35 protein-coding genes and 2 pseudogenes are annotated in these 46,632 nt (G+C 43.5%); 14 read left to right on the top strand and 23 right to left on the bottom strand.

Annotated features, from left to right (window positions below; genetic code table 11):
• The 5 genes from BHV72_RS10100 to BHV72_RS10080 form a co-directional block, all read left to right on the top strand.
• A partial coding sequence (locus BHV72_RS10100) for a M60 family metallopeptidase (RefSeq protein WP_286855704.1) occupies positions 1-1,644 on the top strand: 1,644 nt, incomplete at its 5' end.
• 304 nt (positions 1,645-1,948) lie between these two features.
• Positions 1,949-4,174, top strand: coding sequence for a glycoside hydrolase family 3 C-terminal domain-containing protein (locus BHV72_RS10095; RefSeq protein WP_286855703.1), 2,226 nt, complete (start codon positions 1,949-1,951; stop codon positions 4,172-4,174).
• Positions 4,175-4,306: 132 nt separating this feature from the next.
• The gene (locus BHV72_RS10090; RefSeq protein WP_286855701.1) at positions 4,307-6,736 is read left to right on the top strand and encodes a glycoside hydrolase family 2 TIM barrel-domain containing protein; all 2,430 of its coding nucleotides are present in this window, start codon (positions 4,307-4,309) and stop codon (positions 6,734-6,736) included.
• A 2-nt stretch (positions 6,737-6,738) separates the two neighbouring features.
• Positions 6,739-8,544 (top strand): right-handed parallel beta-helix repeat-containing protein, encoded by a 1,806-nt coding sequence (locus tag BHV72_RS10085; protein WP_502691102.1) that lies wholly within the window; start codon positions 6,739-6,741, stop codon positions 8,542-8,544.
• Positions 8,545-8,558: 14 nt separating this feature from the next.
• On the top strand, positions 8,559-13,190 hold the full coding sequence (locus tag BHV72_RS10080; protein ID WP_286855699.1) for a glycosyl hydrolase family 95 catalytic domain-containing protein: 4,632 nt from the start codon (positions 8,559-8,561) through the stop codon (positions 13,188-13,190).
• 248 nt (positions 13,191-13,438) lie between these two features.
• On the opposite strand, the gene BHV72_RS10075 is transcribed toward BHV72_RS10080, so the two are convergent.
• From BHV72_RS10075 to BHV72_RS10060, 4 genes are all read right to left on the bottom strand, one after another.
• Complete coding sequence (locus tag BHV72_RS10075; RefSeq protein WP_122336530.1) at positions 13,439-14,098, bottom strand: HAD family hydrolase; 660 nt, start codon at positions 14,096-14,098, stop codon at positions 13,439-13,441.
• 127 nt (positions 14,099-14,225) lie between these two features.
• Positions 14,226-15,902, bottom strand: a complete 1,677-nt coding sequence (locus BHV72_RS10070; RefSeq protein WP_286855696.1) for a glycoside hydrolase family 43 protein — start codon at positions 15,900-15,902, stop codon at positions 14,226-14,228.
• 5 nt (positions 15,903-15,907) lie between these two features.
• Complete coding sequence (locus BHV72_RS10065; protein ID WP_055172131.1) at positions 15,908-17,149, bottom strand: DUF4861 domain-containing protein; 1,242 nt, start codon at positions 17,147-17,149, stop codon at positions 15,908-15,910.
• A 158-nt stretch (positions 17,150-17,307) separates the two neighbouring features.
• Complete coding sequence (locus BHV72_RS10060; protein ID WP_122336527.1) at positions 17,308-18,927, bottom strand: glycoside hydrolase family 28 protein; 1,620 nt, start codon at positions 18,925-18,927, stop codon at positions 17,308-17,310.
• A gap of 350 nt (positions 18,928-19,277) precedes the next feature.
• On the opposite strand from BHV72_RS10060, the gene BHV72_RS10055 reads away from it, so the two are divergent.
• The 3 genes from BHV72_RS10055 to BHV72_RS10045 are packed head-to-tail and all read left to right on the top strand — an operon-like array spanning position 19,278 to position 21,897.
• Positions 19,278-20,135, top strand: coding sequence for an enoyl-ACP reductase FabI (locus BHV72_RS10055; RefSeq protein WP_005677274.1), 858 nt, complete (start codon positions 19,278-19,280; stop codon positions 20,133-20,135).
• A 6-nt stretch (positions 20,136-20,141) separates the two neighbouring features.
• Positions 20,142-21,149 carry a gliding motility protein GldB-related protein gene (locus tag BHV72_RS10050; protein ID WP_286855693.1) on the top strand — a complete coding sequence of 336 codons (1,008 nt, stop codon included), beginning with the start codon at positions 20,142-20,144 and terminating at the stop codon, positions 21,147-21,149.
• A 43-nt stretch (positions 21,150-21,192) separates the two neighbouring features.
• On the top strand, positions 21,193-21,897 hold the full coding sequence (locus tag BHV72_RS10045; RefSeq protein WP_122336526.1) for an SAM-dependent methyltransferase: 705 nt from the start codon (positions 21,193-21,195) through the stop codon (positions 21,895-21,897).
• Here the strand turns inward: BHV72_RS10045 and BHV72_RS10040 are convergent.
• From BHV72_RS10040 to BHV72_RS10030, 3 genes are read right to left on the bottom strand one after another with little or no spacing between them, the layout of a single operon-like run.
• The gene (locus BHV72_RS10040; protein WP_022041770.1) at positions 21,863-22,984 is read right to left on the bottom strand and encodes a hypothetical protein; all 1,122 of its coding nucleotides are present in this window, start codon (positions 22,982-22,984) and stop codon (positions 21,863-21,865) included. The two genes, BHV72_RS10045 and BHV72_RS10040, sit on opposite strands and share 35 nt — an antisense overlap.
• A 59-nt stretch (positions 22,985-23,043) precedes the next feature.
• Positions 23,044-23,892: a lipoyl synthase gene (gene lipA, locus BHV72_RS10035; RefSeq protein WP_022041771.1), complete on the bottom strand. Its 849-nt coding sequence runs from the start codon at positions 23,890-23,892 to the stop codon at positions 23,044-23,046.
• Positions 23,892-26,102: a S9 family peptidase gene (locus BHV72_RS10030; RefSeq protein WP_005679943.1), complete on the bottom strand. Its 2,211-nt coding sequence runs from the start codon at positions 26,100-26,102 to the stop codon at positions 23,892-23,894. Before BHV72_RS10030 ends, lipA begins: the two co-directional genes overlap by 1 nt.
• A gap of 270 nt (positions 26,103-26,372) precedes the next feature.
• Here BHV72_RS10030 and BHV72_RS10025 point away from each other — a divergent pair, with 270 nt between their 5' ends.
• The 6 genes from BHV72_RS10025 to BHV72_RS10000 all read left to right on the top strand — a co-directional run bounded on the left by BHV72_RS10025 (position 26,373) and on the right by BHV72_RS10000 (position 31,801).
• Positions 26,373-27,320, top strand: coding sequence for an SPFH domain-containing protein (locus tag BHV72_RS10025; RefSeq protein ID WP_005677281.1), 948 nt, complete (start codon positions 26,373-26,375; stop codon positions 27,318-27,320).
• Between the two features lie 29 nt (positions 27,321-27,349).
• Positions 27,350-27,571, top strand: a complete 222-nt coding sequence (locus BHV72_RS10020) for a type II toxin-antitoxin system antitoxin (protein WP_005679946.1) — start codon at positions 27,350-27,352, stop codon at positions 27,569-27,571.
• Between the two features lie 241 nt (positions 27,572-27,812).
• Positions 27,813-28,115 (top strand): hypothetical protein, encoded by a 303-nt coding sequence (locus BHV72_RS10015; protein ID WP_055172122.1) that lies wholly within the window; start codon positions 27,813-27,815, stop codon positions 28,113-28,115.
• Positions 28,116-28,254: 139 nt separating this feature from the next.
• A complete protein-coding gene (locus BHV72_RS10010) occupies positions 28,255-28,623 on the top strand; it encodes a BlaI/MecI/CopY family transcriptional regulator (protein WP_005677286.1) in 369 nt (122 codons plus the stop codon).
• A 51-nt stretch (positions 28,624-28,674) separates the two neighbouring features.
• Positions 28,675-31,266, top strand: coding sequence for a M56 family metallopeptidase (locus tag BHV72_RS10005; RefSeq protein WP_055172119.1), 2,592 nt, complete (start codon positions 28,675-28,677; stop codon positions 31,264-31,266).
• A gap of 91 nt (positions 31,267-31,357) precedes the next feature.
• A complete protein-coding gene (locus BHV72_RS10000; protein ID WP_005677289.1) occupies positions 31,358-31,801 on the top strand; it encodes a hypothetical protein in 444 nt (147 codons plus the stop codon).
• A 26-nt stretch (positions 31,802-31,827) separates the two neighbouring features.
• Here the strand turns inward: BHV72_RS10000 and miaA are convergent, their stop codons facing one another.
• From miaA to BHV72_RS09920, 16 genes and pseudogenes are all read right to left on the bottom strand, one after another.
• Positions 31,828-32,715: a tRNA (adenosine(37)-N6)-dimethylallyltransferase MiaA gene (miaA, locus tag BHV72_RS09995; protein WP_055172117.1), complete on the bottom strand. Its 888-nt coding sequence runs from the start codon at positions 32,713-32,715 to the stop codon at positions 31,828-31,830.
• A 117-nt stretch (positions 32,716-32,832) separates the two neighbouring features.
• A complete protein-coding gene (locus tag BHV72_RS09990) occupies positions 32,833-33,390 on the bottom strand; it encodes an IS1096 element passenger TnpR family protein (protein ID WP_005677291.1) in 558 nt (185 codons plus the stop codon).
• 21 nt (positions 33,391-33,411) lie between these two features.
• Positions 33,412-34,179: an acyl-ACP--UDP-N-acetylglucosamine O-acyltransferase gene (gene lpxA, locus BHV72_RS09985; RefSeq protein ID WP_005677292.1), complete on the bottom strand. Its 768-nt coding sequence runs from the start codon at positions 34,177-34,179 to the stop codon at positions 33,412-33,414.
• A gap of 18 nt (positions 34,180-34,197) precedes the next feature.
• The gene (locus BHV72_RS09980; protein WP_286855688.1) at positions 34,198-35,529 is read right to left on the bottom strand and encodes a bifunctional UDP-3-O-[3-hydroxymyristoyl] N-acetylglucosamine deacetylase/3-hydroxyacyl-ACP dehydratase; all 1,332 of its coding nucleotides are present in this window, start codon (positions 35,527-35,529) and stop codon (positions 34,198-34,200) included.
• Positions 35,530-35,532: 3 nt separating this feature from the next.
• Complete coding sequence (gene lpxD / locus BHV72_RS09975; RefSeq protein ID WP_005677295.1) at positions 35,533-36,573, bottom strand: UDP-3-O-(3-hydroxymyristoyl)glucosamine N-acyltransferase; 1,041 nt, start codon at positions 36,571-36,573, stop codon at positions 35,533-35,535.
• 82 nt (positions 36,574-36,655) lie between these two features.
• Positions 36,656-37,885, bottom strand: a complete 1,230-nt coding sequence (locus tag BHV72_RS09970) for an HD domain-containing protein (protein ID WP_005679952.1) — start codon at positions 37,883-37,885, stop codon at positions 36,656-36,658.
• A 28-nt stretch (positions 37,886-37,913) separates the two neighbouring features.
• The gene (pyrF, locus tag BHV72_RS09965) at positions 37,914-38,738 is read right to left on the bottom strand and encodes an orotidine-5'-phosphate decarboxylase (RefSeq protein ID WP_286855685.1); all 825 of its coding nucleotides are present in this window, start codon (positions 38,736-38,738) and stop codon (positions 37,914-37,916) included.
• A gap of 15 nt (positions 38,739-38,753) precedes the next feature.
• Positions 38,754-39,866 carry a peptide chain release factor 1 gene (gene prfA, locus BHV72_RS09960; protein ID WP_005677299.1) on the bottom strand — a complete coding sequence of 371 codons (1,113 nt, stop codon included), beginning with the start codon at positions 39,864-39,866 and terminating at the stop codon, positions 38,754-38,756.
• 3 nt (positions 39,867-39,869) lie between these two features.
• A pseudogene (locus BHV72_RS09955) lies at positions 39,870-40,998 on the bottom strand (AIR synthase-related protein).
• Positions 40,999-41,088: 90 nt separating this feature from the next.
• Complete coding sequence (locus BHV72_RS09950; protein ID WP_005677303.1) at positions 41,089-41,670, bottom strand: LemA family protein; 582 nt, start codon at positions 41,668-41,670, stop codon at positions 41,089-41,091.
• A gap of 46 nt (positions 41,671-41,716) precedes the next feature.
• Positions 41,717-42,637, bottom strand: a complete 921-nt coding sequence (locus BHV72_RS09945) for a TPM domain-containing protein (protein WP_122264471.1) — start codon at positions 42,635-42,637, stop codon at positions 41,717-41,719.
• Positions 42,638-42,709: 72 nt separating this feature from the next.
• Positions 42,710-43,660 (bottom strand): alpha/beta hydrolase, encoded by a 951-nt coding sequence (locus tag BHV72_RS09940; RefSeq protein ID WP_005677305.1) that lies wholly within the window; start codon positions 43,658-43,660, stop codon positions 42,710-42,712.
• A gap of 97 nt (positions 43,661-43,757) precedes the next feature.
• A complete protein-coding gene (locus tag BHV72_RS09935; RefSeq protein ID WP_286855681.1) occupies positions 43,758-44,504 on the bottom strand; it encodes a shikimate dehydrogenase family protein in 747 nt (248 codons plus the stop codon).
• Between the two features lie 38 nt (positions 44,505-44,542).
• A complete protein-coding gene (ubiE, locus tag BHV72_RS09930) occupies positions 44,543-45,280 on the bottom strand; it encodes a bifunctional demethylmenaquinone methyltransferase/2-methoxy-6-polyprenyl-1,4-benzoquinol methylase UbiE (RefSeq protein WP_055172104.1) in 738 nt (245 codons plus the stop codon).
• 2 nt (positions 45,281-45,282) lie between these two features.
• A pseudogene (locus tag BHV72_RS09925) lies at positions 45,283-46,184 on the bottom strand (phosphoribosylaminoimidazolesuccinocarboxamide synthase).
• 46 nt (positions 46,185-46,230) lie between these two features.
• The coding region (locus BHV72_RS09920) for a PhoH family protein (RefSeq protein WP_286855678.1) at positions 46,231-46,632 on the bottom strand (402 nt) is incomplete at its 5' end.

Raw genomic sequence — 46,632 nt, 5'->3', positions numbered from 1 at the left:
TTTTTCAGAATGATAGCGCAAAGTTTGTATGACAAGACCTATGATTTGGAGTACCGTGTGCAAACTTATGAACCTTATCGTGAAATTAACGATTTGGCGGCAGAACTGAAAACTAGTGGGTATAATCCGTTTGAGAACCCCACAGGTATTTATTTTAAGGATGGCGAGGAGGCTATCGTAATTTTAGGCAATACCAATGGAGAACAAGTGAATTTGAAAGTGTACGATTTCGATGCAATAAGACAAGGACAACGTACACCGGATCCGACTTCATATCCTTTAAGTGAGGGTATTAACAAGTTGAGGATTGCACATGGAGGATTGAGTTATATTGAGTATTATACTCCGAATTGGAAAACTGCACCAGCTCTTAAATTGCATATCGCTTCCGGTAAAGTGAACGGATATTACGACAAACATCGGGATGTATCGGCCGACTGGCGTGAAATTTTGAATAAAGCTACTTATGGTTGCATAGATATCAAAGGCGATCGTGTTAATCTGGTGTTTGGGGTGAACAGTATAAAGACTTATTGTGACAATTTAGGAAAATTGATACAGAACTATGACGATATAGTGGAATTGGAACATGAACTCATGGGATTAGATAAATGGGGACATCGACCTAAAAACCATATGTTTGCTCGTGTAACCAAAGACGGATTGTTTGCTGATGGTTGGGGAGCCGGATGGTATGAAGGCTGTATGAACGAATTGGCCAGCACCACCAAATCTTTGCGTGAAGGAGTTTGGGCCATTGCGCATGAGTTCGGACATGTCAATCAAATCAGACCGGGGTTGAAATGGGTATCAACCACTGAAGTGACTAATAATGTATATTCTGTATGTGCACGATATAAATTCTATCGAGAGAATATGCCGTTGGAACGTGAAAGGTGTAACGATGGAAATGATAACAATGTCCTGGGAGGACGTTTTAATTCATATCTCAATTATGGCATCATCAAAGGGGAACAGTGGCTCTGTCAAAAGGGACAGGATAATATGGATCCTTCTAAGTATCCTTACGGAGGCGATCACTTTGTGAAATATTATCGTGAGATTGTGGGAGGAGAAAAACGCGATTGGTACGGTGATGTGGCTGAGATTGTACGCAATACGGATGAATCACAATTGACTAACGGGCAACTCCAGCTCAATTTCATGCGCAATACTATGGATGTTGTGAAAGAGGATTTGACCGACTTCTTTATCAAGGCAGGTATGCTGAAGCCTATTGATAAGGAATTGGACGACTATGCACGTGGACAAATGACTATTACCCAAGCAGATTGTGATGAGTTGGTGAAGTATGCTTCCAAGTATTCTAAACCGGCTACTCCCGTACTTTATTATTTATCAGCCAATAGTCAGAAGTCATTTAAGGACAAATTAGCAGTAGAAGGAACTTATAATGAAGGTGTCAAGGTAAGAAATAATGGTTGGATTGTCATCGATCACGATGTGTGGAAAAATGCCGTAGTCTTTGAAACCTATCAGGGAGATGAATTGAAATATGCTGCCATTGTGGGAACAGATTCTCCTGACCTGAGTGAAACAAAGGTTTGCTATCCCGAAGGTTCCACACGCATTGAGGCTGTTTCTTGGGATGGAACAAGAACTTTGGTCTATGGAAAAAAATGATATCGGATTCAATAAGATACAAAAAGATTATAACAGGACTACTCGATATCGTTTACCGAATCCGGATACATAGAAAGTAATCTCTACCGGAAACAGGGATAAGTAACTGATTGATTGGTTCTTCTTCAAATTTGAAGAAGAACCGATTGATTTCCAATTAAATTTGATATATCCTACTGACAGTCGTTGTACTTATATGTGGATTAAAGAAGGGAAAAGACTGAAACCGTTTATGGATAATATTAAGATTTCTAACTGGTAAAAAATAGCAATTGCAGAATTTATATTTAACTTGTTTTATTAAATGCTGGAAATGAACAATCGATACTTTACTAAAGTTTTATTATTTGGAATGATAATAATAACGACTTCCTTACAAGCTCAGGTGATTCCTCCTTATTTAAACACAGATTTGTCCATTGACGAACGTGTCAACGATTTGGTATCTCGTATGACCTTGGAAGAAAAGGTGTCTCAAATGACACATACTTCCAGAGGAATTAATCGTCTGGGAATTCCTGACTATAACTGGTGGAATGAATGTCTGCACGGTGTGGCACGCTCCACAGAAAAGGTGACTGTCTTCCCGCAACCTATCGGACTGGCAGCCTCATTCAACCCTGAAGAACTATTCAAATCCGCCGAAATGATTTCCGACGAAGGAAGAGCAGTATATAATGCCTCTGTAAAAAAAGGAAATACCCTTAATCGATACACGGGACTAACGTTTTGGACTCCTAATGTAAATATATTCCGTGATCCTCGTTGGGGACGCGGTCATGAAACATACGGTGAGGATCCATATCTTACATCCGAAATGGGAATATCAATGGTTAAAGGATTACAGGGCAATGATTCTACTTATTTAAAAGTATCCGCGTGTGCCAAACATTTTGCTGTCCACAGCGGCCCGGAACCGTTAAGGCATGAATTTAATGCAACTGCCAGCGACCATGATTTGCGTGACACCTATTTACCCGCTTTTTATAGATTGATAAAAGAAGCAGATGTTTCAGGCATAATGTGTGCCTATAACAGCTTCAACGGGCAGCCTTGTTGTGGGAGTAATCTGCTGCTGAGAAAAATTCTACTTCATGATTGGAAATTTGAGGGATATGTTACTTCAGATTGTTGGGCTATTACGGATTTTTTGTACGGGCATAAAACACATACGGATTCTATATCTGCTTCATCAGATGCGGTATTACATGGAACAGATCTGGAGTGCGGGGATACTTACCGTTCATTACCGGCGGCGGTTAATGCAGGGTTGATCACTGAAGAACAGATTGATATTTCTTTAAAGAAACTGTTGAAAATACGTTTCCGCTTAGGTATGTTTGACCCTTCATGCAAGGTGCCTTATTCAAATATACCTTATGAGGTGCTTGAATCCCGGGAACATCAGGAACAAGCACTTAAGATGGCTCGCCAATCAATGGTTCTGTTGAAAAATGAAAAGAAAGTACTTCCATTGTCGTCTAAAATAAAAAAGATTGCGCTCATTGGTCCTAATGCTGATAACCGGATAACACAACTTGGGAATTATAATGGTATTCCTAGTCGAAACATAACCCTTTTGGAGGCTTTACGTTCGGAAAAGGGTATTGAGGTTATATATGATTCGGTATCCGACTTTGTTAAATTGAATGAGGGAGTAGACTTGGAGCGATTAGCCGATAAATATAAAGATGTTGATTTAATAATTTATGTCGGTGGCATCTCTCCAATATTAGAAGGTGAAGAAGGAGATGCCGGAGGGCTTGAAGGATTTGTGGGAGGTGATAGGACTACAATCGCTTTACCGGCTATTCAAACAGAAGTAATGAAAAGATTGAATCTATTGGGTAAACCATTAATATTTATCTGTATGTCCGGTGGTGCTATGTCTTTCAATTGGGAAGCAGAAAATTTGCCGGTCATTATTCAAGCATGGTATGGTGGACAGTCTACCGGTACTGCTTTGGCAGATATATTGTTCGGCCGTTATAATCCTTCAGGAAAATTACCTGTCACTTTTTACCATTCTGATGCTGATCTTCCTCCTATAAAAGATTACTCCATGTCGAACAGAACATATCGTTATTTTGGCGGAGATGTGTTATATCCATTTGGATATGGCTTGAGTTATACATCTTTTAAATATAAGAAATTGGAATGTCCTTCAGAAGTACAAATCGGTGATACCTTAAATGTAAAGGTTGAAGTGAGCAATACAGGCAAATTTGCCGGTGAAGAGGTTGTACAGCTCTATTTATCGCATAAAGCAATTGCTCAGGAAGCTCCACTTTGTCAATTAGTCCGTTTTAAAAAGGTAAATCTTAACCCTGGAGAAAACAAAGTTGTAGAGTTCAAGCTTTCTGCAAGAGATTTAGCATATGTAGATGAGACTGGAGGTATTGGCACTGTGCCTGGAACGATAACTGTTTATGCTGGAAATGTTTGTCCAAGTGCTCCCAAAAGATTTACTTCTAAGATTTTATCTGAATCGATTGGGCTAAAGGGAATCCCTAAATATTTTTTATATTGATATCAACGTTTTATTAGACTTTATTTTAAATTGAAATTAGATATGTATGTGTATAATAATGTAAATTTATATATTCCTTGTTGCAATTTTATAATAAAAAGACTGCTTCATAACAGGCTTTATTTTTTATTATTGCTATTTGCGTTTAGCCTCGGGACTCCGGGGCTTGCGCAGAAGCGTTGTATCAGTCTGGATTGGAACTTTTGTCGTATTTCCGATGAAACGTCGAAAGCGGAAATCAAGAATCAGGGAAGTGACTGGAGTTCACAATACAATGTGCAGCACATGGATATGAACGGGAATAGCGAATTGGCTGTTCCGCAAAATACTTTGGGAGCGGAACTGCGGCAGTTGGAGAACAAACAATGGGAACAAATTACTCTTCCGCATACGCCATTTGTAGAACCATTGACTGTGCTGCATCAGTGGCAAGGTATCTGTTATTACAAAAAAAAGATTACCATTACGCCGGAGGAGGCGAAGAAGCATATTTGGATAGAGTTTGAAGGCGCGATGCACTTGGCCGACGTGTGGATTAACGGTAAGCATGTCATGCAACATGCCGGAGGATACACCCCATTTGTGGTAGACGCAACCGGATTGTTGAAAACGGGTAAAGAAAATGAATTATTAGTCCGTTTGGACAACCGTAACAATTCGTTGATTCCTCCCGGAAAACCGTTGGAAACACTTGATTTTTGTTATTATGGGGGAATTTATCGGAATGTACACTTGATAGCGAAAGCTGATGTACATATTACTCATCCCATTCTTGACGGACATCCGGCAGGAGCAGGTATATTTATTACCTATCCGAAGGTGTCGCAGGAGTTATCGGTAGTGGATGCGAAAACTGAAATAAAGAATACTTCTGATAAGGAAAAAGTGGTGGAACTTAGACACACGCTTTATACTTGGAAAAAGCAGAAAGGAAAGGATAAAAAAGTACAGAACATTTCAGAAACACTCACATTGCACCCTGGCGTAACAATAGAAAACAACCAGCGCATGGAGGTGAAACATCCGGCTCTGTGGAGTCCGGATGAACCGAATTTGTATGTGTTGTCGACAGAAGTCGTAGAAAATGGGAAAGTGGTAGATAAGGAAGAAACTCGTATAGGAATACGTCATATAGAAATGAGTATTGAAAAAGGGTTTGTCATCAACGGAAAACCGCTTAGGTTGGTAGGTAGTAACCGACACATGGAATATCCGTATGTAGGTAATGCTATTTCCGATCAGGCACAATATCGTGATATGTATCAAATTCGTTCAAACGGATTCAACATTGTTCGTTTGGGACATTATCCGCAAGCTACTGCTGCATTGGATGCTTGCGATGAGTTGGGACTTCTTGCCATAGAACCGATACCCGGATGGCAGTTTTTCAATAAAAATCCGTTGTTCATATCGCTCACGCACCGGGATGTGCGTGACATGATTCGTCGTGATCGTAATCATCCATCCATTGTGATGTGGGAAACAACGCTTAATGAGTCATGGCCTCCGGCCGAGTGGAAAGACGGAGTAGTCAAGATTGCCCATGAGGAACTGCCGGGAGATCAATGTTTCACATCAGGCGATTCGTATGGTTATAAAGGATTTGATGTCTGTTACAATGACTGGGAAGAAGGCTTCAAACGTCCCAATAATAGTGGTAAACCGGGATTTATACGCGAATATTATGATTATGAGTTTGGCGGGCATTACAGCACAACACGTATCAGACGGGGAGACGGAGAAAAGGCTCAACTTCAGAACGCATGGAATGCGCAATGGTCGCACAACCGATACCGTATTTATTATCCAAAGACAATGGGGGATGCGGTATGGAGTATGTATGATTACAATCGGGGATGTTGCGATAATATTTGTTATAGTGGTGTGGCCGACATCTTTAGATTACCTAAATTCAGTCTTTCTTTTTTCAGAACACAGATTGCGGAAGGTAGCATGCTACCTTCGGGAAAGATGCCTTATGAGGTATTTATTCCGGCGTATAGGGACGAAATTTTATCTGATACAGTAATGGTGTACGGTAATGTGGATGAGGTAGAACTGGTTTTAAATGGCAAAACTATCAGACGGCAAACAGCTGACAAAGGCCCGGATAGTGACTATATTCCCGTACCGAATGGAGGCAATGGCAAGAATCTTCATTTCCCACCGTTCACGTTTTATGGAGTACCTAAGGAGAGAGGGGTATTGAAAGCTGTCGGTTATCATCAAGGGAAAAAAGTGGCAGAATATACGGTGAAGACTCCCGGAGTCCCGGAACGTCTGGATATTACTTATTTTGAGAGTGGCAAACCGGCTACAAAGAATGACTTGCTGATTGTATATGTCAGAATGCTGGACAAACAAGGAGTACTTTGTCCTGTTAACGGAATTCCTGTAGAATTGTCGGTACAAGGAGGAGAAATCGTAGGTCCTACTTCGTATCCACTGGAAGCAGGAGTCGCTTCATTTTTGGTGAGAACCGGTGAGATTTCGAAAATCAATATAAATGCTACGGGTAAAGGTTTTTCTACCCGTAAAAGTTTAAAGGTAGGGAAGGAATAAGTATGAGTTTAATGAAGGTTATTGCTACTTATGCAATGCTATATATGTGTGTCTTTGCACAAGCCAAAGAGGTGAAGTCTTTACAATCACCTCGGCAGTGGCATGTTTCTATTAGTGGAAATGATAGTGCCGATGGCTCTGCGACAGCTCCATTGCGTCATATTCAGACTGCGGCCGAACGGGCATACCCGGGAGATGTTGTCATCGTACACGAAGGTGTTTACAGGGAGAGAGTTGCTCCACCGCGGGGAGGAGAATCTAAAGAGCGACCGATAACCTATCAAGCGGCTGAAGGAGAAAAAGTGGAAATCAAAGGTTCCGAAGTCATTAAAAATTGGAGACGGCTGAACAATGAGACATGGGAAACGGTGATCCCTAATAGTTTGTTCGGCGACTTCAATCCGTACAATGATACGATACATGGTGATTGGTTGGCAAGAGGACAATGGTCGCATACCGGAGAAGTATATTTGAATGACCGTGCCCTTGCGGAAACGGAACGGTTGGAAGATGTGCTTCTGAATAAAGGTAATCGTCAGTTGTGGTATAGTAAAGTAGGAAATGACAGTACATGGATATGGGCCAATTTTCCGGGATGCGATCCGAACCGTGAACTGGTGGAGATTAATGTACGCCGGACGGTATTCTATCCGGAGAAACCGTTTGTCAACTACATTACAGTAAGAGGTTTTCACGTCAGTCAAGCTGCTACGCCATGGGCACCGCCCACTGCTGAACAAATAGGGGCTATCGGTACACATTGGAGTAAAGGATGGACTATAGAGGACAATGTGGTTACTCATTCAAAATGTGTGGGCATTACTTTAGGTAAATACGGAGATGAATGGGATAATAAGGCAGAAAGCGTAGAAGGATATGTCGGCACTGTCAAAAGGGCATTGGACAACCAATGGAACAGGGAGCATATCGGCAGTCATTCGGTACGCCACAATCGTGTTTCTTTCTGTGGACAAGCCGGTATCGCAGGTAGTTTGGGAGCAATCTTCAGTACCATTAGCGACAATGTGGTTCATGATATCGGAAGTTCTTCATTTTGGGGATACGAATTGGCCGGTATCAAACTGCATGCGGCTATAGACGCTGTGATAGAACACAATCACATTTATCGGACGGAGGGCGGCATTTGGCTGGACTGGATGACACAAGGTACAAGGGTGACACGTAATCTCCTTCACGACAACAGAGTACAGGATTTCTCCTTGGAAGTGAACCACGGTCCCATCATTGTGGATAATAATTTATTTTTGTCGCCCGAACTGGCGCAAGTCAAACTTTCACAAGGAGTTGCTTTTGTACACAATACAATTGCTTGGAAAATATGGCCTACAGGCGATGTGGATGAACGGCAAACTCCTTATATGTTTCCTCATGACACTCAAATTAAGGGATACCATGATTGTCCTTGCGGGAATGTGTGTTACTTCAATAATTTGCTCTTACGGGAAAATTTGAGTATGTACGAGAATAGCAAATTGCCGACAAAGATGGAAGGGAATGTAGTAGATACACTGGTGCAATATAGAGTAGAAGAAATGGCTGATGGTTGGTATCTGGAGTTCATCCCTACGAAATCATTGAGCAAGGAATGTACTAAAGCATTGGTCTGTTCGCAGCAATTGGGAGAAGCTGTTATTCCCCGACAGCGGATTGAGTTGCCGGATGGAAAGAAGGCTTTCGATAAAGACTATTTGGGGAGAAAGCGTAAAAAAAGAGGGAACTTACCCGGCGCTATTGAATTTAAAGGAGATTCCAGGGTGCGGGTTAAGGTATATGATACATGGAATTAATATCATCAGTAACTATGAAGAAGCATGTTTTAATCTGTGGATTAGGAATATTATTGGGATTTTTGCTAAATACAGGTGTCTTGGCTGCCGCTAATTCTTCTATCGGTCGTTGGACTATCTGGTCGAAGAACCCTGCATTGCAATGGGAGGACGCTTTCGTGACCGGCAATGGGAAGATTGGCAGTTTGATAGCGGGACGTCCGCAGGAAGAACGAATCACTTGTGTTCATGAAGAATTGTTTATCCGCGGATGGGACAGGCATAAAGTGACTGTTCCGCAAACTGCACAATTGATGCCATACGTTCGTCAACTAATGGAAAAAGGTAAATCGGATGAAGCGGCTTGGCTGTTGACGGATGAGGCAGAAAGACAATTGCGTGCAATGGGAGCTAATCAACGATGGCCGTTAATTCCGCATCCGGCTTTCGATCTTTGCATCCGTCAGTTGGACAAGTTGCCTCTTCCGGTAGCAGATTACCGGCGGCAATTGAACTTGGAGACGGGGGAAGCGACTGTTGTCTGGAAGCAAGGTGCAGGCAGTTTTACAGAATCGGTTTTTTCTTCAAGGAAAGACAATGTGAATGTCATTCGCCTGAAAGCAAACAACAAAGGGAAAATAAATGTGGAACTTAGTCTGGAGGAAACTCCCGGACGGGAAGGAGAACACTTTGAACACGATTTGGATCATGCCTTTTCTGAGGTAAATCGGGAAGCTTCCGGGCATTGGCTCACTTATCATGCCGCATACGACAAAGATCCCGGCGGATATGATGGAGTGGCGAAAGTTACTTTGAGAGGAGGAAACATACAGACGAAAGGTAAATCGTTGGTAGTCAGAAATGCAGAAGAAGTATTAATTATAGTGAGTATTGTCCCGCAGGAAGATGCCCGAAATGCTTCGTTGGATGCTGTCAAAGCCGGGCTGGATAAGTTGGCTACAAACTATGACAAGTTGTTGCGGCCTCATGCGCAAAAACACGGCGAACTATTTCACCGTATGCAGTTGGATTTAGGTTGTGGTGAACAATGGACAGTGACGCCTACTGAACAGATGTTGGCACAGATCAAAGAAACAGGGCCAACACCCTTGTTCCTTGAACAACTTCATGCCATGGGACGTTATCTGTTGATTTCTTCGTGTGGAAAATTCCCTCCTCCTTTACAGGGAATATGGAGTGGAGGATGGAAACCTGCATGGATTGGAGGCTTCGTCTGGGATTCCAATCTTAATCTGGCTATATCCGCCACAACGATGAGCAACCTGCCCGAATGTGCCGAAAGTTATAACCGACACATAGAAAGCCTGCTGCCGGGATGGCGACTGAACGCCCGCAATTATTTAGGTTGCCGCGGCTTTGTCGTTGCTCATTACAATGATCCTACCAATGGCTACCTGACACACTTCGGTAGTTCCTTTCCATGGATGTTTTGGGCAGGTGGGGCAGGATGGAATTTGCGTCCTTTGTATGAATATGCCATGTTGACCGGCAATGTGACATATCTGAAAGAGAAAGTCTATCCTTTATACAAGGAAATGGCTGATTTTTACGAAGACTATTTGGTGGAAGGTACTGACGGATTATATCATATCACAACCTCTATTTCTCCGGAAAACGCTCCGAAAGGTACGAATACATGGTTAAGTAAAGATGCTACTATGGATGTGGCGATAGCCCGTGAAGTGTTTACTTTCCTTTGTGACATGGGCCGACGTTTCCATGCTTCTTCTGCTGAGATGGAAAGATGGAATGCTATACTGCAGAAATTGCCGGCTTACCGCATTAACAATGACGGCGCTTTGGCTGAGTGGGTGGATCCGGCTTATCCCGATATCTATAATCACCGCCATAATTCCCACCTTTATCCTGTCTTCCCGGGGATTGACTTGGTTGGGTCGGATGCCGATCCTGCATTACAGAAGGCGGCAAAAGTGGCGTTGGACAAACGTTTCGGATTTGATACAAGTTCTGCTCACGGTTTGATTCATCTGGCGCTTCAGGCCGCCCGTTTGGGAGATGCGGATAAGGTGCGGCAAAACATAGAGCGTTTTAGTAAGCGGAACTATCTTTACGACGGATTAATCACTTCCCATGAGCCGGGACGTGCTATCTTCAATCTAGATGCGATATTGAGTTTTCCTCGTTTGTTGATGGAGATGTTGGTGTTTACAAAATCCGGATATATCGAATTCTTGCCCGCCTGGCCCGTTGGATTTCCCGATGGTTCGCTCAAAGGAATGCGTATTTATGGTGGGCACACACTGGACATCTGCTGGAAAGCAGGCAGACTTGAATCGTTTACCATTCACGCTGTTGCTGATGAGACTTTGGAATGGGCACACGATGGGATGAAAGAATGTCTGGAATTGAAAAAGGATAAGCCGTTTCAGTGGAGACGGCAGGCGGTCGGGGCTCAAATGCAGAGGATGGAGTCTATGTATGATGAACAAAAAGACGAAACGTTTTTCGCCGGAAAGCGAAACTTGCTGACTGCCAAATGGGAAGAACCTTTCTCTTACGAAAGTATACGGAACAAGCATGCACCTATGGGACCTTTTATGGGCAATGGAGATGTGGGATGTGTCAGCCATACAACTGCCAATAGCCAGACCATTCGTATATCGAAAGTCGATTTCGTGACGGATGGTTGGGAGGATTGGACGGGCAGGGGACCGGCGGCCCTTCCGATAGGAGGAATAAAAGTATCGGTTGATGCTCCTTCTGCCGAAGGGTTCCGTTACGAAATGGATATGTTGGGTAATGAATTGCGAATGACAAGCGGGACATTGCCGGCTGTGGAGATGACAAGCTGGATGGGCAGAGGCTCCAACGTGATAGTGACGGAACTTGTCACTGCTTCCGAACACCCTGTTACCATCACTGTAGATACTTATGCAGGCGGAACAACTTCAAATTATGAGGATAAGGCGATGGTGAAAGGTACTATTGCCCAAGCATATCGCCGGACGTTGACAGACAGTGTGCGTTGGATTTCGCAAGCAGGTGTCTCTACCCGTATTATCGGGGCAGTCTCGTCGGTGAAGCAGGATACAGAAAACAATGTAAAAAGTACTTTCACGTTGAATGCAGGTGAGAAGGTGTATGTAGTCACTTATGTATCGGGCGGAGGTACTGAAGATAACGCGCGTCTTGATGAAGCCTACGTCCGGTTAACCTCTTTGTCGGTAAAAGATCTCCGTCGGTTGAAACAGCAGAAAGATCTTTGGTGGACAGAGATGTGGCGACGTTCGTATGTGGAGACCGGCGATGACCTGATTGACAGGCAATATCTTGTCTCTGTCTATTTACAGGCTTCGGCTTATGACGAACACTCTCCTGCTTGCGGAGGAATGTATGGTGTATGGAATATGGATGACGAAATGAACTACCACGGAGATATTCATCTGAATTATAATAGCCAAGGTGGATTTTACAGTATGTTTTCATCTAACCGTCCCGAGCTTGCCATGCCCTACTACCGTTTTCTTGAAGGGATGATTCCGGAGGGTAGAAGGCGGGCAAAGGAAGAATTGGAATTGGTACACCCTTCGCTGAAAGGAAAATCGTGCAGGGGGCTTTTATTTCCTGTCAGTGCGTTGGGAATTGGTGGCTTTTATTGTACCTACTGGCAGCAAACAGTCAATGCTCCTTTCAATGTACCGTTGTTTAGCTGGTATTACGAATACACCGGTGATGAAACTTTTCTACGTGAAAGAGCCTATCCTTTTATCAGGGAGTGTGGGGATTTTTACGAAGATTACATTCAAAAAGAACGATACGGTAATTCCTACCGATATACGATTACCACCGGGGGACATGAAAACTCGTGGGACCTGAATCCGCCGTCGGATGTGGCTTTTGTGGAACAGACATTCCGGCTCCTGCTGCGTTATAGCCAAATCCTGAACATGGATGCGGGCAGACGAGACAAATGGCAGGATATTGTGGATCATCTTCCGGCCTACAAAGTGATTATGCCTACCCGGCAACCGAACCAGGGACTACCTGTTTATGCCAAGAATGAAGCCGGATGGGATGCGCCGAATCACATGATACAGTTACATGCCGCTTATCCATGTGAAGTCTTGAATCTGGCATCATCTCCTGAAGCTCTTCAGATTGCACGCAATACGGTCCACTATTATTTTGTGGCACAGGAGGGCTATAAACTCATGAACGAATTGGGCTTGAGTGCTTATGTGATGGGAGCCCGCGTAGCTTTCGACCCGGAAATACTTATCGACAAGATGAGGTATCAGGCTGAAACTGCGGGAAAGAACTTCTTGATTACGGATGGGCACCATTGTCTGGAGAAGAGTGCGATTATGGAGGCGGTACATTCCATGATGCTACAAACGGTAGATGATGTGCTTTACCTTTTTCCCGACTGGATGAAGAAACCGGCATCCTTTACACGTCTTCGGGCTAAAGGAGGTTTTCTTGTGTCGGCTTCGTATGATGGGGCTCAAGTGACCGAGTTGAAAATTCAGGCAGGCAAAGCACCTGTTTGCAAGATCCGGAATCCGTGGCCGGACCGGGAGATAGAAGTGACAGCTAATGGAAGAACAGTGCCTGTTACTATATATCGTGATTATTGTGCTTTTTCTGTCAGGGAGAATGAAGTCTATCATGTAGTATGCAAATAGTTCCTTCATCCTTATTGTTGCACTCTGGTAAACAGATCGGTGCACTCAGGTGGATAGCCCTATTCACTTCAGTGCACAAGCCTGTTCACTGGAGTGCAACGATAAAGGTTTCTTATTGAAAATCGACTGATTATGGTGGTATAATCTTTCATTGTCTGTTAGTTATGATGAGAATGAACGATAGTTTTGCTACAGTTCATTAAGCGTTGACGATTAAGTTATGAGAATAACATTTGCAATAGGTCATTTTAGCAAGTCGATGATATCAGTTTTTCAATCTCTTTTGCAGAGTCCACTATATACGCCGGATTAAACTTTTCCAATTCTGTTCGAGGTCGGAACCCCCATGTTACACCACAGGCTGTTACATTTGCATTAGCTGCCGTTTGCATATCGACTCCTGAATCCCCGACATAAAGAACATCTTCTTTTTCTACATCGGCTAATTTCAAAATATCAAAGACGACTGCCGGATCGGGTTTGACGTTCACTCCTTCCCGTTGGCCGAAAACGGCAGTGAAGCGGATCTCTGGGAAATAGTAGGCTATCAGTTTCTCGGTAGCTGCCTGATATTTGTTCGAAGCTACTGCAAGCTGTATACCTTCGGATTGCAAATAGGATAAAAGTTCTGAAATACCCGGATAAGGACGGCTGTCATCTGCATTGTGAACGTCATAGTAAGGAATGAACTCCTTTCTTACACGGAGTACATTTTCTTCTGTTTTTTCTCCTTCGGGCAGAGCACGCTCAAAAAGCTTGTTGATACCGTTTCCCACCATAAAGTTATACTTCTCAGTGTCATGGGTAGGATATCCTAATTTGTTTAATGCGTAATTGGTACTGTGGGCCAGATCGGCAATGGTGTTTAGCAATGTACCGTCCAAATCGAATATAACTAGTTTCTTCATTGAGCTTTCTGTTTTATAATTAATCTTGCTATCTTGGATCTTTTCGCTTACAAAGGTAGAAAAGAAAAGACGCTCCTGCAAGATTTTTATGATGCAGGAGCGTCTTTTTGTATTTGGTTACTCTTTTTTATTTCTTTGTAATCCGAAACCAATCCACATCTGCCCAACCGCCATCGTTAGTAACAATGGCAGGACGAGTACAGAACATACCAACCTTGGCACCGATCCATTGTCCTTCTCTTGCCCGGAAAGGAGCACCGAATGATTCAAACTTTTTCCCATCAAGGCTATAACTGAAATTACACATTGCAATGAGGTCGTGCCCGCCTTCACTGCTCTTGATTTTCTTTCCGTCACAACTGAAACGTACCTTCAGATAAACCGTATTTTGAGAAAGGGGAACGGAGGCTCTCACTTCTTCCGGTTTTCCTTTATCCGCTCTTAGGCATTCAACTTGCGACAGCACAAGACCTTTATCTGTATTTTCAAGAATCAGTCCGGCATAGTCCCTGCCCATAACGACAAGTCCGGTACGTTCACCCTTGTTTTTCAGGTTAGGGCTGAACGTCAGCTTCATCGTTGCGCTGAAATTATCGGAAGAGGTTTTCTGTAGCAAGAGGTTAGCTACATCCCACAGGTTTTTATACTCTTCTACCACCGGGTAAGAGTATAACCTGACATAACTTTTGTCTCCCGCATAATACGCCCATTTTTCGTTGATGTTAGCGTGCCATTGCCATTGTGGCGAAAGGGTATAACCGTCAAACTCATCACTTTCCTGTGGAGTACAAACGGGATATGTCTTTCCTACATTCGGTTTCCTGTAAGTCAAAACAGGCTCACCGCAACCGTCACCGTCTTTGTCTGTTCCGATGACAGGCCAGTCGTTTACCCATTTCATCGGTTGCAGATGCATGATACGGCTGTAAGCGCCTACATCCTGGAAATGAAGGAACCAGTCTTCTCCGGTAGGGGTATCTACCCAAGCTCCCTGATGAGGCCCGTTGACGGGAGAGTTGCCTTGTGCCAATACCGTTTTCCACTCGTAAGGACCGTAAATGTTTTTGGAACGTAACACGACCTGCCAGCCTGTCGGTACGCCGCCTGCCGGATGAAAGATATAGTAATAGTCATTTCTCTTATACATTTTGGGACCTTCGCAAGTCTGGTGTGCCTCGTGTCCGTCAAATATGATACGGGAAGGAGTGGTTGCTTTCGTTGCCTCTGCATTCAGTTCGCAGATTGTGATTACACTTTTCAGTCCGGCACGACTTCCTGCGTATGCATGTACCATATATACTTTTCCGTCCTCATCCCAAAACGGGCAAGTGTCGATAATCCCTTTTCCCGGCTTTACAAGAACAGGCTCACTCCACGGACCTTTCGGATCTTTTGCTTTCACCATGAAAGCCCCCTGGTCAGGGTCTCCCCAAAAGATATAAAATTCACCGTTGTGGTGACGAATGGCCGGTGCCCATACACGGTTACCGTGTTCCGGTCGTTCCGGAGTTTCAATAGGAGTAAGGGCATTGGGGACGGCAGCGCCGATAATTGTCCAGTTCACCAGATCCTTGGAATGCAGAATCTGCAATCCGGGCAGGCAGTTGAAACTGGATGAAGTCATATAGAAATCATCTCCTACACGGCAAGCGTCCGGATCGGAATAATCGGCATAGAGTACCGGATTTTTGTATTTGCCGTTTCCGAGATCGGAAACCCATACTTCGGATACATAGTTTTTCTGTGCTACTGCGGTGAAAACCGTAAGCAGGCAGAAAGCTAAAGTCTGTGTCAATCGTTTCATAATCCCTATTTAGTTATACAGATATCCTTAATTTTCACAGTGACGGGATGTGCCAGTTCTTCTTTCCATTGGCGGAGATAAGCAAACCACGCTTCCGGGGTTTTATATCCGAAAGTTTCTTTCATGGAAGTGAACGTGGTGTGATACCGGAAGTAGTTACTTCCCGGAGCAGTAATTGTATAAAGGAAGTTCGCTTTATCTTTCTCCTCCGATTTCACATAACGTTGAGGAATGCAGGTGCCGAGTCCTACTGTTTCTTTGGCATATTTCACTGTATCGTTTACGGGCCAGTCCGTACCCCAGCTTCCTACAAGACCTTGATGGTCGGAGAAAGATTTGGAATTACCTACAATATCCTGAACTCCTGTGCAGAATATCTCTTTTTTGAGCGGTTCGTCAAAGAAAGCCTCGATACGGAGATCTCGGTGTCCGGCATAGAGGGTATACCGTGTCGTCATATCCAGTTCCGAGCCTTGATATTGCCAGCCGGTCACTTCGATTTCTGCAATGACACGTACCGGTCCATAGGAGATGATACGTTCCGTGCGGGTCTCCACCGGAGTGACGTGTATTGCTTTCTGTCCATCCCAACCTTTCAAGGCACCCGGACCGCAGCTGTCAAATACCCGCAGCACATCATCCCCGAATCCTTTGGTTAGCTGTTCATCCGTAGGATAGAATTGAGATTCCTTGATTTCCAGTCCTTTGTTGAATTTGCCATATATATCCGGCGTCTGCTTTTCATTGAAATAAAGACGATAGCCTACTAACTCCGATTCCAACACCGGACCGTGAGGACGTACCATACTATATATATTGCTGGTACCGGGAACGGTAATAGCCTGTACCCGTTGATGTTTCCCTTTGCGGTGGTCTGTGATAAACATATCAGCATAAACCCGTTCAGGATAAGTCTTCGTGCTCTTTTCCGAAGAAAGAGTAATCCGGAATGTTTTTCTGCCCTGGGCAGGGAGTTCGGTAACGAATGCCAATTCATCCATTTTGCGGTCCCTGTTCAAGTCATCCAGTTGGGAAGGTATTTCATCGCTTCCTTCCATGACTACGGCAGACTTTACCTTGAACCCCATTTGAAGCTCGCGTAGGCTGATCACTACCGGTGCATCCGTTTGTGGTTGGTTCCAGTTATTATGTACCTCTATCGTAATCGTCTTTTCCTGTTTCTGAGCCAAGGTGGGTAGGATGACGCTCCCTAAAAGGAAAGCGATAATAAGAATATTCTTTTTCATGCTTCTAAAGCTGATATTATACGTTGTATTTCTTTGTCACAAAAGTAACGGAAAAAATAGCAGACCGTCTATCTTTTAAGGATAAAATAGTCTGCTATTTGAGCTTTTTACTCTATATAATGATATTGTGGTTTTCTTCTTTTTTTCTGGAATGCATCTTATTTGAGGCTCAGAATCTGTCCTTTTGCACCCAGTTCTTCATAAACTTTTCCGTCGACAGTCAGGTTTTTGGCATTCTTGACATTTAATATATTGTTACCCTTTGCCGATTCTACATAAACGTTTTCTAAAGTAACTCCGTCTACCTGGCTGATAACAACTCCATCCGTAGCTTCCGTCATAACAACGTTTGTAACCGTCACATTGCTGATTGGCATTTCCGGAAGACCGTTGAAGAACATCGCACGCCCCGAACCTCTGCAAACAATATTTGAAATATGAATATTACGGAATGCCGGAGTTTCTTCCGTTACCGGAGGAATGGCAGTCTTCATACGATTCAGCAAATCTTCTTCCGATTCTTCTCCTGCACCTTTTCCGCCGTAGAACAAATCGAACAATAGCGGCTCGTTCGGTATATTAATCATGTTGATATTATTAATGTAGATGTTTTCTACCACACCGCCACGTCCGCGAGTACTCTTGAATCGTAAACCTACATCCGTACCCATGAATGTGCAGTCTTCTACATAGATATTCTTCACACCTCCGGACATCTCGCTACCTACCACGAATCCTCCATGCCCGTGCAGTACTGTATTATTCTTCACAATCACATTCTGACAAGGTTCTCCGCGACGGCGACCATCTTCGTCTTTACCCGACTTGATACAAATCGCATCATCTCCCGCATCAAATACGCTGTTGATAATCAGCGCATTCTTGCAAGATTCCAAATCAATCGCGTCACCATTCTGTGAGTACCATGGATTGATAACCATAATATTATTAACCGTGAAATCTTCGCAGGACAACGGATGCAGACACCAGCTCGGAGAGTTCTTGAAAGTTACGCCTTCCAACAACACTTTCTTGCTTTTCACAATGCTGAGCAATACCGGACGCAACCACGGACGGATTTCAGCCCATTCTTCATCTGTATTAATTCCTTCGGGTACGTTGAAATCTTTGCAAGCCATAGCTCCTTTCAGCGAACCTGCGGTGGGATACCATATCTCCTGTTTCTCATCCAGGACACCGCCCGAATTGACCAGTTTCTTCCACTGTGAAGCAGTCAGTTTCTCTTTCTTCACCGGACGCCAGCAATCTCCGTTACCATCAAACGTGCCATAGCCGGTGATAGCGATATTCTCCGCATTCCGTGCCGAGATCGGTGACTGGCAACGACGGGTTTCCAACCCTTCAAAAGAAGTGTCGATGATAGGATATGCTTCGAAGTCGCCTGTGAAAAGTACCAATGCATTCTGTTCTGTATAAAGATTCACATTACTCAGCAACTCGATAGGACCGGTCAACCAGATACCTTCAGGGATAATCACTTTCCCCCCACCACGTTGGTTGACGTCTTTGATCGCATCATTGATCGCCTTTGTATTCAGGAATAATCCATCTCCTTTGGCTCCGAATTTTTCGATGTTTACCTCATAAGCAGGAAAAGCCGGTTGTTGCACTTCGGGCATTTCAAAAGGTAAATTCCGGTAAAGTGCGTCGCTTATTGCATTCTTGCTTACTGCATTCTCATTGGGTTGTTTACATCCCGAGATAAACGGCAAACAGCATACGGCTATCCAGAGGAGTCTTTTTGTCAATGTGTTCATTTAGTAATCTAATTCTATAGGGTTATACATCTATTGTTTTTCTTGGTATATTGTTGATATTAATAAGGATGATTTCATAATTCTTATGTCCCTCCGCAGGCGATCTTTCGCAGGCAGCCTGCCGGAGCGGAATAAGACGAATTCATGTTAACCTAATTCTAACCTTAAATAAATATTATGAAAAAACCTCTTAATTATCATTCGCAAAGATAGGTGGGAAACTTCAAGAGGATGTGGACTAATTGATAGATTACGTGTATTTTTTGTCATTTCTGTCTATTATTTGCACACATCTCGTGTTTTTATGCAGAAAGTTCCTATCTTTGCACAAAATTTAACGATTAAAAGATATGAGTTATAACTTGTTGAAAGGAAAAAGAGGTATTATCTTCGGTGCTCTGAACGATCAGTCTATTGCCTGGAAAGTGGCAGAGCGTGCCGTAGAAGAAGGTGCAACAATTACATTATCAAATACTCCAATGGCTATCCGTATGGGAGAAGTCAATGCTTTAGCAGAGAAACTGAATTGCCAGATTGTTCCGGCAGATGCAACGAGCGTAGAGGATTTGTCGAATGTGTTTAAGACCTCAATGGATATACTGGGCGGACAAATTGATTTTGTGCTCCACTCTATCGGTATGTCTCCCAACGTACGCAAGAAACGTACTTATGATGACCTTGACTATGGAATGTTGGATAAGACATTGGATATTTCAGCCGTTTCATTCCATAAAATGATTCAGTCGGCCAAGAAACTGAATGCGATTGCAGATTACGGTTCAATCGTTGCATTGAGCTATGTGGCTGCACAGCGTACTTTCTACGGCTACAACGACATGGCAGACGCAAAAGCATTGCTGGAATCTATTGCACGCAGCTTCGGCTATATCTACGGACGCGAGCATAGTGTGCGTGTGAATACAATTTCACAGTCGCCTACATTCACTACCGCCGGTTCGGGCGTGAAAGGTATGGATAAGTTGTTCGACTTCGCCAACCGTATGTCTCCGCTCGGAAATGCGACTGCCGATGAATGTGCAGATTATTGTATCGTGATGTTCTCCGATCTTACCCGTAAGGTGACTATGCAGAACCTTTTCCATGACGGTGGTTTCTCCAGCGTAGGTATGAGTCTTCGTGCAATGGCTACCTATGAGAAAGGGTTGGATGAATATATGGACGAAAATGGTAATATCATTTACGGATAAAAGATTATGAAACTACGGATTTCTCTTCTTGTTATATTAATAAGTATACTTTTCGCCTCCTGCGGGATAAGCACAGGAAAAGGTACGGAGCAGAAAGGAGAAGAGATTTCTGTTCTGAGATATGATAAGCTGTTGAACGAATATGTTCGTTCCAACAGCTTTTCTGCTATGCAGAAGCTGACAATGGATTACCGCCAGCCGACGAAAATTCTGATTGAAGATGTACTGGCTATCGGTACCGTGAAAGACGATACCATTTTTCAGCGTCTTCAAAAATTCTATTCGGACACTACGTTAGTCCGCTTAGTGAGTGACGTGGAAGCTAAGTTCCCCAATCTTGATGAAGTGGAGAAAGGACTGAATAAAGGATTCCGGAAACTGAAAAAAGAGGTCCCTGGTACGAAGGTGCCGTTTGTCTATTCGCAGATATCCGCATTCAACGAGTCTATTATTCTTGTAGACACGTTGCTCGGTATCAGCCTCGATAAATATATGGGGGAAGATTACCCGCTTTACAAACGCTTCTATTACGACTATCAATGCCGTTCAATGCGTCCCGAACGTATTGTGCCGGATTGTTTTGTATTCTATCTCCTCGACCGTTACGGAATGAGTTATCACGAGGGGACTTGCCTGATTGACCTGATGATGCATTCCGGGAAGATCAATTATGTAGTGCAGCATTTGTTGGGTTATGATAATATTGGTGATGCAATCGGTTATTCGGATGAGGAAAATGCCTGGTGCAAGAAAAACGAAAAGGCTATTTGGGAACATATTTGTTCCAACGATCATTTGCATGCGCGTGACCCGATGATCATCCGTTATTATATGAAACCTGCCCCTGCAGTTGAAATGCTGGGTGGACAAGCGCCTGCATCAGTGGGTATATGGATAGGCGCACAGATTGTTTCTTCCTATATGAAAAAGCATAAGGATATGAAGCTGAAAGATTTGTTGGAATTTACCGACTATCACGAGATGTTGAACCAGTCCGATTATCTGGCTTCCTGATAGCTTCATTGGCAATTTTAATTCTCAATTCTCAATTTTAAAAGTGGAAACTGCTCTCTATTTACTACCTGTGACTCTAGGTGATACACCTGTCGAAAAGGTTTTGCCTTCTTATAATAAGGAGATTATCTCCGGTATCCGGCATTTTATCGTTGAAGATATTCGTTCTGCCCGCCGTTTCTTGAAGAAAGTGGACCGGGGGATTGATATTGATGCGCTGACGTTCTACCCGTTGAACAAGCACACTTCACCTGAAGACATTTCCGGTTATCTGAAACCTTTGGTTGGCGGTGCTTCTATGGGAGTGATTTCCGAAGCCGGTTGTCCGGCTGTTGCCGATCCGGGGGCGGATGTGGTTGCTATCGCGCAGCGCAAGAAGTTAAAGGTTGTTCCTTTGGTAGGACCTTCTTCGATCATTCTTTCCGTAATGGCTTCCGGCTTTAACGGACAGAGTTTCGCTTTTCATGGTTATCTGCCGATTGAACCGGACGAGCGTGCCAAGAAATTAAAAACTTTGGAACAGCGGGCGTATTCCGAAAGCCAGACGCAGCTATTTATTGAGACGCCTTACCGCAATCATAAGATGATAGAAGATATTTTGCAGAATTGCCGCCCGCAGACCAAACTTTGTATTGCTGCCAATATTACTTGTGAAGGAGAGTATATACAAACGCGTACGGTGAAGGATTGGAAAGGACACGTGCCCGAACTGTCTAAGATTCCCTGTATTTTTCTCTTATACAAATAACTCCTTTTAAATGTTCGTATTCATCTTCGAAACAACTGCTGAAGAATCCTTTGCCTAAGTTTTCTTCAATCTGCTTGAAACTCCATAATTTGCTGTTCTTGAAGCGGGGAGTACAAAGGATTGCATCGTCTTTTATTTCAGCGATAAACAGATAGATCAGCCGGTTGGTCACTTCATTTTCAAAGTGATAAACAATATTGAACTCCGGCTTTATATTTTCTTTGGCATGTGGAAAAGCATTGGTTAATAAACGATTAACACCGTCGGACAAGGATTCGCCGAAACGCAGGTAACATTCCAGAGGAATATCTGTCTTATTCTTATCCAAAATAGCTGTCGAAGGCCGGTCGCAGAGAAATAACATCCCATGTGTGGAGATAGCAATTCTTATGACCGGATTGATATATGCATTCTTGTAATTGATCGCCTCTACTGCAGGAGTCTTTCCAATGACGTCTCCTTTGGTGTTGACGATAGGTACGTACTCAGTGTGAGACATCAAGTGATTGAAGAAGCGAATGGCAATCTGGTTAAATAGAATGCTCATGACAAAGACGATGGGTGGTAGCACTTTATAAAGAGTAAGTTTGCTGGTAGAACTTAACGGGTTCTGGCAGATTATCACGATACTGATGATAATAAAGTGAAGTATACCGAAAATCAGAGCAATTCGTGCAGAAACAACAGCAGCCTCCGCCCCTTGTGCATACAGGCGTTTGTTACAGGAACCTATCTGTTTCAAGAAATGGTTGATGAATCTTTTCTTGTGCATATAGAGTATTAGCATCGGTATGAGAATGCTCACTTCCAATGTGAGAGGAAGTGCACCTTCAGGAACATAATCGCCCGGAATAAGGGCTGCCAGGGAAAGAAGAATCAGTATTCCTGCCGATATATAAAGAATAAAGTTGGGTAGCAATATGCCTTTACGATGATAAGAAAGATATACACCTACGATACCTATGACTGTACCGATGTAAATAGCCGTGTCTTGCGTTATAAATTCGCACAATAAAATGGAAATAATAACGGGGATAAAACCCAGTGACATGTTAAATGCGGAAGAAAGTATTCCTTTATGATCCATCTCTTTATGTTTATTTGTCGGTTCTATCTATAAAACAAATAGTGCTTGTGTTTTGTTTGCTAACGGATATGTTTCTCAGCATGGTAGGAGGAACGGACAAGAGGAGCACTCTCCACGATATTGAATCCTTTTTCTAAGCCGATAATCTTGTATTTTGCAAATTGTTGCGGGGTCACATATTCGGCAACGGGATAATGCCGATGACTGGGTTGCAGATATTGTCCTATAGTGAGTATCTGGCAACCGACTGCCAGTAGATCATCCATAAGTGTTTCCACTTCTTCGGGAGTTTCTCCCAAACCAACCATAATGCCGCTTTTGGACTTTACTCCGTTTTTGGAAATGTGAGAGATAACTTGTAAACTGGTATCATAATTTGCTGCACTGCGTACCAGGGGACTGATACGCCGGACAGTTTCCATATTATGAGAAATAATATCGGGATGCGCTTCAATGACCTGATTTAGCAGTTCTGTCTTTCCTTGAAAATCAGGTATCAGTACTTCGATAGTCGTTTGAGGATTCAAACGCTTAATCTCCCGGATAGTACGTGCCCAATGCTCTGCTCCCAGGTCGGGGAGATCGTCACGGTCCACCGAGGTGATTACGGCATGATCCAGTTTCATCAATGCGATAGACTCCGCCACATGAACAGGTTCATTTACATCCAATGGGTGCGGACGTCCGGTTTGGGTGTTGCAAAACTTGCAACTACGGGTACAGATATCTCCGCCAATCATAAATGTGGCAGTTCCCTTTCCCCAGCATTCCCCCATATTGGGGCAACGCCCACTGCTGCATATCGTATGCAGGCAGTGGGAGTCGACAATCCGTTTGGTTTCGGTGTATCGTTCGTTGGCACCGATATTGATTTTCAGCCATTCAGGCTTACGTACTCTGTCAGCCATTATAAATTATTCAAGAAGAAGTTGGTCAACCGTGTGTACAGATGATTGCGGGTGTTGCCACCGTATATGCCGTGATTACGGTTAGTATATACCTGCATATCAAATTGCTTGCCGAGTTGTACTAAATGTTCGGCATATTCCGTGCAATTCTGGAAGTGTACATTATCATCCGCCATGCCGTGTACCAGCAACAGATTTCCGTGCAACTTGTCAGCACGGGTGAAAGCAGACGATTCCTTGTATCCTTCCGCATTTTCTTTTGGTGTACGCATGAAGCGTTCCGTATAAATCGTGTCGTAGAAACGCCAGTCGGTTGGTGCGGCAACAGCTACGCCTGCCTTGAATACGGGGGTACCCTCACTCATGCTCATCAAAGTCATGTATCCACCGTAGCTCCATCCCCAAATACCGATGCGATCTTTATCTACATACGCTTGTTTGCCTAGGTAAAGTGCGGTTTCCACCTGGTCTCTGGCTTCCTTTACACCGATTTTCAGGTAAGTACATTTCTCGAAAGCTTCTCCACGTCCTCCGGTTCCACGTCCGTCCACACAGACAACGAGGTAGCCGAGGCTTGCCATATACGTTTCCCAACTGATTCCCCATGTATCCAGTACCTGTTGTGAGCCGGGGCCGCTGTATTGGAACATCAGTACCGGATATTTTTTCGAAGCGGAAAAATTGACAGGTTTCATCATCCAACCGTTCAATGTCACTCCATCTGTAGTCTGAAAAGTGAAAAATTCTTTCTTGGGAACTGCGTATCCTGCCAGTTTTTGTTTCAACTGGTCATTTGTAACCAGCGTCTTTAATGTTTTACCGGTATTATCGTTCAGCGTAATTTGCATTGGAGTATCCAAACTGGAATATTTATTCATATAATATTTCATCGATTTGCTGAAAAGCGGTGTGTTTGTTCCTGTCTGTTGAGACAATTTGGTCTTTTTTCCTTTCTTATCTGTCTTGTAGACCGCCTTGCGCAGAGGACTTTCCTCATTACTGGTGTAATAGAACGAACCATCCTCCTCATCATAACCCAAAAAGTCTTTTACCTCAAACTTGCCGTTAGTCACTTTCTTAATGAGATTACCTCCCATGCTATACCAATAGAGATGACTGTAACCGTCACGTTCGCTAAGCATACTGAAATAATCGGGATAGAAGTGAATATTGTCGAATATATTTTCCTTTATATAATAAGGTGATTCGTCACGCAATACTAATTTGCAAAGGGTGGAACGAGGATCGGCAAAGTAAAGGTCGAAACGGTCCTGATGGCGGTTCAGTGTCATGATTGCCAATTTGGAGGCATCTTTTGTGAAACGGATGCGGGGGATATACCCATCTGTATCCAACGGGAGCTTCATTGTACGTGTCACGTGTGATTTGATATCGTAGGTACGTACTTCAACTTTGGAATTCGGATATCCTGCTTTCGGGTATTTATAGGTATATTCGCCCGGATAATCTTTCAAGGCATTGATGTAGGGCGCTTGTCCTGCAAATATCGGGAAAGAGTAGGAGGGAACTTCAGACTCATCGAAACGGATAAAAGCAATCATGGTATTGTCCGCACTGAATTCCAATGCGCGGTTAAACCCGAACTCTTCTTCATATACCCAGTCAGGAATACCGTTGATGATAGAATTTTGCTTACCGTCTTCAGTCACTTTGCTTTCGCTGTTGCCGTAGAGCAGTTTTACGAGGAATATGTTGTTGTCACGTACGAAAGCGATCATTGTTCCGTCCGGAGAAAAGACGGGGACCTGTTGAGGTCCGCCGTCGGACAGCCGTTCAATAATGTTGTTTGTCGTAACTCCCTTATCATTTCGTTTCAAAGGGTAGATATAATGTACAGCTGTATAAGAATGCCGGTAAATCGGAGTCGTTTTCGTAGCAATAAGCAATTTCTGACCGTCGGGTGAGAACTGGTAACTGTCGAAGTGTTTGAAATCACATTCGCGTGCAGTATTCACATCGAATACCACTTCCACTTTTTCACCTGTCTTGAAGGAATATTTAATAATTTGTGTGCCTTCGCCGTTCATCTGTGTGTAGTATTCACCGTCGGGCGTGGGGATTACTCCCTGAATGTTTTCCGGGCGGAAACGTCCGGAGGTGATATCTTTTAAATCAAGAGCCTTTTGTCCTTGTGCCATTCCGGTAAGGCAGAGAAGGCAGAAGAGTAGAGCTAAACTTACTTTTCTCATTTTATGAATTGTTTTATGTTTTACTGTTTATAGGTTTTAAATTCGTATCCTGCAAAAATAGTAATAAACTTAAATACCTCAAAGAGCAAACTCTTTTTTTAGGTTCGGATAGCCGCTTATTTCCTCAACTTTTATATTTGTTTAGGAACAAGACAGGGCTGTTTAGTTAAAAATATGCCTTCTCATGGAAAAAAAGTCTCTTTTTGTTTGCTTTTTAATTTCTAAATTTGATATATTTGTGATATCAAAATAATATCAAAATTAAATGCTATGATTACAAAAGAAATTAAGTACGATGATGCGGTTGTTAATGGCTTTTTGGCCTTGTTTCTTAATTTGATCGTGTTGCCTTTGTTGGTTGTTGTGAGTTTTATGCTTTTCAAAGGAAGCATAATTATGTTTTTCTTGCTATTGCTTTTTCTTGCATTAGCTGTTCTGATGATTCCGGGTTATTTTTCGCAGGAACCGAACGAAGCCCGTGTCATGGTATTCTTCGGGAAATATAAAGGTACGTTTACTGAAACGGGATTTTTCTGGGTTAATCCTTTTATGAATAAGAAGAAACTATCTTTACGTGCCCGTAACTTGGATGTGGAGCCTATTAAAGTAAATGACAAGATTGGTAATCCTATTTTGATCGGTCTGGTGCTTGTCTGGAAACTGAAAGACACTTATAAAGCTATGTTCGAAATTGATGCGCAGACAATGGCGGATAATAGAGGGAGCGGACAGATGACTGTGACTGTTGCCGGGCGAATGAATGCCTTTGAGGATTTTGTTCGTGTGCAAAGTGACGCTGCGCTTCGTCAGGTAGCGGGACTGTATGCTTATGACGACAACGAAGCGGATTTGGATGAATTGACGTTACGTAGTGGCGGTGATGAAATTAACGAGCAGTTGGAACAAAAGTTGAATGAACGTCTGGCCATGGCAGGTATGGAGATAGTGGAAGCCCGTATTAATTATTTGGCTTATGCTCCGGAGATTGCAGCAGTTATGTTACGCCGTCAGCAGGCGTCGGCTATCATCAGTGCTCGCGAAAAGATAGTTGAAGGTGCTGTTTCAATGGTACGTATGGCATTGCATAAACTTTCTGAAGAGGAAATTGTTGAACTGGATGAGGAAAAGAAAGCTGCCATGGTGAGTAATTTGCTAGTGGTGCTTTGTGCGGACGAAGCTGCGCAACCGGTTGTGAATACAGGTACGCTGAATCATTGATAAACTATAAATAAGAAGGTAAAATAGAAGTGGCTAAAAAGGAATCTTCAATAAAGAGTTTTGTTTTGCGAGTGGATACTGAAACAATGGACGCCATTGAAAAATGGGCGGCTGATGAGTTTCGTAGTACAAACGGGCAACTTCAGTGGATTATTGCCGAAGCCTTGAGAAAAAGTGGCCGATTAAAAAAGAAGTCTTCTAAAACCGGAAATAAACCGGAAGAATCTGAAGGAGAGCAAGTGGAGGATTAGAGTTTCATTGGTTTGGTGAAATATCTCATGATCCGTTCATTCCTTCATCTTTCCCTGTTCATCAGTGTTAGTGGATGAAGGAGCTCTGCCTTTCGTCTTGTGTCTGCTTGTTCATTTACTTTTGTAGTGACAGATAAAGGCAAGTAAAATATGTAATGATACTGATTTTTTGTATGGATTTGATAGAGGATATTTAATGAGATTCAATATCTTTGTGAAAAGTACTTTAAATATTACCACTATGAATTCAAAGAGAAAAGACTTGCAGTATGCTTCCGTCTTCTTGTTGGCCGTGGCATTGACATTCCTAATGGGAAAGGGTGATAACTTGTGGTTGGTGTCATGGGGTGACTTGATACCGAGCTTGTTTGTGTTGTTCATAGCAGGTGATTGCTTGCATAGCTCCTTGCTCCGTATCAAAAGCGGTGAAGAAAATGGGGGAGCTCGTTGGAGTACCTGTTTCATTTTTCTGGTATTCAGTATCGTCTTTATGGGCGATTTATTCTTTATAGGGAATTTTATTGTTGATAAACTGTGGGGGTAAAAGAATGAAGAATTTATCTTTGATAGAGCCTTTTACAGGCTTGTCATCTTTTAAACTATATCTTTTAGTTTATATTAACTAGAAAAATTAGTTTATAAACTAAAACTTCTCGTTATTTGCATCAAACAAAGATGCAGGTATGAAAGGATTAACAGCAAAGGAAGAAGAAATCATGGGATTTTTTTGGGAAAAGGGTCCCTTGTTTGTGAAAGAAATGTTGGCTTTCTATGAAGAACCGAAGCCGCATTTTAACACCTTATCAACGATTGTGCGCGGGCTGGAAGATAAAGGCTTTCTGGCTCATTATATTTTTGGGAATACTTATCAATACTATCCGATCGTCAGTGAAGAAGATTTTCGTAAAGGAACACTTCGGAATGTAATCAGTAAGTATTTTAATAATTCCTACCTGAATGCAGTTTCGTCTTTAGTCAAAGAAGAAGATATTTCTTTGGATGAACTTAGACAATTGATTCAAGAGGTAGAGAAGGCGGACAGGAAAGGCTGACCTGAGAACACTATTTAATGAACACCAATTAATAAAACGACAATCTATACTATGGGAGCATTCTTTATCTATATATTAAAATCATCAGTTTGCCTTGTCTTGTTTTACCTGTTTTTTCGGGTCTTACTTAGCAAAGAAACTTTTCATCGCTTTAATCGTGTTGCTTTATTGGGCGTACTGTTTTTGTCATTGCTCATTCCCTTCATTGAAGTAACCACGAACCATCAGGTTGAAGTACAACAAACAATGCTCACCATTGAGCAGGTGTTGCTAATGGCAGAAATGGAACCCGCGACTGTCGATGCAACCGGCGGAGTGGCAGTATACGAAGTCGCTTCCTTGTCCTGGATAGAGATTCTTCTGCTTGTTTATCTGGCCGGCATTATCTTCTTTGCTTGCCGCAATCTATACTCTTTGATCCGTCTTTTCAGGTTAATACATTCCGGTAAACGGGAAAAGTTGGAGAATGGAACAACACTTGTTGTCCACGAACAGGAGATAGCTCCGTTCAGTTGGATGAAGTATATCGTTATCAGCCGGAAGGATTTGGAGGAGAACGGGCGGGAAATTCTGATTCATGAAGCAGCACATATCCGTCATCGGCATTCTATTGATTTATTGGTAGCTGATATCTGTATCTTTTTCCAATGGTTCAACCCCGGTGCATGGCTGTTGAAACAGGAGTTGCAGAATATCCATGAGTATGAAGCCGACGAGACTGTTATCAATGAAGGTGTAAACGCGAAAGAATATCAACTATTATTAATAAAAAAAGCCGTTGGCACAAGGCTCTACTCTATGGCCAACAGCTTTAATCACAGTAAACTTAAAAAACGTATCACTATGATGTTAAAAGAAAAATCAAATCCATGGGCACGGTTGAAGTACTTGTATGTGCTTCCATTGGCAGCTATTGCAGTAACTGCTTTTGCCCGTCCCGAAATCTCCGAAAAAGTAGAAGAAATTTCTGCCGTCAAAGTTAATGATTTGGCCGAGATTGTGCAAGAAAATGTGTTGAGAGATACAGAAAATGTGCTGCAAGATACTGTAAAAGTGTCACATGGCGATAGTAAGGCCAAGGTTAGTGCTGAAAATCGTGCGGCAAAAACGAAAGGTAATGAAGAATTAGTTGTTTTTGAAGTGGTGGAGCAAATGCCTGAATATCCGGGTGGTATGAATGCGTTGTATAAGTATTTGGAGAATAAAACAAAAAGTTCTGATGTGAAAGGGAAAGCCGGAGGTAGTGTGATAGTCGGTTTCACTGTATCTGAAAGCGGGAAAGTAAAGGATGTGCGAGCGCTTCAGTCCGACCAACCTATCTTAACTAAAGAGGCTGAAAGAATTGTGAGTGAAATGCCGGCCTGGATTCCCGGAAAGCAACGTGGTATGCCTGTGTCTGTGAAATATTCCGTTCCGGTGAGGTTTGGAGATATCAGATTTCCGGAGAATAAGAAGCCGTTAATTATGGTCGATGGCAAGGAAATGAGTATGGAGACTTTCGAAAAAATAGATAGAGGGATAATAGAAAGTTTCTCGGTACTGAAAGATAGTGCATCTATTGGTTTATATGGCAAGCGTGGTGCAAATGGGGTGATACTTGTTACCACTCGCAGGGAGGGGAAAACACGTGTACAAGACATCAGCACTTTTACTGAGATCAAAGCGACTGAAACAAATACTGTGCCGGACTTTCTTGTCACAGGAATTGTTACTGACGAGCAGGGCCAGCCTAAAGCCGGAGTAAGCATAGTCGTTCCTAATACAACTATTGGCGCAATAACAGATGCAAATGGCCGCTTTCGTCTGAAAACGCCGAAGGATAGTTATTTGTGGTTCTCATTTATTGGATATAAAACGGTGAAAGCAGCCGTAACTTCTGAAATGTCAATACGAATGGAACAGGATGTGGTTAAATTGTTTCCTGAGACATCCGTTAGTCTGAAAACGACCGGAACTTTATCTTCCGGTACTAAAGTCGGAAATAGTTTGACTCTTTATGGAGTTGAAGAGGGCAAACAACCCTTAATCATTATTAATGATAAAGAAGTATCGGATAAAGAAGCTTTGTCTAAGATAGCTCCTGACCGTATTAAAAGTTTTTCTATATTGAAAGATAAAACTGCTACATCTATTTATGGGGAAAAAGGAAAAAATGGAGTGATAATTGTTACTTTGCTTACGGAAGGAGAGTATCAATTTAAAAAAGATAATCCGGAAAAACCTTATGCTGATGCTTTGGAACTGGCAGAAAGTGTCGCAGAAGGGGTAGAAGGAAAGATTATTTATTGTATAGACGATGATGAAGTCGAAAAATCGAAATTGAAAGGAATGTCTATAAAGACAATTAAAGCAGTGTCTTTAGATCAAGCGGGCAAAGAGAAAATTGTACGTTTGAAAACAGATAAGTACCGTTCTGACTGGATTACCGTGACCGGAGTAGTGTATAATGAGGACGAGAAACCGACATTCGCTATTGTAAATGTAAGAGGTACGAGATTTACGGAAAGAACAGATTCAATAGGGCGCTTTACTATAAAAGCCCCTAAAAACGGTGTGCTTCTGGTGGGTCATAATGGAAAGCCTACCATTGAAGTTAAAGTGAAGCCTACACTTAAAGTCATTTTGAAAGATAAACAAGAATGATTTTATAAGCTAGCGACGAACTCATACGCAAGGTTGTTGTGCTGATTAAATTAAAGAATAAATATATGTTGAACTTTAAATTCTATTTATTATGAAAGGAAATTTATGTAAGATTTTGTTGGCTGTTTCATTTCTTTTTCTTATGCCCAATCTTTGTATGAGCCAAAACTTAAAAGGTATCTGGAGACTTGTTCAGAATGACGCTACTTCACAAGTGACCAGATATAAGGTACTTGATAAAGAAGGCAAATTTTATAATGTAGATGCCTATGTTAAAAATGCAATGTACTTAGAAGCAGGAAACAGAGGTACGGGAAGCGTATTTTGTCCTTATAAGATTACTCGTTCGGGTGAGTATAATATTATTGCAGAAGGACTTTATTGTGAGGTATTGCATAATGAATATGGAAGAACCGCATCAGCTCTTGTTCCTATATCCTACCGGATTGACGGAAAACGAATGACGCTTTTATTCCAATTAGGCAACAGTGTTTACCGTGAAGTTTATCAGAAAGTATCGAAACTGGGTAAATAAAAGTTTTTACTCAATATGATCTTTTTTTAACGGAGGTACGAAAGTATCTCCGTTTCTTGTTCCGGATGAAACCAACGTATTTCCTCGTCCCGCTTAAACCAAGTCATTTGTTTGCGTGAGTAAATGCGCGAATTTTGTTTTATCTTTTCGATAGCGAAAGGAAGTTCCCATTCTCCGTCCAGATATTTGAACAGTTCTTTGTAGCCTACTGTATTGAGTGAATTGAGATGTCGGTAAGGAAGTACGGAACGTACTTCTTCCAGTAATCCTTCTTGCATCATTTGGTCTACCCGACGGTTGATACGGTCATAAAGTTCTTCCCGGTCGCGGGTTAAACCGACTTTGATGATATGGAAAGGACGTTTTTTCTTTTGTTGTGTGCGGAAAGAGGTGTAAGTACGTCCGGTCATATAGCAGATTTCCAGTGCATGAATCACCCGTTTTGGATTTTTCAAATCCACAATACGATAATACTCCGGATCTAGTAACCGGAGTTCCGCACAGAGTTGTTCAAGCCCTTCTTCCTCGTATTTCTGCAACATGAGCTGACGGGTTTCCGCGTCTACGGTAGGAATATCGTCAATACCTTTGCAAATAGCATCCACATACATCATTGAACCGCCCGTCAAGACAACAACCTCATGCTGCATGAATAACTTTTCGAGAATCTCCATTGCTTCCGTCTCATATTGCGCGGCGCTATAATAGTCTGTAAGATGAAGCGTTCCTACCAAGTGATGCGGCACACGTTCGAGTTGTTCGGGAGTAGGAGTGGCTGTCCCTATTTTCAGTTCAGCATATAACTGTCTAGAATCGGCAGACACGATATGAGTCTGAAAATTCTCGGCTAATCGCAGGCTTAATTCTGTTTTTCCTACGCCTGTGGGTCCTATCAGAACGATGAGAGTGGGCATGGGGTTAAAAGTAGTAAGTATCGGTTGTTGAGTACTAAAACATGGAATTAAAAAATATCAGGTATTAACTGCCCGGCACTGCATAGCAATTAATACCTGATACTTGATATTTAAGACTTAGAATTTATCTTCTTCGTATGGGTTGCCAGCGTCGCCTCCTCCTATGTCAAAACCTTCCTGATCGAAGTCCTCCATGTCGAAGTCTTGATCTCCGTAAAAGTTTTCGTCGAGGTCGAGCGAGCCACCGGCTGCGGCCATTTCTTCAAAATCAACAGTCTGTTTGGGAGCTTCTCCGGCTTTCTTAGTACATTTAGCACCATTCATATCTTTACCGGTGATAATTTCTGTCAGTTCGATGAAGAAACAACGTTCTGTCATGTAGTCGAACACATACAGTAACTTTTGTTTTTCGTCCTCTATCAGTTCGCTGATCGGAGTTTCTTTCATCACCCAGCTGTCTATTTCCGGATTATCATCCATTTCTTCCAAAGTCACTTCTTTTTCTTTTTCCCAATCATCGTCGCAGATAAAGAAAGAAGTCATCTGGTCATTAGCATACCCTACTGATTTCAGTATAGCTTCATGGAAGTCGAAGAATGTTGCTTCCGGATCAATTTGTATTTCTCTGACAAAATCGTCAACTTCATCAGATATGATAGTAAATCTGTATATCATAATATGACTATTTTGAAGTGTTTATTTAATAATTCCACGCTCCGAGTTGCGGATGAATTCAATGATATAGTCAATCTCGGGACTCTTTTCAAATTCATCTTCGATTTTCTTCAATGCTTCAGTCGTGTTCAGTCCACTCTGGTAGATGATACGATATGCATTGTGAATATTCTCAATCACTTCGTTGGCGAAACCGCGACGGCGCAAGCCGATAATGTTGATGCCGCTGAAAGCGATCGGTTCGCGTCCTGCAATAATATAAGGAGGAATATCCTTGCTGAAGCGGCATCCGCCCTGAATCATTACATGACTGCCTACATGACAGAACTGGTGCATCAATACATTGGCACTAACAATAGCGTTATCATCAATCACGATTTCACCTGCCATTTTGGTAGAGTTCCCAATGATACATCCGTTACCAACCAGCGCATCGTGTGCCACGTGTACACCTTCCATTAGTAAGTTATTGTTGCCCACGATTGTGCGCCCTTTAGCTGCTGTACCACGGTTGATCGTGACATTTTCGCGAATCAGATTATTGTCTCCGATTTCGGCTGTTGACTCTTCACCGCGAAACTTGAGGTCTTGCGGAATGGCTCCGATAACAGCTCCCGGAAAAATAGTATTTCCGTTACCGATACGTGAACCATATAAAATATTGGCATTAGCCATAATCTTATTGTTGTCGCCAATAACCACGTTTTTATCTATAAATACAAAAGGCGCAATTTCTACATTTTCCCCGATTTTTGCTTCGGGATGAATATACGCTAAAGGACTTATCATGCTTTTAAATATCAATTATTACTTGTTTTTTACTATTTGTGCCATGAATTCCGCTTCACAAACCACCTTCTCGCCGACGAATGCATAACCTTTCATCGTGGAGATACCACGACGGATCGGAGCCAGCAATTCCACACGGAACAATAACGTGTCTCCCGGCACTACCTTTTGGCGGAATTTCACACCGTCTATCTTCATAAAATAGGTAGAATAGCGTTCCGGTTCGTCAACGGAATTGAGGACAAGCAGACCTCCCACTTGTGCCATGGCTTCTACTTGAAGCACTCCCGGCATAACAGGTTCTTGCGGGAAATGTCCCTGGAAGAAAGGCTCGTTGGCGGTAATATTCTTGACACCTACGATATAGTTGGCACCAATTTCAATTACTTTATCTACCAGTTGGAAAGGATAACGGTGCGGCAGAAGTTCACGGATGCGGTTTACATCCATTATAGGTTCGCGGTTACAATCATAAGTCGGTGCCTGAATTTCGTGCAAGCGGATTTCTTTCCGCATCTGACGGGCAAACTTATTGTTGATTGTGTGTCCGGGACGGGTGGCGATGATACGGCCTTTGATCGGTTTACCGATTAAAGCAAGATCACCGATTACGTCCAGCAACTTGTGACGGGCACATTCATTCGGCCAAACCAACGGTTTATGATTGATATAACCCAGCTGGTCGGCATCCATGTGAGGAACTCCCATTACGTCCGCCAGCTTGTCATAGCTTTCTTGCGACATTTTACGTTCGTAGATAACGATTGCATTGTCCAGGTCACCGCCTTTTATCAATCCGGCAGAGAGAAGAGGCTCTATTTCGCGAACAAAGACGAAAGTACGGCTGGCAGCCACTTCGTCTTTGAATTTATGCATATCTTCAAGTGTAGCAAACTGGTTAGGGATGATTGTCGAGTCATAAGAAACCAGTACATTCAGGCTAAAATTCTCATCCGGCAATACGATGATAGAAGAACCGGTTGCTTCATCACGGAATTCGATTTTAGATTTGATGATATAAAAGTCTTTGACAGCGCTTTGTTCTTCTGTCCCTACACGTTCTATTTCTTGTACATAATATTGTGCACTACCGTCCAGAATCGGAAATTCCGGACCATTCACTTGGATGAGGCAGTTATCAATGCCCAATGCGTAAAGGGCTGCCATACCATGCTCTACGGTACTTACTTTGACTCCGTTCTTTGATAACACGGTACCACGAGTGGTTTCCGTCACGTTGTCCGCTACTGCATCGATAGTTGGTTGTCCTTCCAGGTCAATGCGAAGTCCAGTGTGAAGACCTTTCCCGCTCAGTGAAAAGCTATCTTTCAGCGTTTTTTGTTTCAGCATTGGTTACTTATTTAATAGTTGTTTTAATTCTTCTACTTCTTTGCGTAATTTGTTCAGTTCTGTGTACATATCCGGTAGTTTCTTAGTCACAATAGCCGCCTTGAAATACGGTTTCAACTCCATAGGAGGTGTTCCGATCAGTTGGTTGTCGGACTTAATGCTGCTTGGTACACCCGATTGTGCTCCGAGATTTACGCGGTCGCCGATCTTAATATGTCCGGCAATACCTACCTGTCCGCCAAACATACACCATTCGCCGATCTTGGTAGAACCGGCAATACCGACTTGGGCAGCCATTACAGTATGAGACCCCACTTCGTCGTTGTGGGCAATCTGTACCAGATTATCTATTTTGGCGCCGCTATGTATAACCGTTGCTCCCATGGTAGCCCGGTCAACACAGGTATTGGCACCTATGTCTACTTTATCTTCCAGAATAACGATTCCGATTTGTGGAATTTTATCATACCCGTTAGGAGTGGGAGCGAATCCGAATCCGTCGGCTCCGATTACCGCGCCGGAATGTAATATACACTCATTGCCGATACGGCAGTCATGATAAACGTTTACATTTGAGTAAAGCAGGCAACCTTTGCCTATCTTTACGCCGTCTCCAACAAAAGTATGCGGGTAAATTTGAGTATTATCTCCGATGACGGCGTTCTCGCCGATATAAGCGAAAGCACCGATATATACGTTTTCGCCGATCTTGGCACTGGGTGCGACAAAAGCCAATGAATCTATCCCTTCTTTCTTGGGTTTGCTCATTTCATAAAGGTTGAGCAATTTTGCCAGGCTTTCGTAAGCATTGTCTACTTTGATAAGGGTGGCTTTGATCTCATGCTCGGGAGTGAAGTCCTTATTAACCAGTACAATGCTGGACTGTGTCTCGTAGATATAAGGTGTATATTTAGGGTTCGACAGGAAAGAAATAGCTCCGGGCATTCCCTCTTCAATCTTAGCGAATGTGTGTACCGTAGCGTTTTCGTCTCCAATGATTTCCCCTTGGATAAATGCTGCAATTTGCTTAGCCGAGAACTCCATGTCTTTTCTTTAAAATTTAATTAGTTCACAAATAACGGACTTTTTTTTCAGATTTCCGTGTTATTGCATGAATATTTTATACTTATCTGTGCAATCTCTGGTAGCAGAGATAGTATTTCTTTACCTTTTTGGACAATAATGAGATGTTCAGCATGTCCGATGCTTCGGCAATATTTTTGATAGTGCCGTCCTTGTAGATAATGTCAATACTGTCGTCTGCCGGGTCGTACATATTCTTTTCGATGCTGGGGGTAGAGACAAAATAGTTCGCTTCGGAAAGGGTTATGCCTAGTTGCTGGCTGATGTGCAAAGTTAATTCTTTTTTTCTGTCCTCACTAATCGGTTCTGACGAAATTTCCACTTTAAAGATATTTCGGTTGATCATTCCCAGGCTTAAGGTGGAAAGAACTTTGTCAGGATGAGTGCTCCATACTTTTAAAGCAGTCCAGATATCATTATCATCCAGTTGGATGAAATTTTCCAGACAATCGGGATTATGATAGAACTCCTGGTGATTGATATCATTGTAGAGGAAGAAACGCAATGCGGGCGATGCAAATAATTCTACACCTTTTGAGGCAAGTTCCTTAGCACGTAGCAGGGTGCTGATGAGCATTCTTTCATAAGCAACCGAGGTCTTGTGCAGATATACTTGCCAGTACATCAGGCGGCGTGCAGTCAGGAAATTCTCAATAGAATAGATGCCTTTCGATTCGATAACGAGGCGGTCGTCCGCCACGTCGAGCATTTTGATGATTCTTGCCGAACCGATATTCCCTTCCGTTACGCCGGTGTAGAAACTGTCGCGTCGAAGATAATCGAGTCTGTCCATATCCAGTTGCCCGCTTACAAGCTGATGCAGGAAACGTTTCGGATATTCGTCCTTGAAGATTTGAATGGCAAGGCTGAGTTGCCCGTTCATCTCCTTGTTCATCCGTTCCATGAGTATAAGGGAGATTTCTTCGTGAGAAACTCCTTTGACAATGGTGTCTTCGAGCACATGAGAGAAAGGACCGTGACCGATGTCGTGCAGCAGGATAGCCGCTTGTACAGCTTCAGCCTCGCTGTCAAAGATAAAATTACCTTTGGAGGCCAGTTGGGTGATAGCTTCGCTCATCAGGTAGAAAGCACCTAATGAGTGTTGGAAGCGGGTATGTTGTGCGCCGGGATATACTACCGAGGAGAGCCCTACTTGCTTGATGCGGGTAAGACGCTGCAAAAGGGGATGCCGTACAATATCATACAGCAGCCCCTTTGGAATATTGATAAACCCGAATACAGGGTCGTTGATTATCTTTCTTTCGTAAGGCATTCGTTTCTTTTAGAGATTCTTTATTCTTTTAGAGAATGGCTTTTAGCTGCTCTGCCATTTGTGCCTGTACTTCTTGTGCGGTAGTGCGGGCAGCTTCGGCAAATTTCTCTGTCTTGTCCACGTAGATAATTCCACGGGACGAGTTAACAATTAACCCACAGGTACTGTTCATTCCATACTTGCAAACTTCTTCGAGCGAGCCGCCTTGTGCTCCGACACCCGGAACGAGAAGGAAGTGATTAGGAACAATTTTACGGATGTCTTCAAACGCACGTCCCTGAGTAGCGCCTACCACATACATCATGCGGTCATCGCCTGCCCATTCCTGTGATTTGCGCAACACTTTCTCAAACAAGCGTTCACCGTTCACGTCTTCCGTCAACTGGAAGTCATGAGAACCTTTGTTGGAAGTCAGTGCCAACAGGATCACCCATTTGCCTTCGTAGGTCAGGAACGGAGTTACGCTGTCCTCGCCCATATAAGGAGCTACGGTTACAGAATCTATGTCCAGTTCTTCGAAGAAAGTACGGGCATACATGGCGGAAGTGTTTCCTATATCGCCACGCTTTGCATCGGCAATGATGAACTGGTCGGGATAATTATCTTTGATATATTTTACTGTCTTTTCAAAGGCAATCCAACCTTTCACGCCCATGCTTTCATAGAAAGCGAGGTTTGGCTTGTAAGCAATGCACAAGTCAGCTGTTGCGTCGATGATAGCTTTGTTGAAAGCGAAGATCGGATCTTCTTCCTTCAGCAGATGTTCGGGTATTTTCTTGATGTCGGTATCAAGTCCTACGCAAAGGAATGATTTCTTGCGTTTTATGTTTTCAAATAATTGTTGCTTATCCATTTCTATATAAATGTTTTAAAGTTCGCTTTCTTTCAGACGTTCCGCATTTTCCGCCACAATCAGGTGGTCGATGCAATCTTGGATATCTCCGTCCATGAAGGCAGTCAGATTATAGATCGTATAATTGATACGGTGGTCGGTAATACGTCCTTGTGGATAGTTGTATGTACGGATTTTAGCAGAACGGTCTCCGGTAGATACCATTGTTTTACGTTTGGAAGCAATGTCGTCGATATATTTCTGATGTTCCTTGTCGTAGATAAAGGTACGGAGGCGGGCCAGTGCGCGTTCCTTATTTTTCGGTTGGTCGCGCGTTTCGGTACATTCAATAAGGATTTCTTCCGCTACGCCTGTATTCGGATTCTTCCAGATATAACGCAGGCGTACACCGGATTCCACCTTGTTGACATTCTGTCCGCCGGCGCCACCGCTTCGGAAAGTATCCCATTTGATTTCTCCTTCGTTGATGACAACGTCAAATTCTTCCGCTTCGGGGAGTACGGCTACCGAGGCAGCGGATGTATGTACACGTCCCTGCGTCTCTGTGGCGGGAACACGCTGTACGCGGTGCACTCCCGATTCGTATTTCAATGTCCCGTAAACGTTATCACCCGTCACGCTGCAAATGATTTCCTTGAAACCGCCGGCTGCCCCTTCGTTGGCGCTGGATACTTCCATTTTCCAGCCTTTGGTTTCGCAATACTTGGCATACATACGGAAAAGGTCGCCGGCAAAGATAGCGGCTTCGTCGCCTCCTGTACCGCCACGGATTTCGAGAATCGCATTCTTGCTATCCTGCGGGTCGGCGGGAACAAGCATCAGTTTGATTTCCTCTTCCAATACGGGAAGACGTTCCTGACTACTGTCCATTTCTTCTTTTGCCATTTCGCGCATATCGGCATCCGATTCATTGGCTAGAATGTTTCTGGCCTCTTCAATATTACCCAGCAGCTGCATATATTCCTTGCGGGCTTTCATCAAATCATCCAGTTCCTTATATTCTTTCGTCAGTTTGACGTAACGTTTTTGGTCGGCAATCACTGCCGGGTCGGTGATAAGGGTAGATATTTCTTCAAAACGGGCTACAAGTCCGTCTAATTTCTCTAATATGGTACTGTTATCTGCCATTCTTTAGTATCTGAATTCTCCGAATTCGCTCTTAATGATTAATTCTGTCTGTTCACACGCTTCGATACGTCCTACAATCTGTGCGGGGATACCGAAAGATTCGGAAATAGCAATCACCTCTTCGGCATGTTCCGGTGACAGGTAAACTTCGAGACGGTGCCCCATATTGAATACTTTGTACATTTCTGCCCAGTCCGTGCCGCTCTGTTCCTGTATAGTCTTGAACAACGGAGGAACGGGGAACAGATTATCCTTCACAACACGTACATTTTCTACGAAATGCAGCACTTTGGTTTGCGCACCGCCGGAGCAGTGAACCATACCATGAATTTCGGAGCGGAGTGCATCCAACAGTTTCTTCACCACCGGAGCATACGTACGGGTAGGAGAGAGCACTAGCTTGCCCGCATCAATCGGAGAACCTTCCACGCTGTCAGTCAGTTTCAGTCCGCCGGAATAAACCAGTTCTTCGGGTACTGCCGCATCGTAACTTTCCGGATATTTCTCTGCGAGATATTTGCCGAATACGTCATGGCGGGCACTTGTAAGACCGTTGCTACCCATACCGCCATTGTATTCTTTTTCATAAGTAGCCTGTCCGTAAGAGGCCAATCCTACAATAACGTCACCCGGGCGAATGTTGGCATTATTGATAACGTCCGAGCGTTTCATGCGGCAAGTCACGGTAGAGTCAACGATAATTGTGCGTACCAGATCACCGACATCAGCAGTTTCGCCACCGGTAGCATATACGCCTACACCCATTTCGCGAAGTTCGGCCAGCAGTTCGTCTGTTCCGTTGATGATTGCAGAGATCACTTCTCCCGGAATCAAGAGTTTGTTACGTCCGATAGTGGAAGAAACGAGGATGTTGTCTACGGCACCTACACAGAGCAAGTCGTCGATATTCATAATCAGGGCGTCTTGTGCAATACCTTTCCAGACAGACAGGTCGCCTGTTTCTTTCCAGTACATATAAGCAAGGGATGATTTTGTTCCTGCACCGTCGGCATGCATGATGTTACAATAGTCAGGGTCACCTCCCAATATGTCCGGGATGATTTTGCAGAAAGCTTTCGGGATCTTCTTTTGATGCGCTTACGCCACGCATCATGTATCGTTGATTACTCATGAGTTATAGAATTATTTTGTATACGGCTGCAAAAGTACTGCTTTTTTTTCGTACAGCCAACTATCTTATTAGAAATGCCGTTGCTTATCTCTAGAACTCTACTTTCGGAGCTTTTTCACTTCCTTCTTCCGCTTCAAAATATGCTTTCTTATCGAAACCGAACATACCTGCAAAGATATTTTTCGGGAAGCGGCGGATATTGGTGTTGTAAGCTTGTGCAGCATCGTTGAAGTTTTTGCGTGCTACGTTGATACGGTTTTCCGTTCCTTCCAGTTGGGCTTGCAGCTCAAGGAAGTTCTGGTTGGCCTTCAGGTCGGGATAGTTTTCCGTGATAGCCAGCAACTTACCTAGTGCTGAAGTTACGGCACCCTGTGCTTTCTGATATTCTGCCAGCTTCTCCGGAGTCAGGTCTTCGGCATCCACTTTGATTTGGGTCGCTTGGCTGCGTGCTGCGACAACTCCTTCCAAAGTCTCTTTTTCGTGCGTTGCATATCCTTTTACGGTATTTACCAGATTCGGAATCAAGTCTGCACGACGTTGGTATTGAGTTTCTACATTTGCCCATTGACCGGTAACATTCTCGTCCATAGTAACCAGACCGTTATATACACTTACTGCCCATATAACAAGGATAGCCACAACGGCTAAGATGATGATAATTGACTTTTTCATGTTTCTTGTTTTTTTATTGAAATTGATAATCTGATTGTTTCTAGTTTTAGAACCGGGAGCCGGCACCGCCGCCTCCGCCCATTCCTCCTCCGAAGCTGCCGCCGCTAAAACCTCCGCCTCCTCCGAAGCCTCGACCTCCTCCGAAGCCACCGATAAACGGACCTCCTCCGCCGCCACCCCGATGGTGATAATCATTGTCATAACTTTGGTGGCGACGCACGAGCGTATGTCCGCAGTTCCTGCACGTATAAGTAATATCTTCGGTCTTCACTCCGTTGATTCGGGAAACAAGCCTGCTTCCGCTTCTTTGTAATTGGTGTTTCCCGCAATTCGGGCAACGGCTTTGTTTCCGTGCTGCAAAAAAGGCGAGTCCCCCGCCGATAGCGAAGAAGCAGAAAAGAGCGAGGAAGAAATCAAATGAACCTCCATCTCCGGATTCCGCCAGAGAATCATTCTCCATAGAACCGTCGAGCCGTTGACAAGTTGCTTTCAAACCTGCCACCATTCCTGCGTCCCAGTTCCCATCTTTCAGATAAGGAATCATATATTTCGTTTGAATCCTTTTGCAGATTGCATCCGGAAGCACACCTTCCAAGCCGTAGCCGGTATAAAATTGAATACAACGTTGGTCGGTAACTAATAAAATAACCAGACCATTGTTTTTATCTTTCTTTCCTACACCCCATTTATTCAGCAGTTGGTGGCAAAAGTCGAAACAGTCTGTCTCCCCGATAGAGGGAACTACGGCAACCACCGTTTCAATGCCCGTCTGCTGTTCCAATGCATATAGCATGGCATCTATGCTGTCACAAGCCGCTTGCGACAGTATTCCCGCCGGATTACAAACATATTGCATCTTGTTTTGCAGGTGGACTTTGGGAAGATTATCTACCGTGTATACTTTCTCCTGAGCTTGCAGAGGAAACAGTAAAAAGGCGGCAATTATAAATGTGAATATTGATTTCATAACAGTTGTTTTACATTTGCAAAGATAGAAACTTTTTCTGTTATGGTTTTAAAACTCTTTGTTATAATAGGTTTAATGAATGTATCGCCCGACGAAGTCACGGACTTTATCGGTGTACTCCTGTTTATTCTCCTGGTATGAAACGGCATGAGCAGCCCCCGATACAATCCAAAGTTCTTTAGGCTCTGGTTTTGCTTCATAAAGCGGGTACACCATCCAGGTGGGCACATACGTGTCTTTGTCTCCATGGATAAACAACATCGGTAACTTGCATTTCGCCACCTGCTTCAATGAGGAAGCCTCTTTGAAGTTCCACCCGTATTTTTTCTCACATAGCCAGCTTGTGGTATACATCAGTGGGAAAGGAGGAAGAAAGAAGGAAGATTTCAGTTCATGCGAGAACTCATCCCATACGCTGGTATAGCCGCAATCTTCCACAAAGCATTTGACAAAAGGCTGCTGTTCCTCACCGGACACCATCATGGTGGTCGCACCTCCCATTGAAATACCGTGCACCGCCATTTGAGTGCTGTCTCCAAAAATCTTGTTGGCAATGTTCATCCATTGGAGTACGTCAAAACGGTCTTTCCACCCCATTTGAATGGCACGCCCTTCGCTCTCGCCCTGATGTTGAAGGTCGGGGAGCAGAATGTTATAGCCCAAATCACGGTTGTACAAATACCCGATCATAAACATACGAATGGCGTTATCCGTATATCCGTGAACGATCACTGCCGTCTTGTCGGTCGGTTTAGGGGCGGCAACATAATATGCATGAAGCTGGATACCGTGCGGATTGATAATAAAAGTATCTTTGAGTGCGTCCGCTTGGCGCAGACTATCCACCCATGGGCGGAGGAATGGATAGTTTCTGTACATATAGGGATAAGAGTCAGCGTCTTTAGACAATATCTTGGCATCCGGGGTCAGAGAGAAATTCAACATATAGAAACTCCCGCCGATTGTGCAACCGGTCAACAGCAGCACGACAATGATAATGACATAAATAATTCTCTTTCTCATAACTTATCCCAATTTATAAATAATCTCTTTGTCTGTCAGGAAATCACGTCCTGTTATTTACCTTCCGCATGAGAACTCGGGAGAAACATTCCGCCGGCTACCGGTTCCAGATTTCCCAGGCGGCAAATGCCTGAAGCAGCAGCATTTCCAGGCCGTTTTTGACAACAGCGCCTTGTGCTTCTCCTTTTTTCATGAAGAGGGTGACGTTCGGATTATATAACAAATCGTAGAGCAAATGGTTTGTAGTCAATAGCTCGTAGGGGATATTCGGGCAGAAATCTACTTTGGGAAACATACCTACGGGAGTACAGTTGACAATAACTGTATATTCGGCCATAATTTCAGGAGTCAGCTCCTCGTAAGTAAGCATTCCGTCCGCTTTGTGAGTACGCGAAACGAAAACACTTTCGATTCCCAGGTTTTTGAGTCCGTGGTAGACAGCTTTGGAAGCACCGCCGGTTCCCAGAATTAACGCTTTCTTGTGATGAGCCTGTAATAACGGTTGAATGGACTGGGTAAATCCTATGATGTCGGAGTTATAGCCGATCAGTTTAACTTTTCCTTTCTGTTGGCGGATAATCTTGATTACATTGACAGCACCTATTTTTGCGGTATCCGGATCAAGCTCGTTCAGGAAGGGGATCACCTGCTCTTTGTAAGGGATAGTGACATTGAGACCTCGCAAATTGGGATTCTCCTCGATAACTTCCATAAAATCATTGATTTGAGGAATCTCGAAGTTCACATATTCTGCGTTGATACCTTCGGATTTGAACTTCTCGTTAAAGTATCCGATGGAGAATGAATGTCTTAGAGGGTAGCCGATTAAACCATATTTTTCCATAACACGAAAGAATTAAATTAACCATTCATAATAACTCATTATTTTGTCGCGGTGTAAAGCGTGCAGATACCAAATGTCAGCCGCCGGAAGTTTACTTCGCTGAATCCGGCTCGTGAGATGACACCTTTCATTATTTCTCCTTGCGGAAAGACTTTGATTGTGTCCGGCAGATAACGGTATGCGCTGTTGTCTTTGGAGAGAAGTTTGCCTAATAACGGAATGACGGCTTTGGAATAAATGGAAAATAATTGCTTCATCGGGAAACGGTCCGGAGTAGTCAGCTCCAGGATAACGAGATGTCCGCCCGGTTTCAGTACACGGCACATTTCGGAGAGCCCTTTGTCGAGATCTTCGAAGTTGCGGATACCGAAGGCAACGGTAATAGCGTCAAAGTCATTATCGGCAAAAGAGAGTGAAGTACAGTCCTCCCGGGCAAAAGAAATTTTGTCCGAGAGTCCTTCCTTCTTTACTTTTTCACGACCCACGTTCATCATGCCTTCCGAGATGTCCGTGCCGATCAGTTCGGCAGGTTGCAGTTTGCGGCAGGCAAGGATAGCGAAATCCCCCGTACCGGTAGCCACATCCATCATACGTTGCGGATGGAAAGGACGGAGCCAGGCAATGGCTTTGCGACGCCAGCTGCGGTCGATACCTAAAGACAAGGTATGATTCAGCTTGTCGTAAGCATGTGCGATATTATCGAACATACGTTCCACCTGCTCGGTCTTTTTGCCTTCCTCGTTGTAAGGCTTGATATGTTGTTGTGGGTAGTCCATTCTTATTTTGTCAAGAAATCCATTACGTTCTTTTCGATACGTTCAGCGATGTTGCTGGTATCTTCTTTCACAAATTTCTCGCCGGTGATGTTTTCGAACAATTCGATGTAACGGTCGCTGATGCTTTGTACGATAGCCGGAGTCATTTCCGGTACTTTCTGACCGTCTTTACCCTGGAAGCCATTTTCCATTAACCATTCGCGGACGAATTCTTTGGAAAGTTGTTTCTGGGCCTCACCTTTTTCGAAACGCTCCTGATAACCTTCAGCGTAGAAATAACGGCTGGAGTCCGGAGTATGGATTTCGTCCATAAGGTAGATTGTGCCGTTGTGCTTGCCGAATTCGTATTTAGTATCTACAAGGATCAGTCCGCGTTCTGCTGCGATTTCAGTTCCGCGTTTGAAGAGAGCCAGCGTATATTTTTCGAGAATTTCGTATTCTTCGGGAGTAGCCAGTCCTTGTTTCAGGATTTCTTCTTTAGAGATGTCTTCGTCATGAAGTCCCATTTCTGCTTTCGTCGTCGGGGTAACGATCGGTTCCGGGAATTTCTGGTTCTCGCGCATTCCGTCCGGTAGTTTCACACCGCAAATTTCGCGTACGCCGCTTTTGTAAGCACGCCATGCGCTACCGCACAGATAACCGCGTACAATCACGGGTCCGGCGTAGCCAATTTCCAGTTCGGACAGATGTCAGTAGTGGCATCGAGGAATTTGGCTGCAATCTGATTCAGCATTTGGCCTTTGTAAGGGATACCTTCAGGTAAAACCACATCGAAAGCCGAGATACGGTCGGTTGCTACCATGACGAGTTTTTCGCCGTTGATGTTGTACACATCGCGCACTTTTCCGTGGTACACGCTTTTTTGTCCCGGAAAGTTGAAATCTGTTTTTGTTAATGCTTTCATTGTTTTATTATAATTACAAATTACAAGTTACAAATCACAGAAACGACTAGTTGTTGACCTGTTTCACCGGTCGTTCGCCGTTGATAACCAGTTGTTCATTCTTTCGTTTCTCCCTTTCGGCTTTCGCCTCCTTGTCGAATTTTTCGTAAGCATCTACGATGCGTTCCACTAGTTTATGGCGTACAATATCTTTTTTGTTCAATTCTACAAAGCTGATTCCCTTTACCCCTTTCAGGATGCGGAGTGCTTGCACCAGTCCCGAAGTTTGTGAGGCGGGGAGGTCAATTTGAGTCATATCTCCCGTAACGATCATTTTGGTATTCATACCCATACGGGTGAGGAACATTTTGATTTGTTGTACAGTGGTATTCTGCGCTTCGTCCAAGATTACGACTGCGTCATTCAGCGTGCGTCCGCGCATAAAGGCTAACGGAGCAATCTGTATAAT

This window comes from Bacteroides sp. 43_46 (assembly GCF_001915455.1).
Taxonomy (GTDB): domain Bacteria; phylum Bacteroidota; class Bacteroidia; order Bacteroidales; family Bacteroidaceae; genus Bacteroides; species Bacteroides caccae.
The sequence above is the reverse complement of the archived record's forward strand: the minus strand, read 5'-3'. Positions and strand labels throughout refer to the sequence as shown.

What these genes read in the sequence shown, in the direction of transcription:
- BHV72_RS10095 (WP_286855703.1), top strand. Translation starts at nt 1,949, where the DNA reads ATGCTGGAAATGAACAATCGATACTTTACTAAAGTTTTATTATTTGGA.
- BHV72_RS10085 (WP_502691102.1), top strand. Translation starts at nt 6,739, where the DNA reads ATGAGTTTAATGAAGGTTATTGCTACTTATGCAATGCTATATATGTGT.
- BHV72_RS10080 (WP_286855699.1), top strand. Translation starts at nt 8,559, where the DNA reads ATGAAGAAGCATGTTTTAATCTGTGGATTAGGAATATTATTGGGATTT.
- BHV72_RS10075 (WP_122336530.1), bottom strand. Translation starts at nt 14,098, where the DNA reads ATGAAGAAACTAGTTATATTCGATTTGGACGGTACATTGCTAAACACC.
- BHV72_RS10070 (WP_286855696.1), bottom strand. Translation starts at nt 15,902, where the DNA reads ATGAAACGATTGACACAGACTTTAGCTTTCTGCCTGCTTACGGTTTTC.
- BHV72_RS10065 (WP_055172131.1), bottom strand. Translation starts at nt 17,149, where the DNA reads ATGAAAAAGAATATTCTTATTATCGCTTTCCTTTTAGGGAGCGTCATC.
- BHV72_RS10060 (WP_122336527.1), bottom strand. Translation starts at nt 18,927, where the DNA reads ATGAACACATTGACAAAAAGACTCCTCTGGATAGCCGTATGCTGTTTG.
- BHV72_RS10055 (WP_005677274.1), top strand. Translation starts at nt 19,278, where the DNA reads ATGAGTTATAACTTGTTGAAAGGAAAAAGAGGTATTATCTTCGGTGCT.
- BHV72_RS10050 (WP_286855693.1), top strand. Translation starts at nt 20,142, where the DNA reads ATGAAACTACGGATTTCTCTTCTTGTTATATTAATAAGTATACTTTTC.
- BHV72_RS10040 (WP_022041770.1), bottom strand. Translation starts at nt 22,984, where the DNA reads ATGGATCATAAAGGAATACTTTCTTCCGCATTTAACATGTCACTGGGT.
- lipA (WP_022041771.1), bottom strand. Translation starts at nt 23,892, where the DNA reads ATGGCTGACAGAGTACGTAAGCCTGAATGGCTGAAAATCAATATCGGT.
- BHV72_RS10030 (WP_005679943.1), bottom strand. Translation starts at nt 26,102, where the DNA reads ATGAGAAAAGTAAGTTTAGCTCTACTCTTCTGCCTTCTCTGCCTTACC.
- BHV72_RS10025 (WP_005677281.1), top strand. Translation starts at nt 26,373, where the DNA reads ATGATTACAAAAGAAATTAAGTACGATGATGCGGTTGTTAATGGCTTT.
- BHV72_RS10015 (WP_055172122.1), top strand. Translation starts at nt 27,813, where the DNA reads ATGAATTCAAAGAGAAAAGACTTGCAGTATGCTTCCGTCTTCTTGTTG.
- BHV72_RS10010 (WP_005677286.1), top strand. Translation starts at nt 28,255, where the DNA reads ATGAAAGGATTAACAGCAAAGGAAGAAGAAATCATGGGATTTTTTTGG.
- BHV72_RS10005 (WP_055172119.1), top strand. Translation starts at nt 28,675, where the DNA reads ATGGGAGCATTCTTTATCTATATATTAAAATCATCAGTTTGCCTTGTC.
- BHV72_RS10000 (WP_005677289.1), top strand. Translation starts at nt 31,358, where the DNA reads ATGAAAGGAAATTTATGTAAGATTTTGTTGGCTGTTTCATTTCTTTTT.
- miaA (WP_055172117.1), bottom strand. Translation starts at nt 32,715, where the DNA reads ATGCCCACTCTCATCGTTCTGATAGGACCCACAGGCGTAGGAAAAACA.
- BHV72_RS09990 (WP_005677291.1), bottom strand. Translation starts at nt 33,390, where the DNA reads ATGATATACAGATTTACTATCATATCTGATGAAGTTGACGATTTTGTC.
- lpxA (WP_005677292.1), bottom strand. Translation starts at nt 34,179, where the DNA reads ATGATAAGTCCTTTAGCGTATATTCATCCCGAAGCAAAAATCGGGGAA.
- BHV72_RS09980 (WP_286855688.1), bottom strand. Translation starts at nt 35,529, where the DNA reads ATGCTGAAACAAAAAACGCTGAAAGATAGCTTTTCACTGAGCGGGAAA.
- lpxD (WP_005677295.1), bottom strand. Translation starts at nt 36,573, where the DNA reads ATGGAGTTCTCGGCTAAGCAAATTGCAGCATTTATCCAAGGGGAAATC.
- BHV72_RS09970 (WP_005679952.1), bottom strand. Translation starts at nt 37,885, where the DNA reads ATGCCTTACGAAAGAAAGATAATCAACGACCCTGTATTCGGGTTTATC.
- pyrF (WP_286855685.1), bottom strand. Translation starts at nt 38,738, where the DNA reads ATGGATAAGCAACAATTATTTGAAAACATAAAACGCAAGAAATCATTC.
- prfA (WP_005677299.1), bottom strand. Translation starts at nt 39,866, where the DNA reads ATGGCAGATAACAGTACCATATTAGAGAAATTAGACGGACTTGTAGCC.
- BHV72_RS09950 (WP_005677303.1), bottom strand. Translation starts at nt 41,670, where the DNA reads ATGAAAAAGTCAATTATCATCATCTTAGCCGTTGTGGCTATCCTTGTT.
- BHV72_RS09945 (WP_122264471.1), bottom strand. Translation starts at nt 42,637, where the DNA reads ATGAAATCAATATTCACATTTATAATTGCCGCCTTTTTACTGTTTCCT.
- BHV72_RS09940 (WP_005677305.1), bottom strand. Translation starts at nt 43,660, where the DNA reads ATGAGAAAGAGAATTATTTATGTCATTATCATTGTCGTGCTGCTGTTG.
- BHV72_RS09935 (WP_286855681.1), bottom strand. Translation starts at nt 44,504, where the DNA reads ATGGAAAAATATGGTTTAATCGGCTACCCTCTAAGACATTCATTCTCC.
- ubiE (WP_055172104.1), bottom strand. Translation starts at nt 45,280, where the DNA reads ATGGACTACCCACAACAACATATCAAGCCTTACAACGAGGAAGGCAAA.